The 57,671-nt window shown below is 40.2% G+C and carries 54 protein-coding genes (1 of these 54 running past the window's edge); 21 read left to right on the top strand and 33 right to left on the bottom strand.

The window, feature by feature from the left end:
* On the bottom strand, window positions 1-494 hold the 5' portion of the coding sequence (gene modB, locus ACTF5Q_RS07765) for a molybdate ABC transporter permease subunit (RefSeq protein ID WP_438954059.1). The gene continues 205 nt to the left of window position 1, outside the view; only the first 494 of its 699 coding nucleotides appear in the window; the start codon lies at window positions 492-494; its stop codon lies off the left edge, out of view.
* A gap of 178 nt (window positions 495-672) precedes the next feature.
* On the opposite strand from modB, the gene rimP reads away from it, so the two are divergent.
* From rimP to infB, 4 genes are read left to right on the top strand one after another with little or no spacing between them, the layout of a single operon-like run.
* Window positions 673-1,248 (top strand): ribosome maturation factor RimP, encoded by a 576-nt coding sequence (rimP, locus tag ACTF5Q_RS07760; RefSeq protein ID WP_438954058.1) that lies wholly within the window; start codon window positions 673-675, stop codon window positions 1,246-1,248.
* 3 nt (window positions 1,249-1,251) lie between these two features.
* Window positions 1,252-2,865 carry a transcription termination factor NusA gene (gene nusA, locus ACTF5Q_RS07755; RefSeq protein WP_438954057.1) on the top strand — a complete coding sequence of 538 codons (1,614 nt, stop codon included), beginning with the start codon at window positions 1,252-1,254 and terminating at the stop codon, window positions 2,863-2,865.
* A 1-nt stretch (window position 2,866) separates the two neighbouring features.
* Window positions 2,867-3,505, top strand: coding sequence for an RNA-binding protein (locus ACTF5Q_RS07750; RefSeq protein WP_438954056.1), 639 nt, complete (start codon window positions 2,867-2,869; stop codon window positions 3,503-3,505).
* Window positions 3,495-5,975, top strand: a complete 2,481-nt coding sequence (gene infB / locus ACTF5Q_RS07745; protein ID WP_438954055.1) for a translation initiation factor IF-2 — start codon at window positions 3,495-3,497, stop codon at window positions 5,973-5,975. Before ACTF5Q_RS07750 ends, infB begins: the two co-directional genes overlap by 11 nt.
* A gap of 2 nt (window positions 5,976-5,977) precedes the next feature.
* Here the strand turns inward: infB and mutT are convergent, their stop codons facing one another.
* Window positions 5,978-6,376 (bottom strand): 8-oxo-dGTP diphosphatase MutT, encoded by a 399-nt coding sequence (gene mutT, locus ACTF5Q_RS07740; RefSeq protein WP_153691489.1) that lies wholly within the window; start codon window positions 6,374-6,376, stop codon window positions 5,978-5,980.
* Window positions 6,373-7,605, bottom strand: a complete 1,233-nt coding sequence (argJ, locus tag ACTF5Q_RS07735; RefSeq protein WP_438954054.1) for a bifunctional glutamate N-acetyltransferase/amino-acid acetyltransferase ArgJ — start codon at window positions 7,603-7,605, stop codon at window positions 6,373-6,375. The genes mutT and argJ overlap by 4 nt, the downstream gene beginning before the upstream one ends.
* Before the next feature lie 357 nt (window positions 7,606-7,962).
* Here argJ and secA point away from each other — a divergent pair, with 357 nt between their 5' ends.
* The 6 genes from secA to ACTF5Q_RS07705 all read left to right on the top strand — a co-directional run bounded on the left by secA (window position 7,963) and on the right by ACTF5Q_RS07705 (window position 15,333).
* Window positions 7,963-10,671 carry a preprotein translocase subunit SecA gene (gene secA, locus ACTF5Q_RS07730; RefSeq protein ID WP_438954053.1) on the top strand — a complete coding sequence of 903 codons (2,709 nt, stop codon included), beginning with the start codon at window positions 7,963-7,965 and terminating at the stop codon, window positions 10,669-10,671.
* An 85-nt stretch (window positions 10,672-10,756) separates the two neighbouring features.
* Entirely contained in the window at window positions 10,757-11,938 is a 1,182-nt protein-coding gene (locus ACTF5Q_RS07725) for an ABC transporter substrate-binding protein (protein ID WP_438954052.1), read from the top strand.
* A 58-nt stretch (window positions 11,939-11,996) separates the two neighbouring features.
* Window positions 11,997-12,920 (top strand): branched-chain amino acid ABC transporter permease, encoded by a 924-nt coding sequence (locus tag ACTF5Q_RS07720; RefSeq protein ID WP_438954051.1) that lies wholly within the window; start codon window positions 11,997-11,999, stop codon window positions 12,918-12,920.
* Between the two features lie 88 nt (window positions 12,921-13,008).
* A complete protein-coding gene (locus ACTF5Q_RS07715; protein ID WP_438954050.1) occupies window positions 13,009-13,878 on the top strand; it encodes a branched-chain amino acid ABC transporter permease in 870 nt (289 codons plus the stop codon).
* A gap of 10 nt (window positions 13,879-13,888) precedes the next feature.
* On the top strand, window positions 13,889-14,632 hold the full coding sequence (locus tag ACTF5Q_RS07710) for an ABC transporter ATP-binding protein (RefSeq protein WP_438954049.1): 744 nt from the start codon (window positions 13,889-13,891) through the stop codon (window positions 14,630-14,632).
* Window positions 14,632-15,333: an ABC transporter ATP-binding protein gene (locus ACTF5Q_RS07705; protein ID WP_438954048.1), complete on the top strand. Its 702-nt coding sequence runs from the start codon at window positions 14,632-14,634 to the stop codon at window positions 15,331-15,333. The genes ACTF5Q_RS07710 and ACTF5Q_RS07705 overlap by 1 nt, the downstream gene beginning before the upstream one ends.
* A 60-nt stretch (window positions 15,334-15,393) precedes the next feature.
* On the opposite strand, the gene yghU is transcribed toward ACTF5Q_RS07705, so the two are convergent.
* The 3 genes from yghU to ACTF5Q_RS07690 all read right to left on the bottom strand — a co-directional run bounded on the left by yghU (window position 15,394) and on the right by ACTF5Q_RS07690 (window position 20,691).
* Window positions 15,394-16,257: a glutathione-dependent disulfide-bond oxidoreductase gene (yghU, locus tag ACTF5Q_RS07700; RefSeq protein ID WP_438954047.1), complete on the bottom strand. Its 864-nt coding sequence runs from the start codon at window positions 16,255-16,257 to the stop codon at window positions 15,394-15,396.
* Between the two features lie 54 nt (window positions 16,258-16,311).
* A complete protein-coding gene (locus ACTF5Q_RS07695) occupies window positions 16,312-18,552 on the bottom strand; it encodes an NADP-dependent isocitrate dehydrogenase (RefSeq protein WP_438954046.1) in 2,241 nt (746 codons plus the stop codon).
* A gap of 141 nt (window positions 18,553-18,693) precedes the next feature.
* Window positions 18,694-20,691, bottom strand: coding sequence for a CocE/NonD family hydrolase (locus ACTF5Q_RS07690; protein WP_438954045.1), 1,998 nt, complete (start codon window positions 20,689-20,691; stop codon window positions 18,694-18,696).
* Window positions 20,692-20,835: 144 nt separating this feature from the next.
* On the opposite strand from ACTF5Q_RS07690, the gene ACTF5Q_RS07685 reads away from it, so the two are divergent.
* A complete protein-coding gene (locus ACTF5Q_RS07685) occupies window positions 20,836-21,669 on the top strand; it encodes an FAS1-like dehydratase domain-containing protein (protein WP_438954044.1) in 834 nt (277 codons plus the stop codon).
* Between the two features lies 1 nt (window position 21,670).
* On the opposite strand, the gene dnaJ is transcribed toward ACTF5Q_RS07685, so the two are convergent.
* Both dnaJ and dnaK read right to left on the bottom strand, forming a co-directional pair.
* Window positions 21,671-22,801, bottom strand: a complete 1,131-nt coding sequence (gene dnaJ, locus ACTF5Q_RS07680) for a molecular chaperone DnaJ (protein ID WP_438954043.1) — start codon at window positions 22,799-22,801, stop codon at window positions 21,671-21,673.
* A 66-nt stretch (window positions 22,802-22,867) separates the two neighbouring features.
* A complete protein-coding gene (dnaK, locus tag ACTF5Q_RS07675) occupies window positions 22,868-24,778 on the bottom strand; it encodes a molecular chaperone DnaK (RefSeq protein ID WP_438954042.1) in 1,911 nt (636 codons plus the stop codon).
* A gap of 258 nt (window positions 24,779-25,036) precedes the next feature.
* Between dnaK and cysQ the strand changes: the two genes are divergently transcribed.
* A complete protein-coding gene (gene cysQ, locus ACTF5Q_RS07670) occupies window positions 25,037-25,831 on the top strand; it encodes a 3'(2'),5'-bisphosphate nucleotidase CysQ (protein ID WP_438954041.1) in 795 nt (264 codons plus the stop codon).
* Here cysQ and ACTF5Q_RS07665 read toward each other — a convergent pair.
* The 6 genes from ACTF5Q_RS07665 to ACTF5Q_RS07640 all read right to left on the bottom strand — a co-directional run bounded on the left by ACTF5Q_RS07665 (window position 25,828) and on the right by ACTF5Q_RS07640 (window position 29,573).
* Window positions 25,828-26,292: a PTS sugar transporter subunit IIA gene (locus ACTF5Q_RS07665; protein ID WP_154032895.1), complete on the bottom strand. Its 465-nt coding sequence runs from the start codon at window positions 26,290-26,292 to the stop codon at window positions 25,828-25,830. The two genes, cysQ and ACTF5Q_RS07665, sit on opposite strands and share 4 nt — an antisense overlap.
* Before the next feature lie 34 nt (window positions 26,293-26,326).
* A complete protein-coding gene (gene hpf / locus ACTF5Q_RS07660) occupies window positions 26,327-26,893 on the bottom strand; it encodes a ribosome hibernation-promoting factor, HPF/YfiA family (RefSeq protein WP_438954040.1) in 567 nt (188 codons plus the stop codon).
* 191 nt (window positions 26,894-27,084) lie between these two features.
* Complete coding sequence (gene lptB / locus ACTF5Q_RS07655) at window positions 27,085-27,837, bottom strand: LPS export ABC transporter ATP-binding protein (RefSeq protein WP_438954039.1); 753 nt, start codon at window positions 27,835-27,837, stop codon at window positions 27,085-27,087.
* Window positions 27,834-28,328: an LptA/OstA family protein gene (locus ACTF5Q_RS07650; RefSeq protein ID WP_438954038.1), complete on the bottom strand. Its 495-nt coding sequence runs from the start codon at window positions 28,326-28,328 to the stop codon at window positions 27,834-27,836. The genes lptB and ACTF5Q_RS07650 overlap by 4 nt, the downstream gene beginning before the upstream one ends.
* 11 nt (window positions 28,329-28,339) lie before the next feature.
* Entirely contained in the window at window positions 28,340-28,948 is a 609-nt protein-coding gene (lptC, locus tag ACTF5Q_RS07645; protein ID WP_438954037.1) for an LPS export ABC transporter periplasmic protein LptC, read from the bottom strand.
* Window positions 28,949-28,961: 13 nt separating this feature from the next.
* Complete coding sequence (locus ACTF5Q_RS07640) at window positions 28,962-29,573, bottom strand: ribonuclease D (RefSeq protein WP_438954036.1); 612 nt, start codon at window positions 29,571-29,573, stop codon at window positions 28,962-28,964.
* 135 nt (window positions 29,574-29,708) lie between these two features.
* Here ACTF5Q_RS07640 and ACTF5Q_RS07635 point away from each other — a divergent pair, with 135 nt between their 5' ends.
* A complete protein-coding gene (locus ACTF5Q_RS07635) occupies window positions 29,709-30,164 on the top strand; it encodes a MaoC family dehydratase (RefSeq protein ID WP_438954035.1) in 456 nt (151 codons plus the stop codon).
* Between the two features lie 2 nt (window positions 30,165-30,166).
* Here ACTF5Q_RS07635 and hemH read toward each other — a convergent pair whose 3' ends face one another.
* Together hemH and ACTF5Q_RS07625 are read right to left on the bottom strand one after the other, a co-directional pair.
* Window positions 30,167-31,231 carry a ferrochelatase gene (gene hemH, locus ACTF5Q_RS07630; RefSeq protein WP_438954034.1) on the bottom strand — a complete coding sequence of 355 codons (1,065 nt, stop codon included), beginning with the start codon at window positions 31,229-31,231 and terminating at the stop codon, window positions 30,167-30,169.
* Window positions 31,232-31,296: 65 nt separating this feature from the next.
* A complete protein-coding gene (locus ACTF5Q_RS07625) occupies window positions 31,297-32,118 on the bottom strand; it encodes an SAM-dependent methyltransferase (protein WP_438954033.1) in 822 nt (273 codons plus the stop codon).
* Between the two features lie 131 nt (window positions 32,119-32,249).
* On the opposite strand from ACTF5Q_RS07625, the gene grxC reads away from it, so the two are divergent.
* The 5 genes from grxC (at window position 32,250) to ACTF5Q_RS07600 (ending at window position 36,140) form a co-directional block, all read left to right on the top strand.
* Window positions 32,250-32,507, top strand: a complete 258-nt coding sequence (grxC, locus tag ACTF5Q_RS07620) for a glutaredoxin 3 (protein WP_438954032.1) — start codon at window positions 32,250-32,252, stop codon at window positions 32,505-32,507.
* A 3-nt stretch (window positions 32,508-32,510) separates the two neighbouring features.
* The gene (locus ACTF5Q_RS07615) at window positions 32,511-33,347 is read left to right on the top strand and encodes a carbon-nitrogen hydrolase family protein (protein ID WP_438954031.1); all 837 of its coding nucleotides are present in this window, start codon (window positions 32,511-32,513) and stop codon (window positions 33,345-33,347) included.
* A gap of 2 nt (window positions 33,348-33,349) precedes the next feature.
* The gene (locus tag ACTF5Q_RS07610) at window positions 33,350-33,781 is read left to right on the top strand and encodes a MarR family winged helix-turn-helix transcriptional regulator (protein ID WP_438954030.1); all 432 of its coding nucleotides are present in this window, start codon (window positions 33,350-33,352) and stop codon (window positions 33,779-33,781) included.
* 143 nt (window positions 33,782-33,924) lie between these two features.
* Entirely contained in the window at window positions 33,925-35,178 is a 1,254-nt protein-coding gene (locus ACTF5Q_RS07605; RefSeq protein WP_438954029.1) for a Na+/H+ antiporter NhaA, read from the top strand.
* Between the two features lie 101 nt (window positions 35,179-35,279).
* On the top strand, window positions 35,280-36,140 hold the full coding sequence (locus ACTF5Q_RS07600) for an SDR family oxidoreductase (protein ID WP_438954028.1): 861 nt from the start codon (window positions 35,280-35,282) through the stop codon (window positions 36,138-36,140).
* Between the two features lie 16 nt (window positions 36,141-36,156).
* Here ACTF5Q_RS07600 and dxs read toward each other — a convergent pair whose 3' ends face one another.
* The 12 genes from dxs to serB all read right to left on the bottom strand — a co-directional run bounded on the left by dxs (window position 36,157) and on the right by serB (window position 48,665).
* On the bottom strand, window positions 36,157-38,085 hold the full coding sequence (gene dxs, locus ACTF5Q_RS07595; protein ID WP_438954027.1) for a 1-deoxy-D-xylulose-5-phosphate synthase: 1,929 nt from the start codon (window positions 38,083-38,085) through the stop codon (window positions 36,157-36,159).
* Between the two features lie 19 nt (window positions 38,086-38,104).
* The gene (locus tag ACTF5Q_RS07590; protein ID WP_438954026.1) at window positions 38,105-38,971 is read right to left on the bottom strand and encodes a polyprenyl synthetase family protein; all 867 of its coding nucleotides are present in this window, start codon (window positions 38,969-38,971) and stop codon (window positions 38,105-38,107) included.
* A 3-nt stretch (window positions 38,972-38,974) separates the two neighbouring features.
* Window positions 38,975-39,217: an exodeoxyribonuclease VII small subunit gene (locus ACTF5Q_RS07585; protein ID WP_020044506.1), complete on the bottom strand. Its 243-nt coding sequence runs from the start codon at window positions 39,215-39,217 to the stop codon at window positions 38,975-38,977.
* Window positions 39,217-40,140: a histone deacetylase family protein gene (locus ACTF5Q_RS07580; RefSeq protein WP_438954025.1), complete on the bottom strand. Its 924-nt coding sequence runs from the start codon at window positions 40,138-40,140 to the stop codon at window positions 39,217-39,219. Before ACTF5Q_RS07580 ends, ACTF5Q_RS07585 begins: the two co-directional genes overlap by 1 nt.
* A gap of 54 nt (window positions 40,141-40,194) precedes the next feature.
* Window positions 40,195-41,406: an ABC transporter permease gene (locus ACTF5Q_RS07575; RefSeq protein WP_438954024.1), complete on the bottom strand. Its 1,212-nt coding sequence runs from the start codon at window positions 41,404-41,406 to the stop codon at window positions 40,195-40,197.
* 4 nt (window positions 41,407-41,410) lie between these two features.
* Window positions 41,411-42,685: an ABC transporter permease gene (locus tag ACTF5Q_RS07570; RefSeq protein WP_438954023.1), complete on the bottom strand. Its 1,275-nt coding sequence runs from the start codon at window positions 42,683-42,685 to the stop codon at window positions 41,411-41,413.
* Window positions 42,686-42,768: 83 nt separating this feature from the next.
* Window positions 42,769-43,875 carry an extracellular solute-binding protein gene (locus tag ACTF5Q_RS07565; protein ID WP_438954022.1) on the bottom strand — a complete coding sequence of 369 codons (1,107 nt, stop codon included), beginning with the start codon at window positions 43,873-43,875 and terminating at the stop codon, window positions 42,769-42,771.
* A gap of 109 nt (window positions 43,876-43,984) precedes the next feature.
* Complete coding sequence (locus ACTF5Q_RS07560; RefSeq protein ID WP_438954021.1) at window positions 43,985-45,085, bottom strand: ABC transporter ATP-binding protein; 1,101 nt, start codon at window positions 45,083-45,085, stop codon at window positions 43,985-43,987.
* Window positions 45,086-45,220: 135 nt separating this feature from the next.
* Window positions 45,221-46,618, bottom strand: a complete 1,398-nt coding sequence (locus ACTF5Q_RS07555) for an aspartate aminotransferase family protein (protein ID WP_438954020.1) — start codon at window positions 46,616-46,618, stop codon at window positions 45,221-45,223.
* Between the two features lie 127 nt (window positions 46,619-46,745).
* Complete coding sequence (gene msrA, locus ACTF5Q_RS07550; RefSeq protein WP_438954019.1) at window positions 46,746-47,249, bottom strand: peptide-methionine (S)-S-oxide reductase MsrA; 504 nt, start codon at window positions 47,247-47,249, stop codon at window positions 46,746-46,748.
* Window position 47,250: 1 nt separating this feature from the next.
* A complete protein-coding gene (msrB, locus tag ACTF5Q_RS07545; RefSeq protein WP_438954018.1) occupies window positions 47,251-47,694 on the bottom strand; it encodes a peptide-methionine (R)-S-oxide reductase MsrB in 444 nt (147 codons plus the stop codon).
* Between the two features lie 92 nt (window positions 47,695-47,786).
* Window positions 47,787-48,665 (bottom strand): phosphoserine phosphatase SerB, encoded by an 879-nt coding sequence (gene serB / locus ACTF5Q_RS07540; RefSeq protein WP_438954017.1) that lies wholly within the window; start codon window positions 48,663-48,665, stop codon window positions 47,787-47,789.
* Between the two features lie 144 nt (window positions 48,666-48,809).
* Here serB and ACTF5Q_RS07535 point away from each other — a divergent pair, with 144 nt between their 5' ends.
* From ACTF5Q_RS07535 to trhO, 3 genes are all read left to right on the top strand, one after another.
* Window positions 48,810-49,955: a phosphoserine transaminase gene (locus ACTF5Q_RS07535; protein WP_438954016.1), complete on the top strand. Its 1,146-nt coding sequence runs from the start codon at window positions 48,810-48,812 to the stop codon at window positions 49,953-49,955.
* A 61-nt stretch (window positions 49,956-50,016) separates the two neighbouring features.
* Window positions 50,017-51,615, top strand: a complete 1,599-nt coding sequence (gene serA / locus ACTF5Q_RS07530) for a phosphoglycerate dehydrogenase (protein WP_438954015.1) — start codon at window positions 50,017-50,019, stop codon at window positions 51,613-51,615.
* Between the two features lie 74 nt (window positions 51,616-51,689).
* Window positions 51,690-52,604: an oxygen-dependent tRNA uridine(34) hydroxylase TrhO gene (trhO, locus tag ACTF5Q_RS07525; RefSeq protein ID WP_438954014.1), complete on the top strand. Its 915-nt coding sequence runs from the start codon at window positions 51,690-51,692 to the stop codon at window positions 52,602-52,604.
* A 2-nt stretch (window positions 52,605-52,606) separates the two neighbouring features.
* Here trhO and ACTF5Q_RS07520 read toward each other — a convergent pair whose 3' ends face one another.
* The 5 genes from ACTF5Q_RS07520 to ACTF5Q_RS07500 all read right to left on the bottom strand — a co-directional run.
* Window positions 52,607-54,601, bottom strand: coding sequence for a hydantoinase/oxoprolinase N-terminal domain-containing protein (locus tag ACTF5Q_RS07520; protein ID WP_438954013.1), 1,995 nt, complete (start codon window positions 54,599-54,601; stop codon window positions 52,607-52,609).
* A 66-nt stretch (window positions 54,602-54,667) separates the two neighbouring features.
* A complete protein-coding gene (queG, locus tag ACTF5Q_RS07515; RefSeq protein WP_438954012.1) occupies window positions 54,668-55,696 on the bottom strand; it encodes a tRNA epoxyqueuosine(34) reductase QueG in 1,029 nt (342 codons plus the stop codon).
* A gap of 15 nt (window positions 55,697-55,711) precedes the next feature.
* Window positions 55,712-56,377, bottom strand: a complete 666-nt coding sequence (gene fzlA / locus ACTF5Q_RS07510) for an FtsZ-binding protein FzlA (RefSeq protein WP_438954011.1) — start codon at window positions 56,375-56,377, stop codon at window positions 55,712-55,714.
* 91 nt (window positions 56,378-56,468) lie between these two features.
* Entirely contained in the window at window positions 56,469-57,116 is a 648-nt protein-coding gene (locus tag ACTF5Q_RS07505) for a glutathione S-transferase (RefSeq protein WP_438954010.1), read from the bottom strand.
* A 32-nt stretch (window positions 57,117-57,148) separates the two neighbouring features.
* Window positions 57,149-57,671: radical SAM protein (locus ACTF5Q_RS07500; protein ID WP_438954009.1), on the bottom strand; the 523-nt coding region annotated here is incomplete at its 5' end.

Here is a 57,671-nt window from a genome sequence, read left to right as displayed (position 1 = left end):
TCTCCCATTGATTTTGCAAAGCCTAAAACAGCTCCCGTTATTAAAGCTGGGATAATTAATGGCAAAGTTATTGTTAGGAAGATTATAAACTTATTTGCACCCAATGAGTAAGCAGCCACTTCTAATTTTGGATCAACACTCTCAAACCCTAATCTAATGGCTCGAACCATCAATGGAAAAGACATAATAGCAGCAGCAAGCACAGCGCCAAACCAATGAAAGGCTACAGTGACGCCAAAATAGGTATCTAAAAAACGTCCAATTATCCCAGTCCGATTGAATAAAAGCAATAAAAAATACCCGGTAACTACAGGGGGTAGTATTAATGGAATATGAACTATGACATTTAGTGCCTGTCGGCCCCAGAATTTTTTTCGGGATAAAACATAGGCGATATAGACTGCTGGTAATAAACTAAAGACAACAGACCAAATTGACACCTTTATTGATAACAAAATTGCATCTATTTCCTGAGAGCTTAATTCCAAAACCACTATCCATTACTTATGCTTGCGTTTTATCATGTAGCTAAAGTGACTGACAACTTCAAAATTGAACACTTGCAAATAGAGAATATTACAATTATACGACGTACAACAGCGGTGTGTTGGGCAACTTACACTCCACCGATTTAACGCAGCGGGCCGCAGGCCCGTTTTTTTGTATGAGATAATGATTAACAACTTAATAGCAAAATCCTATATGGATAAAAAACTTGCAGAACTCTTAAATCCAATTTTAGAGGATTTAGGATTTGAAATGGTGCGAGTTAGATTATCCAATGGTAATCCTAGCACCTTACAGATTATGGCTGATCGCTTAGACGGTCAAATAGGAGTTGATGAGTTAGCAGAAATTAATACATCAGTCGGAACAATCTTAGATGTAGAGGATCCAATACCAGAAAATTATACATTAGAGATTTCAAGCCCTGGCATCGATCGACCGCTTACAAGAAAAAAAGATTTTGACTCATTCCAAGGTTTTGAAGCCAAGGTAGAAACAACGGAACTAATTGATGGACGACGACGATTTAGAGGCGTTTTGGCTGGGTTAAATAATGATGAAGTGCTTATCAACCTTGAGGAAGGTACCATTGGTTTAAAATTTACTTGGCTTTCAGATGCGAGATTAGTTTTATCGGATGATTTAATTAAAAAAATGCTTAAGAAAAATACTAAGGCAGGTATTTTGAATGAAGAAAACTTTGACGAAATTGAAACCCAGTTGGAAAATAATGAGGAGTAGAAAATGGCTATAACTTCCGCAAATCAGTTAGAATTGTTGCAAACAGCTGAAGCTGTAGCACGCGAAAAAATGATCGATCCAAGTCTAGTAGTGGAAGCTATGGAGGAAAGTTTAGCGCGAGCAGCTAAATCACGCTACGGCTCTGAAATGGATATACAAGTTTCTATTGACAGAAAGACTGGTCGAGCGACATTCCGACGTGTTCGCACAGTTGTAGAAGAAGAACTTTTAGAGAATTACCAAGCTGAAATGACCGTGGAACAAGCCAAGCAATATATGGAAAACCCAGAAGTTGGACAGCAATTCATTGAGGAAATACCTCCAGTCGACATGGGACGTATCGCAGCTCAATCAGCTAAGCAAGTAATTTTACAAAAAGTACGAGAAGCAGAGCGTGACAGACAGTTCGAAGAATTTAAGGATCGTGCTGGTACAATAATAAACGGTGTTGTGAAACGTGAGGAATACGGGAACGTTATAGTTGATGTTGGAAGAGGCGAGGCAATGCTTCGGAGAAATGAAAAAATTGGCCGCGAGAGTTACCGCTCCGGAGACAGGATCCGGTGTTACATAAAAGAGGTAAGAAGAGAAATGAGAGGCCCTCAAATCTTTTTATCGAGAACAGCGCCTGAATTTATGGCTGAACTATTTAAAATGGAAGTTCCCGAAATCTATGAGGGAATCATCGAAATCAAATCGGTTTCAAGAGATCCTGGATCACGCGCAAAAATATCAGTATTTACGAATGATGGCTCAATTGATCCCGTTGGAGCTTGTGTTGGAATGCGAGGCAGCCGCGTTCAAGCTGTTGTAAACGAATTGCAGGGTGAAAAAATCGATATTATTCCATGGAATGAGGACCAACCAACATTTTTGGTGAATGCGCTGCAGCCTGCAGAAGTAAGTAAAGTTGTTTTGGATGAAGAGGCTGGGAAAATTGAGGTCGTTGTTCCAGACGATCAACTATCTCTTGCAATTGGGCGTAGAGGGCAAAATGTTCGCTTAGCTAGTCAGTTAACCAATCTTGATATCGATATCCTGACTGAGGCTGAGGAGTCCGCACGGCGCCAAAAAGAATTTGAAGAGCGTACTACTTTGTTCATGGATACTCTGGATTTGGACGAATTTTTTGCCCAACTCCTTGTTTCTGAAGGTTTCGCGAGTTTGGAAGAAGTAGCTTACGTCGAATTAGATGAGTTAATGGTAATTGACGGGGTGGACGAGGAGACAGCCAGTGAGCTGCAAACCCGCGCTCGTGAGTTCCTTGAGAAAGAAGCCCAGGAAGCTTTAGACAAATTGCGCGATCTGGGTGTAGAGGAAGCATTGCTAAACTTTGATGGGCTATCTCCAAAAATGCTACTTGCTCTGGCTGATGATGGAATAAAGAATGTTGAAGAGTTTGCAAAATGCGCCGACTGGGAACTCGCGGGAGGCTGGACAACGGTTGACGGTGAAAGAGTTAAAGATGACGGACTTTTGGAAACTTTTGGCGTCACTCTTGAAGAGGCCCAAGATCTAATTATGACAGCACGAGTTATTCTGGGATGGGTAAATCCAGATGAAATTTCGCCAGTTAATTCTGCCGAAGCTGAAGAGGAAAATTTACAAGAAAGTTAACATGACAGACACTTTTGAGCATAAAGATATACTACAGGGTAACGAAAGAAAGTGTATCGCAACTGGTAAAATTGGAGATAGAGACGCAATGTACCGTTTTATAATCGGCCCGGACAGTCAAGTTCTGCCCGATTTGGCTGCAAAATTACCAGGAAGGGGTCTGTGGGTCTCGGCTAATCAATTATCTTTGAAATTGGCTATAGAAAAAAATCTGTTTGAGAAGTCGGCCAAAAAAACTTTAAAAGTGAAAGAGAATTTAATTTCTGAGATAGAATGCCTCCAATCAAAAAGGTTACTAGATCTTATTCGTTTGGCACGTAAAGCTGGCCAAGCAGTATGTGGCTATGAAAAGGTGAAGGAGTGGCTTTCAAAAGATAAAGTTTTACTACTGATACAAGCGTATGATGGTTCTGGTAGGGGCAAGTCAAAACTTAGCACGCCAGATAAAGCAAAATTCATTGGCTGCTTAAGCTCACTGGAATTGGGAGAGGCATTTGGGAGACAAAATGCAATTCATTGTGCAGTTACATCTGGTGGTTTAGCTAAACGTATAGTACAGGAGGCGCACCGGTTAACAGGTCTTCGACGGAATTTTGGTGAGAAATCACCTGAAAGGAAAAGACAACTAAATGAGCGATAGTGATGGCAAAAAAACTCTAGGTCTGCGGGGTGGACCCCGCGCAGGTAATGTCAAACAAAGCTTTAGCCACGGCCGTAGCAAGAGTGTTGTTGTCGAAACCAAACGTAAACGGATAGTTGTGCCAAAATCTGGCACTGCAAAACCTATGGATGGAACACAGGCCACAGAGAAAACGGCTAGTGCAAGACCTTCTGGTGTTACAGATGCAGAAATGGAACGTCGAATGAAAGCTTTGCAAGCTGCAAAAGCTCGCGAAGCAGAAGAAAAATCGGAACGTATAGCTGAAGAACAAAATAGGCAAGAAGAGCGCGACAGAAGAATAGCTGAGCAGGAAGCTAAAGAAAAAGAACAGAGAGATGCTGAAGACCGGGCTCGCAAAAAAGCTGATGAAGAAAAGGCAAGAGTAGAAGCCGAGGAACTAGCAAAACAGGCTGCCCTTAATACGCCTGTGCCAAAAGGCGACCCAGAAACTGTGTTGAAGGAGCAAAAACACCCTCAGTCAGTACAAAGAAAGAAAACTCGCGAGGATGAACCTAGTGAAAGACGAAACACAAAGGGTCGTGAAGGATTTGGTCGGAGATCTGGCAAGTTAACTATAAGTCAAGCCCTAGAGGGTGAAGGCGGTCGACAAAAATCAATGGCCGCAATGAAGCGCAAACAAGAACGAGCACGTCAAAAAGCGATGGGCCAAATGCAGGAGCGCGAAAAAGTTGTAAGAGACGTTCAAATACCTGAGGCCATAGTCGTTTCTGAATTAGCAAATAGAATGGCAGAGCGTGTAGCAGAAGTTGTAAAAGCGCTTATGAAAATGGGTATGATGGTAACCCAGAACCAAGTAATTGATGCCGATACTGCTGAGTTAATCGTCGAAGAATTTGGACACAAAGTCGTAAGAGTTTCAGATGCAGACGTCGAGGATGTTATCAATGAGGTGAAAGACGCTGAATCTGATCTAAAGCCCAGACCAGCAGTAGTAACAATAATGGGGCACGTAGATCACGGCAAAACATCTTTGCTGGATGCAATTAGAAACACCAAGGTAACAGCTGGAGAAGCAGGCGGAATTACACAGCATATCGGGGCGTACCAAGTCGAGACAAAACGAGGTGATATAATAAGTTTTCTTGATACTCCGGGGCACGCTGCATTCACCTCCATGCGCTCAAGGGGTGCTCAAGTTACCGATATTGTAGTTTTAGTGGTAGCTGCAGATGACGCTGTCATGCCACAAACAGTGGAGGCAATAAATCATGCGAAGGCTGCAAATGTTCCAATGATTGTTGCTATTAACAAGGTTGACCGAACCGAAGCGAACCCAGATAAGGTGAGGACTGATCTACTTCAACATGAAGTAATCGTAGAAAAACTTTCTGGCGAAGTCCAAGATGTCGAAGTCTCGGCAATAAATGGAACTGGATTGGATGAATTACTCGAAGCTATAGCGCTACAGGCAGAAATATTGGAACTTACTGCGAACCCAAACAGGGCTGCTCAGGGTGCAGTGATTGAAGCTCAACTAGATGTGGGACGCGGACCCGTAGCAACCGTGCTAGTTCAACGCGGGACTTTGCAACAGGGTGATATCTTTGTTGTAGGCGAACAATGGGGTAAAGTGAGAGCACTTATCAATGACCAGGGCAAACGTGTTGATACCGCAGGACCTTCAGTACCCGTCGAAGTGCTAGGATTAAATGGGACACCCGAAGCTGGTGATGTTTTGAACGTTGTTGAAACTGAGGCCCAGGCGAGAGAGATTGCAGACTACCGAATTGCAGTTGCAAAGGAGAAACGAGCTACTGCTGGGGCATCCACTTTAGAACAAATGATGGCAAAAGCTAAAGAAGACAAAAATGTTTCAGAGCTTCAAATTTTAGTTAAAGCTGATGTGCAAGGTTCCGCAGAAGCAATTGTACAGGCAATGGAAAAGATTGGAAATGATGAAGTTAGAGTTCGTGTGTTACACTATGGTGTTGGAGCTATTACAAACACAGATATAAGCCTAGCCGAAGCCTCTAATGCACCAGTAATTGGATTTAATGTACGCGCGAACACCTCTGCTCGTCAGGTCGCAAATCAAAAGGGTGTTGAAGTCAGATATTACTCTGTAATCTATGACCTAGTTGATGATGTCAAAGCTGCTGCAAGTGGACTTCTATCAGCAGAAATCCGTGAAAATTTCATAGGTTATGCTCAAATCAAAGAAGTGTTCAAAGTATCTGGAGTAGGTAAAGTTGCAGGTTGTATAGTAACAGAGGGCGTTGCGCGACGTAGCGCTGGCGTTCGCTTGCTGCGTGACGATGTTGTCATACATGAGGGTACACTTAAAACACTTAAGCGCTTCAAGGATGAGGTGCCCGAAGTGCAATCAGGACAAGAATGCGGTATGGCTTTTGAGAATTATGAGGATATCAGAAACGATGATGTTATTGAGATTTTTGAGCGACAAGAAATCGAGCGGAGCCTAGATTAACATCATAGCCAATCTCTAAGAACCGATATTAGTGGAATATCTGCAGCCGGCATTGGAAATTCTTTTAAGCTGTTTACATGCACCCATTTTAAGTTCTGACCTTCTTTAGCTTTGGGTGTTCCCTCCCACTTTCGACAAGCGAAAAGCGGCATCAATAGATGAAAATCTGAGTACCCATGACTGGCGAAGGTAAGGGGAGCTAGACAACTTGACCAGGTTTCAATTCCTAGTTCTTCATAAAGTTCTCTAATTAAGGCATCCTCTGGAGTTTCCCCAGGCTCAATTTTACCGCCGGGAAATTCCCACAAACCCTCCATGCTTTTCCCACTGGGCCTTTGGGCTATTAAAACTCTTCCATCTCGATCAATAAGTGCAACCGCTGATACTATTATAACTTTCATGATCTATAGTCTGCATTTATTTCTATGTACCTGTTGGTCAGATCGCAGGTCCAGACCTTTGCACTGCCTGTACCTATGCCTAAATCAACATTTAAATTCAAACGTTGGCGTTTCATATATGCAGCACCATCAGACTCTTTATAATGTGGAGATACCCATCCATCTTCTGCTACCAAAATATCCCCTAATCTTATTGACAATTTATCTCTATCAGCAGATGCACCTGACTTGCCGATTGCCATAACAATTCTTCCCCAGTTTGGATCTTCTCCAGCAACAGCAGTTTTTACCAAAGGGGAGTTGGCTATAGACATAGCGTGCAACTTAGCTTCTTTTCGGTCTACAGCACCAGTGACACTAACCTCAATAAACTTGCTTGCACCCTCTCCATCACATACGACTTGATGCGCCAAATCAAGCATCACTTTTCGTAATCCCTCACGAAAGTCTAGATCATTTTTATTCACTTGAATACCACTTTTGCCAGTTGCACTAACTAATAAAGTATCAGAAGTTGAGGTATCACTATCAACAGTAATACAGTTGAATGTTTCGTCATTTAAATCTGAAACAATTGACTGCAAATCATTTTTATCAATTAGAGCATCTGTAAAAATATATACTAGCATAGTGCCCATATTCGGAGCGATCATACCTGACCCTTTTGCAATGCCCGAAATTGTTATTTTGCCTCCACTCGAACTGACTTTAACACTACTACCCTTAGGAAAGGTATCTGTAGTCATTATAGCCCGAGCAGCATTCTCTATTTTTGAAACGTGAAGTGAGTCAACCAGATAATCAAATACGTTTATTATTTTTTGATATTCTAGCAACTCACCTATTACTCCCGTTGATGATGAGAATATTCTCTCTACTGGTATCTGCACTCTTGTTGAAAGCTCCGCAATGATTTCTCTAACCGCCAACTCACCATGCCGACCAGTGAAAGCATTTGCATTACCCGAGTTTACAATTATTGCAGCCCCTGTTTTCTCAACGTTGATGCCAATTTTATTTTGACAATCAATTACAGGCGCAGACCTCGTCATTGAGCTGGTGAATAAACCAGCAATTACAGTTTCAGGTTCTAAGAGAATAAGAGTAGCGTCTTCACTATTTCCTGATTTTATACCAGCGTTCGCCGTGGCAAATCTTACTCCTGAAATGGAATGCATAATTGGAAAATTTTTAGGAGCCAACGGGGAGATATTTGATACTATTGACATTGCATAACCCTATACTGATATCTGTATTACCGTTAAAAATAGTAGAATTTGATACATTTTGTGTAGCTCTTTTAATCGACAAATACATTAGGGTCTATATTGATTAAGAATTGTTTAGATATGTAATTTACTCAACCGATTACGGCGATATACTTAAATCAAAAACCCACAAAGATTATCTTTGCTTATAAATAAAGCTACTAAACCTATTCTAAAGTTGCAGAGAACGTTGACACTTTTTATGCATCCCCTTAAATCGCATAGAGTATTTTTACTAGCGTGCTTAAAACTTTTAAGGTTTTCTGACCATAGAAGCACTGATCATCAAACTTAAATCCTTTGTGGGTAAGGAATGAAATGTTAGGTCTTGGAAAAATTGCAAAAAAGGTTTTCGGCACTCCAAATGATCGACGAATACGAGAAGCTCAAAATATCGTCGAAAGTATAAATGCGTTAGAGAAAGATTTCAGCGTTCTCTCTGATAGTGAAATAAGCTCAAAAACAAAAGAGTTTAAAGAGCGTCTCGAGAAGGGAGAAACATTAGATATGTTACTTCCAGAGGCTTTTGCGAACTGCCGTGAAGCCGCAAAGAGAGCGTTAGATCTACGGGCATTTGATGTTCAATTGCTTGGAGGAATTTTTCTGCATCGAGGTAACATTTCCGAAATGAAGACGGGTGAAGGTAAAACTTTAGTTGCTACCTTTCCAGCATATTTAAATGCTCTTGTTGGAAAAGGAGTGCACATTGTTACAGTGAATGATTATCTTGCAAAGCGAGATGCAGACTGGATGTCAAAAGTTTACACTGCGCTAGGAATGACAACAGGGGTCGTTTATCCACAGCAAGAGGATGAAGAAAAGCTAGAAGCATACTCCTGTGATATTACGTACGCGACAAATAATGAATTAGGTTTTGATTATCTGCGCGATAATATGAAACCAAGTATAGATCAAATTGCTCAGAAACATCATTATTTTGCTATTGTAGACGAAGTTGATAGCATTTTAGTAGACGAGGCCAGGACCCCATTAATTATATCTGGTCCAGCTCAGGATCGATCAGAGCTTTATATAAAAATTGATAAACTAATTCCAACCTTAGAAGAAATGCATTTTACAATCGACGAAAAATCGAGAAATGTTACTTTTACGGATGAAGGAAACGATTTTTTGGAGCTACAGCTCAGAGAAAGAGACCTACTTCCAGAAAACCAATCCCTTTACGATCCCGAGAGTACAACTGTGGTCCATCATGTTAATCAAGGGCTTAGGGCGCATAAACTTTTTACTAAAGATAAAGATTATATCGTAAGAGACAAACAAGTCGTTTTAATCGATGAATTTACTGGACGGATGATGTCGGGAAGACGATTGTCAGAAGGCCTTCACCAAGCGATTGAAGCAAAAGAGGGCTGTGAGATTCAGCCAGAAAATGTCACGTTAGCTAGCGTTACGTTCCAAAACTACTTTCGACTGTATGAGAAGTTATCTGGTATGACAGGAACTGCTGCAACTGAAGCAGACGAATTTATGGAAATTTATAAGCTTGGGGTGCTAGAAATTCCAACAAATAAACCTGTGACTAGATCAGATGAAGATGACAGGGTTTACCGAACTGCAAAAGAAAAATACGAGGCCATAGTTAAAGAAGTCAAAGAAGCGAACTCAAAAGGCCAGCCAGTTCTATTAGGGACAACATCAATTGAAAAATCTGAACTTTTGTCAGATTTACTTAAAAAGTCTGGTGTCGAGCATAATGTCTTAAATGCACGTCAACATGAGCAAGAGGCATATATAGTTGCTAACGCTGGCAAGTTTAGAGCGGTAACAATTGCGACGAACATGGCGGGCCGCGGCACTGATATACAATTAGGCGGCAACCTGGAAATGGAGGTCTTGGAAGCTCTAGAAAAAAAACCAAAATCAAAACCCGAACAGATACGTAAAACTATTGAAGAAAAGCATTCGAAAGAGAAAAACCAAGTTTTAGAAGCCGGTGGCTTATTTGTGTTAGCATCAGAACGGCACGAAAGCCGTAGAATTGATAACCAGTTAAGGGGTCGCTCGGGCAGGCAAGGTGATCCTGGCAAAACCTGTTTCTTTCTAAGTTTAGAAGATGATTTGATGCGTATATTTGGGTCGGAAAGACTCGACAAAGTATTATCAACCCTTGGTATGGAAGAAGGGGAAGCAATTATACACCCATGGGTAAATAAATCCCTTGAACGCGCGCAGTCTAAAGTTGAAGCCCGAAATTTCGATATTCGTAAACAATTACTGAAATTCGACGATGTAATGAATGATCAGAGAATTGCCATATTCGAACAACGCCTTGATATAATGCGCGCCGACGATCAAACTGAAATCATTGATGATATGCGTAACGACGTAATTGACGATCTGATAAATATTCATATTCCTCCAAAATCATATCCTGACCAATGGGATCTAGATGGTCTCAAAGGAGCGCTAAAGGATGGTATGAACCTTAATTTACCTGTCAAAGACTGGGCAAATGAAGAAGGTGTAGATGACGAGTTGCTGACCCAACGTATTGAAGATGCGGCGAATTCAATGATGGCTGAAAAAACAAAAGCGTTTGGTAAGGAAGCAATGCAGCAAGTGGAAAAACAACTTTTGCTTCAGACAATTGACACTAAATGGCGAGAGCATCTTATAACTCTGGAACATTTGAGATCCGTTGTCGGTTTTAGGGGTTATGCTCAGAGAGATCCGTTAAATGAGTATAAAAATGAAGCGTTCCAGCTATTCGAGCGTCTTTTAAATGGCTTACGTTACGATGTAACAAAACAGCTTAGCATGGTGAGACCCCTAACTGATGACGAACGCAATGCAATGGTTGCCAAGTTTTTAGACGAACAAAAGAAACTGCAAGTAGCTCCTAAAATAGAGAATACAAAAACTACCAAGTCAAACTCAAAATTGCCACTTGGAGCAAAAACCCCACCTGAACAAATGCCAACGGGTTGGCAGTCAACCGGCAGGAATGAAATTTGCCCGTGCGGTTCTGGAAAGAAGTTTAAACATTGCCATGGTCGGTTATAATAAAAAATTTAATAAACTAAGTTTACCTTAGGTGAGTTTGTGCTAGGCTCTTTCTGCTAATTACGTTTTTTTTGAGGAGAGAAAAATGAAGAAAGTACTTGCGGCGATAATCTTTTGCAATTTTATGGTATCATCGGCCGTTTCTGCTGAAATTAAAATTGGATTTGTTACTACATTAACAACACCAGCAGCTGTTATCGGTGAAGATATGACAAATGCAGTTAACCTGGCCTTAGAACACTTGAATGGGAAAGCTGGCTCACATAAAATTGAAGTAGTGTTTGGTGATGATGGATTCGCACCTGATACTGGGAAGCAAGTAACAGATCGCCTTTTAAAACAAGATAAGGTTGACATAATGGCAGGGTATATTTGGAGCCATGTCTTATTAGCATCGCGCAAGTCTGTATTGGATGCAGGGAAAATATTGATTTCCTCAAATGCAGGACCTTCACAAATGGCGAGCAAATTGTGCCACGAAAATTTCTTCTCCGCCTCATGGCAAAATGATCAAACGCCAATGGCAATGGGCGAGGTTTTTAATAAAGTCGGTATAAAATCGCTTTACATAATGGCTCCCAATTATGCTGCAGGGAAAGACATGGTAGCTGGAATCGAACGTACATTTAAAGGGCAAGTAGTTGGCAAAGACCTAACAAAATGGGGTGCGGATGCCCAATTAGACTTCTCAGCTGAACTCGCTAAAGCAAAGGTATCGGGAGCTGATGGATTGTTTGTTTTTTATCCTGGAGCTGCGTCTGGAGCGTTTACAAAACAATATCACCAGGCAGGTTTAAAGGATTTGCTGCCCTTGTATTCCGTATTTACGATAGATGGTATTTCACTACCCAAACTACAGGCTGCAAATTTCTCCGGAATAGTGGGGTCAAAAGTAACACAACAGTGGGATCCCTCTTTAGATAATCAAGCGAATAAGAAGTTTGTTAACGATTTCAAAAAACAGTTTGGTAAATATCCTTCATTCTATGCTGCCCAGTCTTATGACACTATTAATATGATAGCGTCTGCTGTGACGGCGGTTGATGGCGATATGAGTGATGTTGCTGGTCTCCGATCTGCACTGAAAAGCGCTAATTATAATTCAGTTAGGGGTAAATATTCTTACGGGAATAATAACTTTCCAATTCAAAACTTTTACCTGAGAGAGGTTGTTGAAGATTCGGATGGCAATTGGACTACAGAGGTAGTTGATACTGTATTTAAAAATCACCAAGACCCATTTGCAGCTGATTGTAAGTTAAAATAATTAATAGTCCGTCAGTATAAAACTTTGACAATTAGCTTGTAAAGATCTGGGGGCAGTATTGGACTATACTCTGCTTTTAATACAGGTGCTAAATGGGCTTCAATTGGGAGTTCTTTTGTTCCTGGTAGCCTCAGGCCTTACTTTAGTTTTTGGGATTTTAGATTTTGTAAACCTTGCACACGGTTCGATTTACATGTTGGGAGCGTTCGTATGCGCTTCACTGACTTATGCACTGGATAGTTATTTATTAGCAGTAATTTTGGCATTACCCATTATTGGGATTATCGGATACCTTTTTGAGGTTTTCCTCGCCCGTCCACTCTACAGTAGAGACCATCTGGATCACGTACTAGGAACCTTTGGTGCAATTCTGGTAATTGACACAATTGCCCATTTAATTTGGGGTCCCGCTGGAATTGCTATTCCTTTACCGAACTACTTGGATGGGCAAATCAAAATCTCAGAAAATATTGAACTACCTACGTTTAGAGTTTTAATCATCATTGTTGGACTACTAGCAGCTTTCGGTCTGCTTTGGCTGGTGAATTTTACCAGGTTGGGAATGTTAATACGGGCGGGTGCATCTAATAGAACAATGGTGTCAGCACTAGGCATTGATATAAGAACCCTTTTTGCCATCGTATTTGCTATTGGCGCAACTCTGGCTGGTATGGCAGGAATGCTTATTGCGCCTATCACAGAAGCTTCACTCGGTATGGGAAACAATGTAATAATAACTGCTTTTGTGGTAATTATAGTGGGCGGAATTGGTTCTGTGAAAGGCGCACTTGTAGCTGCTTTGCTTATCGGACTAATTGATACCCTTGGACGCGCCTTTCTAGACGATTTTTTCAAAATATTCATGAGCGCAGCTGCTGCCGAAAATTCTGCTCCAGCCATTTCCTCAATGTCGATCTACCTAATTATGGCATTGATATTGTCGTTTAAACCAAACGGTTTGTTCCCTCCTAAATTACGGTAAATATAATTCCATGCAATTTATCAGATCATTTAAGTTTTTCATTTTAGCTTCTTTATTGGTCTTTCCTATCATTTTTAACCAAATCGGAATGTCATTCTATCTAGATTTAGCCACTCGTTTATGTATTTTGGCCATAGCAGCAGTTGGTTTAAACCTTATTCTCGGATATGGCGGTATGATTTCCTTTGGCCATGCCGCTTATTTAGGACTTGGCGCCTACGCTGTTGGAATACCTGCACACCACTGGCTTTATGGCGGATTAGATTTTCTAGCTACAACGAATGGATTTGTGCATATCTTAATTGCAATAGCGATTAGCGGATTGTTTGCATTGTTAACAGGACTAATATGTTTAAAGACAAAGGGTGTTTATTTTATAATGATAACGATGGCATTTTCACAAATGGCATACTATCTGTTTGTTTCAATTGAGGAATACGGAGGTGACGACGGTTTAGTTATTAACACTAGATCAGAGATACCACTGATTAACCTTGATGATCCAATCCAAATGTTTTTAGTTTCTTTTTCAAGTTTGATCTTTTTTATGTGGCTCGTTCATCTGATAACAAAGTCAAATTTCGGCTTGATTTTATCAGGAATCAAAGACAACGAAGCTCGGATGGTTTCACTCGGCTACAATGTTTACTTTCATAAATTGATAGCGTTTATATTTTCTGGAATTATTTGTGGTTTCGCTGGGGTTCTTCTAGGAAATTTTACTACTTTCATATCTCCCGAAATGATCGATTGGTCTAGATCTGGAGAATTGATGTTTATGGTAATATTGGGGGGTGTCGCAACGGTAATGGGCCCTCTTTTTGGTGCAATAGTGTTTGTCATTTTAGAAGAAGTTTTATCTTCAATTACAATTTATTGGCACCTTCCATTTGGGCTTCTTTTAATCACTGTAGTCCTGTTTTTTAGGGGTGGCTTATCCTCACTCTTTTCAAAGTAAGGTGCAAAGTGTGCAGAATATATTAAAAATAAAAAACTTGAATAAAAACTTTGGCGGTGTGATAGCGACAAAAAACCTCAACCTTTCCGTATTAGACGGAGACTTACATGCTATTATTGGCCCAAATGGGGCTGGGAAAACTACATTAGTTTCACAAATATTTGGACAAGTGTTCCCCGACAGTGGTCAAATTTTTTTTCAAAATATTGATGTTACACAAATTTCTGAATACAAAAAATCTCGGCTTGGGATTAATCGAACATTTCAAATTACATCAGTTATGAAATCAATGACGGTTTCTGAAAATATACAATTAGCAACTGACAAAATTAGAGAAAATTCGCTTGATTTTTTTACGACATTTACAAACAAAAGTTATGTTCTAGAAAAGATTGACTTTTGCCTTGGTCAGGTAGGACTAATTGAGGCAAATAATCAACCAGTTGCAAGTTTGAGCCATGGAGATTGTCGCAAACTAGAGATTGCTATGGCATTGGCTTCAGATGCAAAGCTCTTGCTACTTGATGAGCCTATGGCTGGTCTCGGTCCGAGTGAAACACAAGAAATGATCGCCCTACTAAACAAGCTGAAAGGAAAACAAACCATAATATTAGTAGAACATGATATGGATGCGGTATTTGCATTAGCAGACCGAATATCGGTCTTAGTTTCGGGTGAAATCATTGCAACTGGCGAGCCAAATAATATAAAACGCGATTCTAAAGTGCAGAACGCCTACTTGGGGGAAGCTTAATGTTAACGTTAAGCAATGTTGAAACACATTATGGACCCAGCCAAACATTATTCGGAGTGTCTCTAAATATTAAGCCGGCCGGCGTGTCGACACTTTTAGGGCGAAATGGGATGGGTAAGACTACAACCATAAGTTCAATAATGAATATCAAGTCCAAAACTAGTGGTTATGTTTCATTTAACGGACAAGATATAACTAATTTACCAAGTTTCAAAATCGCTAAATTAGGTATTGGCTTGGTGCCTGAAGGTCGGCAAATCTTTCCGAACTTAACGACACATGAAAACCTTATTGCAACTGCAAACATTACTAAAACGAAAAATCTAACTTGGACTTTAGAACATGTTTATGAGCTTTTCCCAGACCTAAAATCTCGTGCCAAATTCATGGGTAATTTGCTCTCAGGGGGTGAACAGCAAATGTTGGCAATTGGAAGAGCTCTGCTTACAAACCCTAAACTTTTAATATTAGACGAAGCGACCGAGGGACTTGCACCCATAATTCGAGAAAAGATCTGGGAAGCTCTAAGAAATATACGTGATAGTGGCATATCGATTTTAATTATCGACAAAAACTTGAAAGATTTATTAACTATTTCAGATAACCACAACATTATTCACAAAGGCAAAATAGTTTGGTCAGGATCATCCGCTCAATTAAGATCTTCTAAAGAAGTAACAAAGACATTTCTGGGTATCTAAAGAACCGAGTCTGTTAATTAAAGTTTTAAGAAACTTTATGGGCCCAAAAAAACTTGACTCTCAATATGTGTCAAAATCAAGTGCCTCAAAGTCGGTTTTACTGTGTCTTTCGAGCAAATACTGATTTGGAATTTCTGATTTCCGATTTATTCGCTCACCACGCATCACTGCTGGCCTAGAGCTTAAATTTTTTGCCCATCTAAGTACGTTGTGATAATCACCAACTTGTAAAAAATCAGCAGCGCCGTATTGCTTGCCTAAGACTAAACGACCATACCAGGGCCATATCGATATGTCCGCAATGCTATATTCATCGCCAGTTATAAATTCTTTTTTGGATAATTCACGATCAAGAACATCAAGCTGACGTTTGACTTCCATCGAATAGCGATCAATTGCATACTGTATTTTCTCTGGCGCATACACATAAAAATGACCAAACCCACCTCCAAGGTACGGCGCACTAGACATCTGCCAAAAAAGCCAATTGAGAACTTCTGTACGTTGATCGCCGTGTGTCGGTAAAAAGGAATTAAACTTTTCAGCAAGATACAAGAGTATAGCCCCCGATTCGAAAACCCTTTTAGGCTCATCTCCAGAATTATCTAAAAGAGCCGGAATTTTAGAATTTGGATTAATATTTACAAAATCTGAGCCAAACTGTTCCCCTTTCCCAATACTAATCAACCAAGCATCATATTCTGCATCGCTATGACCCATTTCTAAGAGTTCCTCAAACATAACAGTAACTTTTATACCGTTTGGAGTTCCTTGAGAATATAATTGAAAGGGGTGTTGACCAATAGGTAAGGTTTTATCATGTGTTGATCCAGCTGTTGGGCGGTTAGTGGATGCAAAAGTTCCACCATTTTCATTCTCCCACTTCCAAATCTTTGGCGGGAAATAATCTATAGGATAATTCACAACTGATCCTTACTTTAGAAATTAATCTACCACATAAATTTTAAATTTTTCGTCTCAGTGAAACTTAATATTAGGTAGCATATCATCAATGATTGAATTCATTGTAGGAGATGGTCGCATAATCTTTGCTACCTTTTCTTTATCTGGATGATAGTATCCGCCTAAATCAACTTCGAGTCCTTGAGTACTATCCAGCTCATTAAGGATTTTTGTGGTATTGTCCTTTAACATATTATAAACCGAGGTGAAGCGTATTGCCAAATCGTAGTCTTCTTTTTGCTCAGCTAGTGCTTTCGCCCAATAGAGAGCAAAAAAGAAATGACTGTGTCGATTGTCTGTCTCGCCAAGCTTTCGACCAGGAGACTTATTGTTATCCAATATTCCTTGCGTTGCTGTTTCAATAGCCGACCCAAGGGTCGCAGCTTTTTTATTTTCAGAATTAGCCGCTAGAAAGTTAAAACTCTCTCCTAAAGCACAAAATTCGCCTAAGCTATCCCATCGTAAATGGTTTTCTTCTTGTAATTGCTGAACATGTTTTGGGGCTGAGCCACCTGCTCCAGTTTCAAAAAGGCCCCCTCCATTCATTAGTTTTACAATAGATAACATCTTTGCTGAAGTGCCCAGCTCTAAAATTGGAAACAAATCAGTTAGGTAATCACGAAGAACATTACCAGTAACCGCAATACTATCTTCTCCTTTAGTAATTGTCTCAAGAGTGACTCTTGTAGCTTTTCTTGGCGACATAATCAAAAATCTGTCACGTATTCCTTTTCTATTTAGAACCTGTTCTACAATAGGAATTAACTGCGCATCATGAGCCCTATTTTGGTCAAGCCAAAATATTGCCTGCGCATCAGTGGCTACCTGACGCTCTATAGCAAGATTAATCCAATCCATAATAGGTGCTTTATTTACTGAACATGACCGCCAAATATCACCAGATTTAACCTCATGCTCATGCAGGATAGTGCCATTTTCGAGGATATAACGAACAGTTCCATCTCTCGGAATTTCAAACGTGGTAGGATGACTGCCGTATTCCTGAGCCTTTTGTGCCATTAACCCGACATTAGCAACGGTGCCTGAAGTTGAAGGTTCCAAAGCACCTTTCTCTTTAAAAAATTTTATTGTCTCTTCGTAAACGGGGGCATAAGAATTATCAGGAATAACACATTTAGTATCTTTCGTAGATCCATCAGGGCCCCACGCTATTCCTCCAGCTCTAATTAAAGCTGGCATAGAGGCATCGATTATAACATCGGAAGGAACATGTAAATTTGTTATTCCTCGTTCACTATCGACCATATACAGATCTGCTTCTTTCTCAATAATAGCATTAAAGTCTTGCGTGATTTTTGAGTCGTGCGATACACGTTCTAATATCTCACCAAGCCCTGAATTGGGGCTCACGCCCAACTCATCTAGAACTTTTCTATGTCTTTTAAAAACATCTTTAAAAAAAACAGAAACAACATGACCAAAAATAATTGGATCAGAAACCTTCATCATAGTAGCTTTTAAGTGAACGGAAAAAAGTACATCCTGCTTTTTTGCGTCCTTAATTTCATGTAACAGAAAAGCGCGAAGGTCTGCTACAGACATAAAAGTTGCATCAACAACTGTACCGCTTTCTAATTTTATATCTGTTTTTAAATCCTTTATATTTCCCTCTAAATCAGTAAATTCGATCCTTGCAAAACCGGCCTGACTTTCTTTAATAGTCGCAGATTTTTCATTATCGAAAAAGTCATTCCCATCCATTGATGAAACATGGGTAGCAGAACTTGATCTCCATTTACCCATGAAATGCGGATTGGCCATAGCATATTTCTTTACTGCTTTAGCTGCGCGGCGGTCAGAATTCCCCTCTCTTAAAACAGGATTAACAGCTGACCCCTTTATTGTATCATAGAGCTTGCGTACGCTGATTTCATGCTCTGTTGATGGTTCATAAGGATAATCAGGTACAGCAAAACCTTGTGACTGTAACTCCTTTATGGCCGAAACCAGTTGTGGGACTGAGGCCGATATATTTGGGAGTTTAATTACATTAGCTTTTGGGCTTTGAACTATTTCGCCAAGCTCTTTTAGCCCATCATTCTGTTCTTGTTCATCCTTTAAATACTTACCAAAAGTCGCCTTGATTCTTCCTGCTAGAGAAATATCCTTACTTCCAACATTGATACCTGCCGATGCCGCGAAAGATTGAACAATTGGAAGCAAAGAAGCACTGGCAAGCTCTGGTGCTTCGTCTACAATTGTATACAATATGTCTGGGTTGGAACTGTTCGACATTTAAAATTAACCTTTCAATTGTAGAAAATAGTGCAATTTATAGGTTCAGTGCACGGATATACCAAGCAAAACTCTGCACTGCTGCGCTTAAGACATTTGTTAAAGAATTTCAATTATAATATTGGCGTAATTAATAATTTCCTAATGTCCCAACCTTTGAATCTCTTCGTTAAATTCCTTCTCAAATACTAAATCTCTATTATGAAATGCAGCAATAGAGGCCTTAATATAAAAGTTTTCATAGTCACTCCACATTTCTGCATGGGTCTCAGTCCTAATGGACCAGTCTGCTCTACCAATTTCTTCCGTCCAATGAGTACGGCCGCGTGCAGAAAGCGGGTCATCAGGATGTATTGACCACCATTCTCTCGCAACAGATCCTGTAATAAGACCATGCGCTTGATCTATTTTTTTACCAAAATCATCAATTATTTCTGTGGTAACAATTCCTGATTTCAAATCACGTTTCACATTTCTTTGATTTCCACCCTCTCTTATAGTTTCAATCTTCCAAGGTTTCCCCAAAACAGCTGGCTGGAACCTGCGTTCGTCTAAATCGCCATGTGATGAAATTGAAAGATCAAGTTGGCCCTGAACAAGCGTTAGGGTGCCAATATCAGGCATCGGCCAAAGTAAAGGCCAATAACAATTTGATATTGAGATCCTTATTTTGTGACCTTTGGGAACCCTGTAGGCTATTTGATCAAGTGTGACCTCAATATCCATCAATTCGTTTGGTATAATAGCAAAAATTTTTTCGTGGCCATTTCTATGTGATAAGTTCATGCAACCATATGTTATTCTAGTCGACGCCCCGTCAGGATGAATATGGTTGAGTCTAACTATTATTTGACCAGATTTAACATCACTTTTTATTTTAAGTCGGATTATAGGTGCACCTATAATATCAAGTCTTTCAGTTAATATTTCACTATCGTAACACTTCGATAGACTATCATCTCGTCTTTGATCACCAGGCATTTCTGGGCCAAGCCAGATTGCGCAATATTCTCCTCCATCCAAACCACAATCTTGTGGTGAACAAACAATATGATTTAGATCTTTAGTTTTATTATATTCAATAAGTTTAGAATTCTCAGTTAAACTGAAGGTATTGATCGTTGGCCCATCTGGCCAACTACCTTCATTTACCCAAACTCCAGGTCTTTCCGTATACCAAGATTGCGGTCTTACACCCTCCATTAAATAAACTGTATATTTTGGGTCTTCTTCTACTCCCGTTTCTAAGTCTTTCAACCATCGGTCCCACCACCTTAAAGCTTCTTGCAAAAATCCAATTTTTGGTTCGGGACTCGCAAAGTGAGGATACTTGTGAACCCACGGCCCAACGACACCTTTAACTGGCACCTTGATATTAGTAACCAGATGCGACACTGCATTTTTGTAAGCATCTCCCCAACCACCTATAGCTAGAACAGCTGCCTGGATCCCATCGTAATTTTCACAGACAGAGCCGTGCTTCCAATAACTATCACGAGTTTGATGCTTAAGCCATTTTATAGGTAAAAATGGCTCTTCTCTTAAGCGCTTATTCCACATAGTAGCCCATTCATCTCCAACAAGCATTGGATCAGGAGGCCTTGAGGAATAAGACCACATTGTCGATCCCCAACCTAAGTTTTCATTTAACAAACAACCGCCTTTATAATGAATATCATCTGCATAGCGATCAACTGTAGAACATAGTGTAATTATTGCCTTTAAGCGTTCAGGCGCACGTTCTGCTATTTGTAGAGAGTTGAAGCCACCCCAGCTGATCCCCATCATTCCAACTTTCCCGGTACACCAAATCTGAGCTGCAAGCCAATTTATAACCTCAACGCCGTCATTTAGTTCACTCTCTGTGTACTCATCCTCCATTATCCCATCACTATCACCATTCCCTCGCATATCAACTCTCACACAAGCGTACCCGTGCGAAGCAATAAATGGATGAGTCAGACAATCGCGAGCAACAGTGCCATCTCTTTTTCTGTAAGGCAAATACTCTAGGATTGCTGGTACTGGATGAATTTCACTATTTTTTGGCATCCATATACGGGAAGACAATCTGCATCCATCCGAAAGAATAATTCCTTGATCTTCTATTTCCTTAATTTCGAATAAATCATTTTTCATTTCTCATAACCCCAAGACTTTGCAGTTGCCAAACAATATACTAAGAATGTACCAATACTATGTTAATAATCAGTTGGTATAAAATGGATTAATTTTGCTTTCAGTATCGTAAAATTAATCATTATTGAGTTTAGTCGGTTTATAATGGGTAATTCAGAGTACTCTAAATGGATAGGGAAAACACAAGAAAAAAATGATAAGTTACTACCATTTCCGGCACAGTTTATGGAAAATACGCTCAACCGAGATGCTACGTTTACTGAAGGAAAGGAATTACCGCCATTATGGCACTGGCTTTATTTTTTAGAGTCAGAAAAACTTTCTAACTTAGGAAGGGATGGTCATCCAAAAAAAGGCGGGTTTTTACCACCGGTGAACTTACCGAGGCGAATGTGGGCAGGTGGACGCTTTTGGTTCAAAAAACCGTTATTAATTGGGCAAGACAGCCTAAAAAAGTCAATAATCTTATCTATACAGGAAAAGAATGGGAGCTCGGGACAATTGTGTTTTGTGACAGTGAAACATGAATATTTCCAAAATGAAACTCTCTGCTTGATAGAAGAGCATGATATTGTTTATCGCGAGGATCCAAAAGAAAATGATAAACTTATTGATGGGGTTATTGCCTCAACAGACTGGGATATTTGTGAGGAAATTACCCCTTCAAGCACTTTACTATTCAGGTACTCAGCACTGACCTTTAATGGTCACCGTATCCATTATGATAATGAATACGCTATTAATACTGAAGGATATAATGGATTGGTTTTTCACGGGCCTTTAATAGCCACTTTACTGATAGACTTGTCTATGCGCTTGAGTCAAAAAACACCCTCATATTTTGAATTCAGAGGAGTTTCACCAATATCAGGACCAAATGCATTTTCAATTGCGAGCAAAAAGCAAGGTGACGAAATTATTTTATCGGCTATTAAAAAAAATGGAACTTTATCAATGAAAGCAAAAGCAGTCTATTAAACTAACCCTTCATCGACTCCCAAAAGGTTTTAACAGAGGAAAAAAAACTATTTGTCTCAGGATTGTTATCCTCAGAAAGTTCCTCAAACTCCTGCAACAATTCTTTTTGCCTGGCAGTCAAATTAACCGGTGTTTCAACTGCCATTTCAATAAACATATCACCTTTCTGAACTGTTTTTATGGCAGGCATACCTTTACCCTTTAATCTCATCTGTCGTCCCGACTGACTGCCGGCTGGAATACGTACTCTACTGCGCCCACCATCTATTGTAGGTACCTCTACCTCTCCACCAAGGCTCGCTTTTGCCATTGAAACTGGAACTCGGCAAAAAAGATTGAGACCATCTCGCTCAAAAATTTTATGCTTAGAAACTTCTATGAAAATATATAGATCACCAGAAATGCCACCTCTCGGACCGGTCTCACCCTCACCTGCGAGACGAATTCGGGTTCCAGTTTCCACACCTGGTGGAACATTTACGCTCAGAGCTCTATCCTTCTTTTGCGTACCCTGTCCTCCACAAGAAGAACAGGGATTTTTAATTATTTGCCCTGCTCCAGAACAAGTTGGGCAACCTCTTTCAACTGTAAAAAAGCCTTGGGTTGCGCGGACCTTGCCCATCCCAGAACACGTTGGGCATGTAGTCGGTGAAGATCCACCTGCAGCGCCGGTGCCATTACAAGATCCACATGCAACAGAAGAAGGGACATTTATTGTTTTTTGCAGTCCGGCAAAAGCGTCCTCAAGCGAAATTGATAAGTTATAACGTAGATCTGACCCGCGTGACTGTTGCTTACGACCACCACGGCCACCACCCATGAAGTCACCGAACAGATCATCAAAAACATCAGAGAAAGCACTAGAGAAATCTCCACTTCCGCCGAAACCTGGACCTCCACCTCCGCTTTCAAATGCAGCGTGACCATACCGATCATATGCCGCTTTTTTCTCTGCATCCTTTAGGACTTCATAAGCCTCATTCACTTCCTTGAATTGAGCTTCAGCATTCGGATTGTCTGAATTTCGATCTGGATGAAGTTCTTTAGCTTTTGTTCTATAAGCCTTTTTAATCGCGTCTTTTTCAGAGCCTTTTGGAACACCCAGTACGTCGTAGTAATCACGCTTTGACATAAAAGGCGCCCCTTTCAATGAATGCTTTCATCAAATTAAATTCAGCCGTAAAAAGGCATTTGTTCATTACGAACGTTGCTCATCATCAAGATCTTCAAAATCTGCATCAACGATGTTGTCGTCAAAATCAGCACTACCAGGTTCTTTATCAGAGTTTTCACCGTCTTCTTGGCTAGCTTTATATATTGCTTCGCCTAATTTCATGGCTGCTTCTGTTACATTCTGAATTCCAGATTTTATTTTACCCGCGTCCTCAGTTTCCAATTCTTCCTTTAATGCCGAAATGGCTAATTCAATAGCTTCAATAGTTGTCGGATCTACTTTGTCGCTATGTTCTTCCATAGATTTTTCTGTAGAGTGAATTAAGCTCTCAGCCTGATTTTTAGCTTCGATTAACTCTCGACGCTCTTTATCTGCTTCAGCATTTTCCTCGGCATCTTTAACCATATTTTCAATATCTTCATCTGAAAGACCGCCAGAAGCCTGAATGGTTATATTCTGTTCCTTGCCAGTACCCTTATCTTTTGCAGAAACAGATACAATACCATTAGCATCAATATCAAAGGCGACTTCGATTTGGGGCATACCACGGGGAGCTGGGGGAATATCTTCCAAATTAAATTGCCCAAGAATCTTATTGTCTGTAGCCATTTCTCGCTCCCCTTGGAAAACTCGAATTGTCACAGCATTTTGATTGTCTTCCGCAGTAGAAAACACTTGAGATTTTTTAGTTGGTATAGTCGTGTTTCTATCAATTAATCTAGTAAATACGCCACCTAAAGTTTCAATTCCAAGTGACAAAGGAGTAACGTCCAAAAGTACTACATCTTTAACATCACCCTGAAGTACGCCAGCTTGTATTGCTGCACCCATTGCCACAACTTCATCTGGGTTAACACCTTTATGAGGATCCTTTCCAAAAAATTTAGTCACCTCTTCCATCACTTTGGGCATACGTGTCATTCCACCAACAAGAACAATTTCGTCTATATCAGAAGTCGACAAACCGGCATCTTTCAAAGCTGCCTGACATGGTTTTATTGATGCCTTTATCAAGTCACTCACCAAACTCTCAAGCTTAGCTCTCGTTAGTTTAATAACCATATGAAGTGGTTGGCCGGTACTAGCGTCCATAGAAATAAATGGTTGGTTGATTTCTGTTTGACTAGCTGATGAAAGCTCAATCTTGGCCTTTTCTGCCGCCTCCTTGAGGCGTTGAAGCGCCATTTTATCTTTCTTTAAATCAACGCCATTTTCCTTTTTGAATTCATCTGCAAGGTAGTTAACGATCCTCATGTCAAAGTCTTCACCGCCGAGGAAGGTATCACCATTTGTAGATTTCACCTCAAATAGGCCATCATCAATCTCCAAAATAGTAACATCAAATGTACCACCGCCTAAATCATAGACCGCAATCGTTTTGCTCTCATTTTTATCTAAACCATACGCCAAAGCAGCTGCTGTTGGCTCATTTATAATTCTTAGAACCTCAAGACCCGCTATCTTACCAGCATCTTTTGTTGCTTGCCTCTGAGCATCGTTAAAATAGGCAGGAACTGTAATAACAGCCTGTGATACCTCTTCGCCCAAATAAGCCTCTGCAGTCTCTTTCATTTTTTGCAATATAAAAGCTGAGATTTGAGATGGACTATATTTTTCACCTTGAGCCTCTACCCAGGCATCACCGTTGCCCCCATCAATAACGTTAAAGGGGAGGTTTTTTTTATCTTTCTCCAAATTGGAGTCATCAACACGACGGCCAATGAGGCGCTTAACCCCAAAAACTGTATTTGTTGGATTTGTAACGGCTTGGCGTTTAGCTGGCTGCCCTACCAATTTTTCATTATCTGAAAATGCCACAATAGATGGGGTTGTTCTTGCTCCTTCTGCATTTTCTATGACACGCGGCTGAGAACCATCCATTATAGCCACACAACTATTAGTTGTCCCTAAGTCAATTCCAATTACTTTTCCCATTACTTTTCCTCATTATTTCCGTGGCCTCTTGAGAAATTCGACCATGCTCGAATTAGTGTAGTATTTAGACCTTGTTGGTTTTTGATCAATCGAGGTTTATATAGGTAGCCTTTGGCAAAGCTTCAACCACATCCCACATTTTATGTAAAATTTAATTGAGTAGTAACAATTGAATAATTTTATACGATCAATTAACTAAATTTACTTAGATAACGTGAAAATTAGTCAGATATTTGAATTTCAGGAAAGTCATAAAGATTGGATTACTTTAAGTTAACCGAAGTATTTCGCGATTTAGCATTACAAGCCGGTGATGCAATTATGGAAATTTATTCTCACGATAATATTGCAATCGAAACGAAACTTGATGCTAGCCCCGTAACAAATGCCGATAAAACAGCAGACGCCATTATTTACAACGGGTTAAAAGAGGCTTTCCCTGATCTGGATGTTGTTACTGAAGAAAAATCAGAAAGCCATTATTTACGAAAAAAGAATTTTATTTTGGTTGATCCTCTCGACGGCACAAAAGAATTTATTAATAAAACGGGAGAATTCACAGTTAATATAGCCTATATTCAAAATAATTCTCCGACCCATGGTGTTGTATATGCGCCAGCAGTTAAGCGCTTGTTTGCCACCGATCAAAATACAAAATCTTATGAAATTATATGGCCAGCCGGCAAAACAGGGAAAATCTTAAATAAACCGCTCCAAGTTTCAGTCCCAGACCCAAACGCTCTAACAGTCGTAGCATCAAAATCCCATATTAATCCCGAAACAAAAAAATATATCGAAAAATATTCGATCTCAAATAGTAAAAATGCTGGATCTTCTCTAAAATTTTGCCTTATCGCAGCTGGTGAGGCTGATTTATATCCAAGATTGGGGCGAACCATGGAATGGGATACAGCAGCGGGTCATGCAATACTCCTTGGTGCGGGCGGGCACGTAACAAATCTTTCAACAAAAGAACCGCTTTATTATGGCAAACCAGGTTTTGAAAATCCATTTTTTATCGCTCATAGCGATAAAGGCATAATTAAAAATTAAGCTGCCTGTATTTTCTGATTTTCCGTTAAAATGGTGAAAAGGGTTTGCGGATCTGGGTTTGCCCTGAGTTTAGCACAAATAGAATTATCTCTGAGTGTCCGTGACACAATTGCTAATGCCTTCAAATGATCTACGCCAGCATTTTCAGGAGCAAAAAGTCCAAAAATTATGTCAACGGGTAACTTATCAACTGAACCAAAATCTACAGGCGACTCGAGCAAGATAAACGCTCCACAAACTTGGTCTACATCTATTGATCTAGCGTGTGGCAGGGCTACACCATGCCCTACTCCAGTTGGCCCCAGCTTCTCACGCTCAAGTAATGCTTCTAGCAAAGCCTCACTGCGCATATTATAGCAGTTGGCGGCCAACTGAGCCATATCATGAAGCACGCGTTTCTTACTAGATGCCGCTGCTACTACCTTTACAGCTTCCGGCTGAAGCAAATCGTAGAGTTCCATTTCCGCGACTATTCCTTAAAAATCCCAATATTTTTTACTTTGGCTCAACCCAGCCAATATTTCCGTCGTCCCTTTGATAAACAATACTCACAAGTTTGTTTGCATCATTTTTAAACACGAAAAAATCTTTACCTGAGATCTCCATTTGCATCACAGCCTCCCCAACGGATAATTTTGGTATCGTTGTCTCAGCTTCTGCAATAATTATTGGCTGTAGAGTTTCTGGCTCTGATTCTTCGTTTTCATCTTCTGAAGCGAGGATATATGATGAAGCAGAAGAAAGTTCAACCGGTGTTGTTCTTGTAGCATGATGGTCTTTCAGTCTTCTTTTATAGCGACGTAATTGTTTTTCCATCTTTGCTGCACAATTATCAAATGATGCATATATTTCATTTTCATGCGACCGAGCTTGTGCCGTTAGACCCGTCGATAAATGAATAGTAGCTTCACATACAAACTCGTGACCACTTTTAGAGAAAACAATTATGGCGTCGGTTGGACGTTCTGCGTATTTTGAAACTACGTCGTCAATTTCGTCTTTAACATGCTGCTGTAATGCCATACCAATGTCAATTTGCTTTCCAGAAATTTGGTAGCGCATATTTACTCCTTTCATGGACAAATAAACTAGTGATCAAAGCTACGCTCTGCAAACAGCTTTGAAACCTTTTGCTAAATAATAAGGGTTCTTCTTGATATCGACATCTAGTCAAGGCATGCATCAGCCGATATCATGTTATCTTTTATTAAAATGGACCGTGCATTTAGTGTCAATTAAAATTGTCATAAATTTTATAAGATTTTAAAATTATCGCCTAAATAAACTCGCCGCACATTTTCATTTGAGACGACCTCATCTGGCGAACCAGCCATCAATACTTTTCCATCGTGTAAGATGTATGCGTGAGACACTATATCAAGCGTTTCACGCACATTGTGATCTGTGATTAAAACTCCAATTCCACGATCCTTTAAATCGTGAACCAAAGATCGTATATCTGATACAGAAATAGGATCTACACCAGCAAATGGCTCATCTAAAAGTAAATATTTTGGATTCGCAGCGAGCGATCTTGCTATTTCAACTCGCCGGCGTTCTCCTCCAGATAAGGCAAGCGCTGGAGCAGTCCTTAAGTGTTCTATAGAAAACTCTGCCATAAGCTCTTCAAGTCTTTCTCTTCGCTTATGAATATCTTTCTCAGATATATCCAGAATCGCCATTATGTTTTCTTGAACATTTAAACCCCTAAAAATAGACATCTCTTGAGGCAAATACCCTATGCCTAGCCGTGCTCTTCTGTACATAGGCAATGCGCTTATGTCTGCTCCATCCAGAGATACTTTGCCACCATCCGACTGAATCAGACCCGCTATTGCATAGAAAGATGTCGTTTTTCCTGAACCATTCGGGCCAAGCAGGGCGACTACTTCTCCCCTTTTTACGGATAGAGAAACATCCTGAATTATAGTTTTTTTCTGATAACTTTTTCGTAAACCTTTAACTACTAAACCAGACTGTAAATTTTCAGAAATTAACTTGGTCATTCACCGGAACCTTCTTGTTTTGTGGGCAATAAAGTTGTTTGCACATTACCAGTCATTGAAGCAGAACCAGTTTCAGTGTTAATGACAACCTTGTCTGCTGTAACTGTGCTTCCGGATTGTGAGAAATGCACCTCACCTGAAAAAGTGAGTTGACCTTCTATAAAGTTATAAATTGCTTCATTTCCCCTAGCAATATCATTACCACTCTTTAAAACGACATTTCCGGAAGCATAGAATCTTTCTAATTCGTTTGTATCAACGTTAAATGAAACTTCTGCATAATCGGATGACAGAACTGTATTGCCCTGTATTATACTTACACTTCCTTTCATTTCACTCGTTCCAGTTTCTTGATTGAAAGATAAGGTATTAGAAGAAAAAGAGATTGGCTCGTTTCGGTCATTTGCTATACTACCGAAGCCTCCATCAGTATTATCTGATAGTAAATAGCTCGGTAAAATAATGAGTATGAGTAAGAAAGCTTTGATCATTTATCTCTATATTAGATTTTTTCCGGCAGATAATCTACCAAAACCCTATCACTGAACCACACTTGGATTGGCGCTTGGGGAGTTTTTCTCTTTATTTCCATTTTTCCCGCATAAATCTTACCCATAGGAGACAAACCTTCAACTGGGCCTTCTCCGAATATGTAAGTTCCATCTGTTGAAATGCGCAATTCTGGAGCAGATAATCTATAACCAGATGAGCTAGATATTAAAACTGAGCCAGACATCTTGAGTAGGTTTTCAGAATATAAATATCGCCCGAATTGCGCTGTTGCTTCAATTTCTAGGCCATTTATACTTTTTACCTTTGCGCTAACCGTCTTCATTTCAAGCACCTTTTGGCCCTCAAAGCCCTCAACAGCTGATTGTGCAGACAATGAAAGCTCATCTCCGGCATCAGTTTGTCCTGAATAATAAAGTTTATTTATTTGTTGCTTTGAAAGTTCCTCTGCAAACTCATTATTATCAAATGGCAAAACTGCTTGCGCCGCCTGATCTCTAGACAAAAGAAACATCGCAATAATTAAACTCACTCCAAAAAGGGGTAAAACAATTTTTAAGAAATTTATTACGCGAAAATATACTATATCATAAGTAGCCAAGTGCTTATCCACCCTAATGTGCAAATATATCAGTCTCGGGCCATCCGGATAAATCGAGTTTTGCACGTGTAGGTAAAAAATCAAAGCATGATTTTGCCAAGTCAAGTCTTCCCTCTCTCTGCAGGCGAAGATCGAGCTCGTCCTTCAATTTATGAAGATATAAAACATCTGAAGCGGCGTATTCAAGTTGCGCATCTGTTAATGCGTCAGCACCCCAATAACTTGATTGCTGCTGTTTGGAAATATCAGTATCAAGTAGCTCTTGTAATAGATTTTTTAGACCATGCCGATCAGTGTAAGTTCGTACTAATTTACTCGCAATTTTAGTACAATAAACAGGTCTAGTAAGAACACCAAAAGCGTTTAACAGAGCTGCTATATCAAAACGCGCAAAATGAAAGACTTTCAATATTTCTTCATTACTTAACAATCTACAGAGATTTGGGGCAGAGTTTTGTTCAACTTCAATTTGCACCATATGAGCAACTCCGTTACCGCTAGACAATTGAACCAAACATAATCTATCTCTATTAAAGTTCAGACCCATTGTTTCGCAATCTATTGCGACAAGAGGCCCAAGATCTAAATCATCCGGCAAATCACCTTTATGAAGTATATTGGTCACGGTAATAATCCTATCTCTTTCATCATCAAGCAATAAACACTATGATGATTGGAAGCAACTATTTGAAGAGCTTTACCGCAAAATAACGCCATCCGAAATAGGGTTTGATGCCAAACAGCGAAGTTAAGATTTAGAATGACTACCCCAAGCATTACAAAATTACTCACTTGGAAAAAAAATAAAGAGTGGACGTCAAAATGGTTCCAAGTCAATCAGGAACTCATAAATTCTTTTGCGAAAGTTACGCACGACAACCAATATATTCATATAGATCCAAACAAGGCTAAAGATACTGAATATGGGACAACAATTGCACATGGATTTCTAACTATGTCCCTACTCTCCGCAATGTATTACGACGCTATACCCCAAATAGAGGGTCTAAAAATGGGCATAAATATAGGTTTTGATAGACTAAGGTTTTTAGCACCGGTCAAATCTACCGATAAGATCCGAGGGGTCTTTAAACTCTCAAAAATTACTGAAAAGAGCCCTGATGTTATAAAATTAACCTGGAGCACTAAGGTTGAAATAGAGGGAAATGCGAAACCTGCGTTGTTAGCGATCTGGATTGAGAGACAGTATTTTTAATACTATATCCACCCCGATAAATTGTTTTCAATAATTTTGCAGAGCGCACCTATATGCGAAGGCTCATCGTTTAAACAAGGAATGTATAAGAATTCACTGCCACCAGCCTCCTCAAAGCTCTCTTTTATTTCCTCGTTAATTTCTTCAAGTGTTTCAATACAGTCTGCTGAGAACGCGGGCGCAATTACTGCAATATTTTTTATCCCGTCCTCTTTAGCTAATCTTGCCACCTCCTCAACAGTATAAGGTTTCAACCATTCTTCTGGACCAAATTTAGACTGAAAGGTTGTAACAATATCGGTATCAGACCAACCAAGGCGCTCTTTGAGGAGCCGCGTAGTTTTCTGACATTGACAATGATACGGGTCACCTCCTTGCACTAGGTAACGACGCGGAACACCGTGGTATGAACAAACTAAAATTTCTGGTTTTTTATCAGCCTTTTTATAAGCAGTTTCTACTGACTTGGCCAACGCGTCGATGTACTGAGAATTATCAAAATATGGTGAAACGGTTCTAACAGATGGCTGCCATTTCTCATTCATGAGGGCTCTGAAAAATTGATCATTAGCAGTAGCACTTGTAGCACCTGCATAGTGGGGATAGAGCGGAAAAAATAGAATTTTGTTGCACCCCATACTAACCAAGGATCGGACACGTGATTTTGTTGAAGGATTGCCATAGCGCATACAGAAATCCACAGCCACATTTTCTCCATATTTCTCATGCATAATCTTCTTAATTGCAGCTGTTTGAGCTTTAGTTATTGTCATCAATGGACTTTCTGACTCAGTTTCATTCCAAATTGACTTATAGGCAGCACCAGACCTAAACGGCCTTGATGTAAGGATAAGCAATTGTAGCAAAGGCTGCCAAAGAAAAGGGGAATAATCGATTACCCTTCTATCCGATAAAAATTCATTTAAGTATCTTCTCATTGACCAATAATCATAGTTATCAGGTGTGCCTAAATTGGCAACCAAGATCCCAATTTTTTGCTTTGGAACTTTTGGATGGTCTTCGTCTGCGTACTGTGGTGTCTCGAGTGGCGTTGAAGTATCAAACATTTCTTTCCTTCAGAGCTAATAATCAACTTTTTCAATTAATTGACATAAAACATTTATCACCATGGTCAATCCGGTAAGCTGGTTTCTTTTGACTGCAGGGCATCAGCCAAGCGCATTTTTGCACTTCCCGGCCTGAGTGGCTTTTGTTGACCAGGGTCCGGTGCCCAACCTGTGAGATAAATATGTTCATAAGTTGCACTTACCATATCGTCTGATTTAGAGAAATTCCTGTGGTATAACTCAGATGCTAGTCGAAAAACACTACGTTTTGTGAAATTCTTTGTCCTATTTATGAGCACATTTGTCTCAGCCATTGCACGCAAATCGTGCAGCAAAGTATAAAAATCTTTATAGAGACACTCAGTAATAGAACTATCTGCTACCGGCAAAGCAAACCCCGCTCTTTGAATAAGCGAGCCAAGATCACGAATTTCAGCCATAGGCATTAACCTTGGATGAATTCCGCCTGATAATGTTGTTTCTGCCTCTATCAGCACATCACGTAGCTCATTTAATGTAGTTCCACCTAAGCATACAGCAATCATCAAACCGTCACCTTTAAGGGCAAGCCTTAGTTGGATTAGCTGGCCCACGGGATCATTAGCCCAATGTAATGCCATACCATGTATTACAAGATCATATTTGCCACGTTTTAAATTTAGATTTTCGCTATCTTCGATAACGGTAGCCGATGGAAATGCTTTGCGCCAAATCGTTGATAGACCCGTTACAATAGCAATTGATTGAAAATCTCTATTAATATTACTAAGTCTGTCTTTAACCTCTGATATGGCAAGTTCGTGGAGAAAATATCCACCACTATCAACGGCCCTATTTCGGTTCATCTTCAATGCCGTTCGATCAACTAACATCTTAGGGTTATTCATTAAAATATTGCCCAACATGAGAATAAAATTCTGAAATTGATAAATTTATCAACAGCATTTAGTACTAAATAAACCGTAACTAAATAACAAGATCATAACATTAAACCAAAATAAACCTGAGACTTTTTAAAGTGAACAAGATTACAATATATCTAACCCAAACATGTGGATTTTGTCATGCCGCAAAAAGATTACTGGAAAAGAGAGGCATTTCCTATGAGGAGATCGATATTTCATCTGATCTTGAAGGCAGGGGAGAAATGATGAGAAAATCAAATGGGATGCGAACCGTACCGCAAATATTTTTGAATAATAAACATGTCGGTGGTTTCTCCGAATTGTATACCCTCCAACAATCTGGTGAACTTGAAAAATTGTTGAAAGATTAACCAATGTGGAAAGGCGCGCTTTTTCAATTATCCTCTACAGAAGATCCCAAAGAAAACTTAGAAATCATAAATAAAATGATTAATATAGCTGCAGCTAAAAATGTAGATTTTATTGCGTTGCCAGAGACTGCAAATTGCATTTCAAACTCTAAAACACATCAAGACAAAGTACTACAAGTAGAGGAAGAAGATATTACCCTGGCAAGTTTAATCAAAGCTGCCAAAAATAAGTCTCTCAATATATTAGTGGGCTCGCTAGCTCTCAAACATAATAAAAGCGGACATAAATTAATAAATCGGTCTTTCTTTATAGACACCTCAGGTAGAATTTTAGCAAAATACGATAAACTTCACATGTTTGACGCTAGCGTATCATACTCAGAAAAATATAATGAGAGCTCAAGATTTGCGGCAGGGGAAAAAGCGAAAGTCGTTTCAACTGCCCTCGGAAAATTTGGTTTGAGCATATGCTACGATATCAGATTTCCCCATCTTTACAGAGATCTTTCTAAACGGGGAGCGCAGATATTAACAGTACCTTCTGCATTTACAGTGCCAACAGGTAAGGCTCATTGGGAAATACTTTTGCGCGCGCGAGCGATAGAAAACGGTGCTTTCGTAATTGCTCCAGCGCAAACTGGAACACATAATTTTTCCAATGGCGGAGACAGAAAGACATATGGCCACTCAATGGCAGTCGACCCATGGGGGACTGTTCTGGTAAATGCGACTAATGGTGTAAATAGTTTATCATACTTTTCGTGTGATCTATCTAAGGTGACAACAGTTCGTTCTAAATTGCCGTCATTGACGCATGATTGTAAGTATAGTTATGAGTAGTTATGGATAGCGAAAACTCATTGGCAGTATCACTTTTTGGAGAAATCCTTGCTCTGGATCAGTTGGTGCGTGCTCGATTAGCTAAGGTCTTACCTAAAGGAATGGAACTATCCCATTTTTCAGTATTAAATCAATTGAGCCATACTAAGATTGAAAGAACACCAGCTCAAATTGCAAAAAGTTTCCGTGTTACAAGAGGGGCAATTACAAATACTCTTAATAAATTGGAGTTATCAGGATATATACATATACGACCCGATTGGGACGACGCAAGACGGAAAATGGTCAGCATTAGCCCCGCTGGTATCGTAGCAAGAAACAATGCATTGGCAGCCGTTACACCGATCATAAACCAATTAATAAGCGAAATGGGGGAAGAACGCTTGAGGGCGATTGTTCCCATCTTAAGAGACCTAAGACAAAAATTTGAGTAAAATCAAACTTGATTTGGACTGAGCTACACCTAGCTACAGCCTATCTATGATATATTCGGTGAATGAATTACTGATTTTATTGTAGCACTTGATACAATGAATATTTGTTGATAGTCAGCCACAAAAATAAGGTGTGTGTTTTTATGTATCGCGTTTGGAATTTTTTAACTAATTACTCGCTGCTCCTCATTATTGGAGCAATTGTAGCGCTTATTTGGGCTAACACGAATCCAATAAGTTATCACCATTTTGTGGATTACATTATTTGGGATTATTCCCCAATCGGCCACTACCATGATGGCCATCGAACTCTGACCTTACATTACTTAGTGAATGATATTCTCATGGCTCTATTCTTTGCAATTGCGGCTAAAGAAGTTTGGGAAGCTATTATTCTTGAAAACGGAAGCCTAAGAGGCAAAAAAGCAGCTACGCCATTGTTTGCGACTGCGGGGGGGATGTTTGGACCAATAGCAGTCTATCTTGGTATGGCTATGATGCTTGGCTCTGACACTTACAATGCGGTTGCAAATGGATGGGCAATCCCAACAGCTACCGACATAGCTTTTTGTTATCTTGTGGGACGATTAGTGTTTGGTGCTGGCCATCCCGCAGTAAGCTTTTTATTACTTCTGGCCATTGCAGACGATGCAGCTGGATTAATCATTTTAGCTATTTTCTATCCCTCTGGAGAACTGGCTCCCGAATGGCTTTTGTTGTCTGCTGGCGCTGCTCTTTTGGCTTATCTAGTATTCAATTGGCTTCCTGGAAAACTTGACGCTGACGACCCAACCAAAGCAAAAGCAACCTGGGTTCGTAAAAATTTGTCTTTTTGGCCATATGCTATTGCTGGATGCATAAGTTGGTATGGTTTTATGCGTTCAGGTTTACATCCAGCATTAGGGCTACTCCCTATTGTTCCAGCAATACCTCATGCAGATCGAGCGTTTGGGTTCTTTGACCAAGCAGAGGAACACGTTCATGATCTTCTCAATACTATGGAGCACGCTCTTAAACATCCAGTCGAAGTGGTGCTTTTCTTCTTTGGCTTGCTAAATGCCGGCGTGGAATTTTCTGCCATTGGCGATGCAACTTGGCTGGTTCTAGCTGGTCTGATAATTGGAAAACCGATTGGTATATTTTTATTTGGGTGGCTTGCCGCAGTTCCACTAAAACTGGGAATGCCTGAAGGCTTAAGGTTGGTTGATCTTGTAGTCATTGGATTTGTCGCAGCAATTGGTTTTACAGTTTCATTATTTGTGGCAACTGTCGCTTTTGAAGCAGGACCTGTGCAAGATGCTGCAAAGATGGGGGCCTTGTTTAGTTTCGCAGCCGCAATTTTATCCATAATCGCTGGTAAAGTTACAAAAGTTGAAAAGAAAGAACTAGAAGTCTGAACCATCAAGAATATTCTGGTATTATGCTTTGCTTCAGTTAGTATTGCCCGATAAAATTTTATCTTTAACGGTTGAGAATTGATCAGTTAGTTATTCGCACTATGAAACGTCCATGTTTATTGATTTTCGGACTTGGCTACACGGCAAACGCATTAGTAGATTATTTAAGAGATAAAAATTGGGAGGTTTGGGGCACAACCAGAAGTGCTCTAACGGCCGATTTGCTCAGAAAAAAAAATATAAACGCACTATTGTGGTCAGATGAGTCAGAAATCAAATCTGCTATCAACCGTTCAGACTATATTTTGCACTCAATAGCTCCAACCGAAGTTGGAGATCCTGTTTATAAAAAATTTGCAGAGCAAATCATTTCAAGGTCTAAACAACTTTCATGGTTTGGATACCTCTCTACAACTAGCGTTTACGGTAATCACGACGGAAATTGGGTCGATGAAAAAACACCAGTTAATCCATCAAACAACAGAGGGCGTCTGAGGTTAGAGGCCGAAAACAGATGGGCCAGCATAGACAATTTACCCATACATATATTTCGTTTAGCCGGCATTTATGGTGTGAACCGAAATCCATTAGATAAAATTAGGTCAGGCAAAGCACAGTTGATAAGTAAACCAGGACAATTTTTTAGTCGGATCCATGTTGAAGACATTGCAAGGGTTTTGAAAGCATCAATAGATATGCCAAACTACGGTTCAATATATAATGTATGTGATGATATGCCTGCAGCACAAGATGAAGTCTTAGACTATGCAGCAAAACTAATTAACTATCCTGATCTTCCAAAAGTTGTTTTTGAAGAAGCAGACATGACCCCGATGGCCAGAAGTTTTTATGCAGACAACAAACGCGTTAAGAATGATCTTATTAAAAGAGAATTTAAACTCACTCTAAAATATCCAGACTTCAAGTCCGGCCTCGATACATTAGCTGGCAAACTAGACTAGGAGCGATTTATCGCTCTCATGCTAATTTTGAATTAATCTTAGAAATACCCAGTGTTGCTAATACTTTGTTCACAATATGCTCAGAATTCATTTCGGCTACGTTATACATATCCGACTGGCTCGCTTGGTCTATAAAAACATCTGGAAGAAACATGGATCGAAACTTTAGCCCACGATCTAAAAAGCCTTTTTCTGCTATATGTTGCGCAACATGAGACCCAAAGCCTCCAACCGCGCCTTCTTCAACAGTAATTATAACTTCATGTTCAGAGCATAAAAGTTGTATTAAATCATGATCAAGTGGTTTAGCAAATCGAGCATCTGCAACTGTGATATCGAAACCCATTGGTCGTAAAAGTTCGGAAGCCTTTAGGACTTCTTTTAAACGAGTACCAAAACTTAATATAGCAACTTTGTTACCATTATTAATTACCCGACCCTTACCAATTTCTAATAAATCTCCAGCTTTTGGCAGCTCTACTCCAACACCCTCTCCTCTGGGATAACGAAGTGCTATTGGGCCTTCACTATATTCCGCAGCTGTCTGTACCATATGGATAAGCTCTGCTTCATCAGAAGGCGCCATAACAACAAATCCAGGTAGGTTCGCGAGAAAGGAAATATCAAAACTTCCTGCATGAGTAGCCCCATCGGCACCAACCAGACCTGCCCGATCAATCGCAAACCTAACTGGTAGTCTCTGTATTGCCACATCATGGACAACCTGATCATACCCTCTTTGAAGGAAAGTCGAATAAATTGCACAAAAGGGTTTCATACCGCCAGCCGCCAGTGCAGCAGAGAAGGTTACCGCATGTTGTTCAGCTATTCCAACGTCAAAACATCTAGAAGGGTATCTCTCCGAAAAAAGTTTCAATCCGGTTCCATCCGGCATTGCTGCAGTAATTGCACAGATTTTATTATCCTTAGAAGCAAGATCCAGCAACGCATTTGAAAAAGCAGATGTATAACTGATTGCATTTGACTTGCCTTTGTCCTGTTTACCAGTAACTAAATCAAATTGCGCAGTTGCATGACCCTTATCATCTGCATTCTCTGCGGGAGCAAAACCTCGGCCTTTTTTTGTGACTGCATGGATTAAAATTGGGCCAGATGCCCTTTCTTTTACAGTTCTCAAGACAGGCAACAATTGATCTAAATCATGGCCATCAATCGGGCCAATATAAGAAAAACCTAAAGCTTCAAACATTGTGCCACCAACAGCCATACCCTTCAGTAAATCTTTTGCCCGCTTAGCTCCATCCCGAAAAGGTTCTGGCAAAAAACTTATAGCACCCTTGGCAGCTGCTTTTAAATCCTGAAAGGGAGCTCCTGCATAAAGTTGCGATAAATAACTCGAAAGTGCGCCAACTGGTGGTGCTATCGACATTTCGTTATCGTTCAAGATAACTATTAATCTTTTGCCTAAGTGGCCTGCATGGTTCATAGCCTCATAAGCCATACCTGCAGACATTGCGCCGTCACCAATTACAGCAATGGCATCTCCAAGCCCAGATATACAATTACCACCTAAATCGTGAGCGACTGCGAAACCCAAGGCGGCACTTATCGAAGTGCTTGAATGTGCTGCACCAAAAGGATCATATTCACTTTCACTTCTTTTTGTGAAACCACTAAGACCATTTTTTTGTCTCAATGTTCTTATTCGGTCACGCCGGCCAGTTAGGATTTTATGTGGGTAAGCTTGGTGACTTACGTCCCAGATAATCTTATCTTTGGGAGCATCAAATACATTATGAAGTGCAACGGACAACTCAATTACACCTAAGCCAGCACCTAAATGGCCACCAGTCTCAGAGACGGCAGAAATAGTTTCTTTACGTAATTCATCTGCCAAGAACTTAAGTTCTTGATCAGTAAAACGTTTTAAATCAGCAGGTATTTGTACCTGGTCCAACATTGGAGTATCTGGCCTTTGGCTCATTCGCTGCCCCCGGTTTAATTCATTTATTGCGCGAAATAACGAAACTTGCCAACTGTCGCAAGTTCTTTGCTTTAACACCGTATGGTACTAACGCTTCATGCGCTTTATCTATCAAGAATGACGAATGTTTTTTAGCAGTATCCATTCCAAGCAGCGATACGAAAGTAGCTTTACCCGCATTATTATCCTTGTTTAAACGCTTTCCAACCTTCAATGGATCACCTTCAACGTCTAAAATATCATCGATAATTTGAAACGCCAAGCCAACTGATTTGGAGTATTCTAAAAGGGCACTGGGGTTTTCCCCATTCATAACTGCTCCAGAGCAAGCTGACCATTCGATCAGTGCACCAGTTTTCATCCTTTGCATTCTAATAATATCATCTAAATTTAGAGCTGTATCGGATGTTTCTGCTAAAATATCTAATGCCTGCCCAAGCACCATGCCGCCAGCACCAGATGCTAACGACAATTGGTGAATTAATTTTTGTCGGTATTCATCCCGAATTCTAAAACTTGGATCACTTAGAAGTTGAAATGAAAATGTTTGTAATGCATCTCCCGCAAGAATAGCTGTTGCCTCGTCCCATTTTTTGTGAACAGTTGGCTTACCACGTCTCAGGTCATCGTCATCCATTGCTGGCAAATCATCATGAACAAGAGAATAAGCGTGCATTGCTTCAATTGAGCAAGCCGCCCAAATCGATTTAGAAAGATCAATATCAAAAAGTTTTGAGGACTGATTTACTAAGTAACCTCTAAGCTTTTTACCTCCCAACAGAGCATATTGCATGGCGTCATTTAAACAGCTACTGTCGAAGGATTGAAAAACAAATTTAAAGTGTTCGTCTATTACAGATGAGTTAGTCTTTAATTCCTTATCCAAATTCTATAATCCGTCCATTTCGACCGTGCCATTTGGGTTTCCATCTTCATCCAAAGTAATTGCCGCAACTTTTTCTTCAGCCTCTTTGAGTTTTCGCTCGCACCGTTTTTTAAGTAACGCTCCTCGTTCATATAACTTTATCGATTCATCCAGAGCTACATCGCCACGATCTAGTTGATCAACTACTGCCTCTAACTCTGCCATCGCTTGCTCAAAGGTCATTTCTTCAATCGGTTTATCACTCATTATTTTGCCTCTATTAAAATTTCAATATGCGCTCTGGAACATGCAGCAAGTGCATCCAAGTTGTATCCCCCCTCAAGTATAGAGACCACTCTAGATGAACAGCAATCTCTCGCCAAATTACATACTTCACTAGTTATCCATACAAAGTCATCTACTTCCCAATTCAATTCTGCTAATGGGTCATCAACATGAGCATCGAAACCAGCGGATAGAAATATCAAATCTGGATTAAAAGATCGCACCTTAGGAAATACCCTTTCTGTATAGACTTTTCTCATCAATGCTCCATCGGAGTTTGGCGCCAACGGTAGATTAAGAACATTATCAAATTCGCCCTGCTCTTCAGCGTACCCCGTACCTGGCCATAGTGGCATTTGATGACTTGTGACAGTTAAAGCACGAGGCTCATTCCACAATAAATCTTGTGTTCCGTTACCGTGATGCACATCAAAATCAATCACAGCGACCTTAGGCAGTTTATGAAAATCTAAGGCATGTTTAGCAGCGATTGCTACATTTCCAAAAATACAAAAGCCCATAGGTATCTGCGCCTTAGCATGGTGCCCGGGAGGCCGTACAGCAACAAATGCATTCTTTGCTTTGCCAGATATAACTGTGTCCACAGCACATATGGCCCCACCGGCAGCCCTATATGCCGCAGTAACAGTGCCTGGCGACATATGTGTATCCCCATCCAACTGGCTCATTCCAGTTTCTGGACTGTTAGCATGAATTAAATCTATGTGTGATTGCGGATGAACTGCAAGGATATTTTCTTTTTCGGCGAGTGGCGCCTCAATTCTGAGTAAATCCAAATCTTCTACAGCCCGCAAAATATGCTCTAGGCGCGCTACCTGCTCTGGATGCCCAGATGGGGTTTCATGTTTCAAACAATCACTATGAGTTATAAAAGCAGTCGCCATTTTTTATCCAACTAATCTTTATACCAACGCGGACTGGTAATTTTTAATCATATACTACCCAGGTGACAAACCTCTTAATCTCTCCGATCTCCTACGTAATAATTCAAGTGTTACAAGAAGAGCGATAGAGATCGCTACCAATATTGTTGCCACTGCAAGGATAGTGGGGCTTATTTGTTCTCTCAATCCTGTAAACATCTGCCAAGGTAAAGTTTTCTGATTTGTAGAGCCTACGAACATAACTACAACAACCTCATCAAATGAAGTTATGAAAGCAAATAGGCCTCCAGATATTACACCTGGCAAAATAAGAGGCATTTGTATCTTAAAAAACGTCTTAACTGGATCAGCACCCATATTAGCGGCAGCCCTGGTCAGCGAGCTATCAAATCCTACAAGAGTTGCGGTGACTGTAATGATTACAAATGGGATGCCCAAAACACTATGAGCGAGAATTACTTTGACGTAACCTACAAAATTTTTATCTAGCCCTATCCTGTCTTCAAGAAAGTTTCCAACGTGAGAATAAAAGAAAAACATGCCCGTTGCAGAGATAATCAGGGGGACAATCATTGGTGAGATTAAAATAGCTGTAATTGCCCTTTTAAACGGAACGTGACTTTGACTTAACCCAATAGCTGCAAGGGTTCCAAGAGATACAGAAACGATAGTTGCTACAGGAGCAATTAATAATGAATTTTTAAAAGACCGCTGCCATTCATTATTGGTAAAAAAATCTTTGTAATGTTTGAGAGAATACCCATCTGGATCAAACCGCAGCATCTCAGGAGTAAAAGTGAAAAAATCTTGCGCATTAAAAGATAAGGGCATCACAACAAGAATTGGAGTTATTAAGAATACAAAAATCACCCCACAAATTACTCTAAATGTATAGTGCCACAAAACCTGACCGGCCGATAAATATGGCTGAAGCTTTGCTCTGTATCTTCCCAAATTAAGCCAGTACAAGAACCAACCTGAAAACCAACCCAATATAAGTCCTAAGAATACTCCAATAATTCCAATAAAAAGAAACCCAAATATGATAAGGAAAAAGCAAATACTGTAACGAACAATTAGCTCTTTTTGACGCAAAAAGATCGCTAGAAAACTAATCAAAAACATAAATAAAGCGCCAGAAATCAAACCGAGGGGTCCAGATCCGTTAGCAACACCAGCAACTAACCCAATTAAACCTCCCATCATTGCCATACAAATAAGGGTAAATACAAACGGACTCAAAAAGCTGTTTTTAGGTTCACTCATATTGCTATCCACCCAGTTTCACATTATCGATCCCGACGATCTTATCGTAAGTCCAATATAAGATAAGAACGGCAACAAGTAGTATTGTGCCCAAAGCGGCTGCCAGTCCCCAATTCAAAGATTTCAATATATGGTAAGCTATTCGGTTAGATATGAAGACACCTTTGGTACCACCTACAATCTCAGGTGTGATGTAATAGCCGATAGCAAGAATAAAAACTAAAATAGAACCAGCTCCAATACCAGGTATAGACTGGGGGAAATATACCCTCCAAAAAGCGGTCCAGTTTGTTGCTCCCAATGACTTTGCTGCGCGCAAATAGCTTGGTGGTATTGTTTGCATAACTGAATACATTGGTAAAATCATAAATGGTAAAAGGATATGGGTCATGGCAACGATAGTCCCAATCTCATTATTTATCATGATCAAGCGAGCGTCATCGGAAACAAGACTGAGTTGCACTAAAATATCATTAATAACACCCTGCTGCTGCAACATGACCTTCCAGGCTGACGTTCGTACTAGCAAGGATGTCCAAAAAGGTAATAATACTAGTATCATGAGCAGGTTTGCCTGCCGCATTGGTAAATTTGCAAGTAACCACGCTACTGGATAACCGAGAAGTATACATGAAAACGTGATTATCAAAGACATAACAAGAGTACGTTGGAACAGCTTAATTAGAATGGTTTTATCTTCAGGCTGAAAATCTGCACCCTCTGCTGTTTTACGCATATCGATAGCATTTAAAAAGTATCCCGACGTATAACGCGGACTATGGGTTTTTATAATTTGCCATACTTCAACTTCACCCCACCCTTTGTGAACTTTAATTAATTTTTCTTTAAATGGACCGTCAGTTTCCATATCCCACTTTTTTGCTTTTCTTGCCGTTTTCTTAAATAGTGATGCAATACCGGACTTTTCGTAATTGAGCCTCAGTGCAACTTTAGTATGAACTTTTACCTTAGCCGCATTCTGGATATCCTGTGCAAATGCTTTATAAACGAGCTCATCTGGCAATTCGCCACTCAGAGCATCCCAAGACTGTATTGCACTAACCGTTGCAGGCAAAGTTTGAGAAACTAAGTCATTCTCAACCGATCGCGAAAGCATGGAAACAATCGGCATAATAAATGCGACAAGAATAAAGATAAGCAAGGGCGAAATTAGCAGCAGCGCTCGTATTTTTTGTTGTCTTAGGGAACGACTTAAGCTTTTCTTTAAAGGCGTACCGTCTGCTGATAACAGAGTGCTGTTAGGTGAGCTGTTAACCATAAAAGGCCCATGAAGAGTGTTAAAATATTAGTTAAATTTTGTGATTAGAAGGGCCCACTTGGCCCTTCTAAGTTATTTACAAATTATTTTGCTAACCATGCCTGGAATTTAGCATCGAGATCGTCTCTGTAATCCGCCCAAAAATCATAATTCATCAAAAAAGCTCTTGATAGATTTTCTGGTGCAGTTGGCATATGTGGCGCCATATCTATACCAAGATCAGCATGCTTCCCAACCAACGGTGCTGAAGATGCTCTAGCAGGACCATAACTGATATATTTCGCCTGATCTGCAAGTCGTTGTGTGTCTGTTGCAAACATGATGTAGTCCAACGCGCGTGCTTGTCTTTCAGGACTAAGACCTGCTGGAATAATCCAACCATCCAAGTCCATAACCTGACCATCCCAAATCATCGCAACAGGTTGCTTTTGCTCTTCGATCAAAGAAAATAGACGCCCATTATAAGTAGCGCCCATTATTACCTCACCATCAGCAAGTAACTGGGGAGTATCAGAGCCAGAGGAAACCCAGATAACGTCGCCTTTAATTGTATCAAGTTTAGCAAGTGCTCTATCTTGGCCTTCTTCGGTAGCAAGTACATCATAAATATCAGATTTAGCTACACCATCACAAAGTAGGGCCCACTCCATTTGATTGATCGGAACACTAAAGAGAGAACGTTTGCCTGGATATGTTTTGGTATCGAAAACAGCGCAGACACTGTCTGGAGGATTATCTCCTACGAGATCTGTTCTATATCCAAAAGTAGTTGAATACACGATTTGTGGGATAAAACACTCAGAAACAAGCATATCCCCAAAATCTTCAGATGCCGGTGTTCCATCTGGCGCTGGTGCAAGCATAGTATCTGGATCAATCTCCAGAGCTAAACCTTCATCACATAGCTGCATGGCTGGAGCAGCTTCAACGTCAACAACGTCCCATGTGATATTGTTAGCCTCATTCATCGCTCTTAGCTGCGCAACAGCAGTTGATGAACTGTCATCATTAAGTATCGTTACGCCTGTCTTGGCAGAGTAAGGCTCGTGATATGCCTTAAGTTGGGACGCAGAGTAAGCGCCACCCCAAGACACAATTGTCATTTCCATTGACATGTGACTTCCAGCAAAAGCAGCACTAGAAATCAATGCTGCTGAAGCAGTTGTCATAATTGTTTTAGTGAAGTTCATTAGCTTCTCCCATGTTACCCGTTGTAAGAAAACAGTGTCGGCCTTACGGGCAAATAAACCAATACTGCAAAAGCTATATCCAAAATGAATACGCTAAACCAACTCCTTTTCATGCATCTAAAGCACGACAACACTCGGGAGACCAACCTATCTCAACCTTTTCTCCAGGCTTCAGCCGCACTTGATTAGACGAATTTCTTGTTTTTACAATGAAGTCTTCGTTACCAGCTACCTTAAGTCTAGTACGAAACGTATCACCCATATAAATAAATTCCAAAACTTCCGCTGTCAGAGTATGCGCTTTTTTTGGAAGTTTACTTTTATTGAGCTCTACCCTTTCTGGTCTAATGGATACTTGAGTTCGCTCGCCGACTTCGGAAACATTAACGGGTTTACAGTCAATAATATCACCACTATCCAATTTGACTGTTGCAATGTCACTCTTTAACTCTTTCACGACCCCATTAAGAGTATTATTTTCACCGATAAATTGTGCTACAAAACTGTTTTCTGGTTCTTCATACAGCTGGTCTGGAGTAGCTAACTGCTGAATACGGCCATCGTTAAACACTGCTACGCGATCTGACATCGTCAAGGCCTCTGTCTGATCATGCGTGACGTAAACAACTGTAATCCCCAGACGATGTGCAAGTGCCGTTATTTCAAACTGCATTTTTTCACGAAGTTGTTTATCCAAGGCACCAAGTGGCTCATCCATCAAAACTAATTCGGGTTCGAACACGAGCGCGCGTGCCAGGGCAATGCGCTGTTGTTGACCCCCAGACAACTGTGCTGGTCGCCGACCCTTAAACCCACCCATTTCAACCATATCAAGTGCTCTAGCAACCTTTTCTTCACGAACAGACTTCTCAAGCTTTCTAACTTCTAAGGGGAAGGATAAGTTTTCTGCAACTGTCATATGTGGGAAAAGCGCATAATTTTGAAATACCATCCCTATCCCACGTTTGTGCGGTGGTATGTTATTGATTGAAACACCATTTAACATTATGTCGCCATGTGTTGCTGTTTCAAATCCAGCTAACATCATCAAACAGGTTGTTTTGCCCGAACCAGAGGGACCAAGCATAGTTAAAAATTCACCTTTTGGGATTTCAAGGTTTAGATCTTTTACTACCAGCGTTTCGCCATCATAGCTTTTTTGCACACGATTGAACCGTACAAAAGCTTCTGCTTGTGAGTCTTTGGCCAATATTAACTTCCTGGTTTCGCTTTATCTTCTCTATAGAATCGTCTGATTAAAACATATGACTCAATACCAGATCAACAAGATATGCAAAAATAAACTAATAGATTGTTTATATTGCTATTTTTTGAACTAAAATAGTTAAATCGGAGCGGACTTCCATAATCCTTTTACTTTCACTTTACTCATGCCTTCGTCTAACGATTTCCAGGCGCGCTCAATCAAAATATCAATTTGTTCTTTATCAATAATCAAAGGCGGTGAAATAATCATTCGATCCCCAACATGACGCATTATAAGATTGTTGGCAAAACAGCATTCACGGCAAATGTATCCGACTGTGCCAGAAGGGGATAAAAATTTGGCTCGGTTTGCTTTATCTGGTGTCAAAGCTAGCGAGCCCATCATTCCAACAATTTTTGCCTCGCCAACCATGGGGTGATCACTCAGCGTAGCCCACTTGTTAGCCAAGTATGGCCCCGTTTGGTTTTTAACACGCTCAACAATTCCTTCAGACTCAATAATGTTTAAATTTGCCAATGCAACGGCTGCGGCTACTGGATGACTTGAATATGTGTAACCGTGGTTAAACTCATCTTTTCCTATTACTTCAGCTATTTTTTTTGAAACAATCGATCCGCCAATTGGCTGATAGCCGGAACTTAAACCCTTCGCAACAGTCATAATATCAGGCCTAATTTTCATGGTTTGCGAGCCGAACCAATTACCAGTTCTTCCAAAACCGCAAATAACCTCATCAGCAATTAAAATTATCTCATACTTGTCACAAATCCTTTGAATTTCTGGCCAATATGTATCTGGAGCGACAATAACTCCACCAGCACCTTGAACAGGCTCAGCTATGAAAGCTGCAACTCTTTCTTCACCATACTCTACTATTGCCTCTTCGAGTTCCCTCGCTCTAGCTAACCCAAACTCCTCTGGACTTAACTCACCACCTTCCGCCCACCAATCGGGTTGATTGATGTGTTGGACGTTGGGAATTGGCAAACCGCCCTGTTGATGCATTGCATTCATACCGCCTAGCGACGCTCCACCCAAGGTGGATCCGTGATATGCATTTTTCCTGCTGATTATTATATTTTTCTCTGCATGACCCAATAATGCCCAGTATTGCCTCACAATACGAATGTTAGTGTCATTTGCTTCAGACCCTGAGCCCGCATAAAACACATGGTTCAAATCTCTCGGCGCTAATTTCGCAAGTTTTTCTGACAGATCAATCGCCGGGATATGTGTAGTCTGAAAAAAGGTATTATAATAGGGTAGTTCTCTCATTTGCCGCTCAGCAGCCTGAGCCAACTCTTCTCGACCGTAACCGATATTAACACACCATAATCCAGCCATTGCGTCCAACAGTTCTTCACCATTACTATCGTAGACATAAATCCCCTGCGCAGATGTGATAATTTTTGACCCTTTATTTGCCAAATCATGTTGAGCGGTAAATGGATGCAAATGATGCGCCGCATCACGCTTTTGCAATTCCTCAGTGGGAAAATGGTTTCGTATATTCATTTACCGTGACCTCTCAAAAAAACACTCCGCCTTAGGGCTTAGAAAAGAATAGTTTGTAATGCTTTTATCGTCAACGATTTGAGTTTTTAAGATACGAAAGATTTACAAAAGCATAATCAAAATGGGCTTAAGATTTCGATAATTTCCAATTATCTCTCGGGAAATGACATGTGTAGCCTCTGGGGTATCTTTGCAGATAGTTCTGATGCTCTGGTTCTGCTTCCCAAAACTCAGTAGCTTTTGAAACCTTTGTAACCACTCTTCCTGGCCAACGCCCACTTTCGTTAATCTCCGAAATTATTTCATGGGCATCAACTTCTTGCTCAGTGCTGAGAGCAAATATTTCTGACCTATAAGAATCACCAATATCATTCCCCTGACGATCTAAAGTAGTAGGATCATGTATCTGGAAAAAGAACTGTAACAGATCTCGATATGAAGTAACTTGGTTATCGTACTCTACTTCTATCGCTTCCGCATGCCCTGTTGTTTTTGTACAAACCATTTGGTACGTCGGGTTACTAACATGTCCCCCCGTGTATCCAACGCGGGTGCTTAGAACGCCAGGGCGCATTCGAATTAACTCTTCCATTCCCCAGAAACATCCCCCAGCAAAAATTGCTTTAGCCATACTACTCTCCTATTTGGCTTATGAATTCACCATAGCCTTCTGCTTCCATCTCATCTAATGGAATAAATCGCAGACTGGCGGAGTTTATACAATAACGTAAACCACCTCTTTCTGGCGGCCCATCTGGAAAAACATGCCCGAGGTGACTATCTGCAAATTTTGACCGCACCTCCGTGCGCAACATTCCGTGGCTACTGTCTTGTAACTCTGCAACATGAGACGAAACTAGTGGTTTGGTAAAGCTTGGCCAACCACACCCAGATTCAAACTTTTCATCTGATGAAAATAAAGGCTCTCCCGAAACAATATCTACATAAATTCCAATTTTTTTATTGTTAAGGTATTTTCCTGTACCCGGTCGCTCTGTACCGTTTTCTTGGGTAACCCAGTGCTCAATCTCATTTAATTGGTCAATACGCATTGGATCTTTGAAGTATTTTGACAAGACAACTTCTCCTATTTTGCAATTAAATAAAAATATAGACCTTAAAAATCTTATTCAAACATTCGAGATAGAAATAGTATTTATTAATCTATTTACGTGCTTACAAAATCTTCTTTTTTATATCCTTGGAGATAAAGCAAGGAACTTAAATCACAGTGATTAATCACTATATCACATTTCTCAGCTACAATAGGTTTTGCATGCATGGCAACACCAATTCCTGCGATCTCTAGCATTTCAAGATCATTCGCTCCATCACCAACAGCCAGCACATCGCTGTGCATGAGACCTCGCTCTTTCACCAAACGATTTAATTGATTTACTTTTTCATTTTTTCCCAAGATTGGCTCAGCAACCTTACCAGTAAAAACCCCATTTTCTTCAACGAGTATATTTGCGTTTTGCTCATCAAAACCTAAGTTTATTCCGATAGGAATTGAGAACGCTGTAAAGCCGCCCGATACTAAGGCCGTATATGCGCCGTTTGCCTTCATCGTGCTGACTAAGGTTTTACCGCCTGAGCGAAGGGTAATTCTTTTTTCTAAAACTTGTTCAACTACAGAACTCGGGCATTGAGCCAATAAACTTACTCGCTCGTTTAAAGCATCATGAAAACCTAACTCACCATTCATTGCACGCGTTGTTATTTTTTTTACTTCACCTCCCACTCCACACATATCGGCAAGCTCATCAATACACTCTTGCTCTATCATAGTACTATCCATGTCAGCTAAAAGTAGCGATTTAAAATGATTTTCTTTTTTCTGGAACACCATATCTATTTTAATGCGCTGTAGCTGCGACCATATTTCATAATGCGTTGTGCTCTTTTTTTCTACATCGAAACACACAGCTTCATCGTCACAGAGCCATGAAAGATTTTGACCGTCCATGGAAGAATAGACTGAATTAACCAGTTTCTGGCTTAGGGTCTCAGTTCCACTAGTGCATAAAAGTATAACACTATACATTGAATAACTTCCGCTCACACCTTTTACGAACTTGAACGCCCTATAGCGTTAAAATCGGACTTGTTAAAGTCTTTCGAAATCTATATCAGTTTTTGTGGGACACCCCTCCCCAACGAGGGGCATATATCTGTAAGGGTAAAATAAATGAATATAGAAAAACCGGTTGCGCGGCCTGATAATGCGTATTTTTCTTCTGGACCATGCGCCAAATATCCCACATTTTCCACTGATAAACTACTCTCTGCAGCAGTAGGCCGATCACATCGAGCTAGCGTGGGAAAAAAGAAACTCAAAAAGTTAATAGATGGTGTGAGAGAAATCTTAGAAGTTCCATCTGGTTATAAAGTAGGGATTGTACCGGCATCAGATACTGGAGCCGTGGAAATGGCAATGTGGTCTCTACTTGGCGCTCGAAACACTACGATGGTAGCTTGGGAAAGCTTTGGAAAAGACTGGATTAATGATGTTGTAAATGAATTAAAAATTAATCCTGAAATTATAACTGCCGACTATGGCCATATCGTCGACATGTCTTCAATCGATTATGACAACGACGTTGTATTTACGTGGAATGGCACCACTTCTGGTGTTTGTATGAAGAACGGAGACGATATTCCACTCAAAAGAAAAGGCCTTACAATTTGCGATGCAACCTCAGCCGCGTTTGCCATTAGACTGCCATTCGAAAAATTGGATGTTACGACATTCAGCTGGCAAAAAGTGATGGGTGGAGAGGCTGCACATGGTATAATAATATTATCACCAAAGGCAATTGAACGCCTAGAAAGTCATGAAGTTAATTGGCCAATTCCAAAAATATTTAGAATGACCAAAAATAATAAACTGATCCAAGGTATATTTGAAGGAGCCACAATTAATACGCCTTCAATGTTGGCGGTTGAAGATTTTTTATATGCATTGGAATGGGCCAGAGAAATTGGTGGCTTAGATGAATTAATTTCAAGGGCTGAAAGTAATGCAAAAACAGTTTGGTCGTTCTGCGATCAAAGAGATTGGATAGATAATCTTGCCATCGATCGTGAAACTCGCTCTGTCACATCCGTTTGTTTGAAATTTACTGATCCAAAAATAAAAGACGGAGTAACGTTTTCAAAAGCCATTGTTAAGCGCTTGGAAGATGAAGAGGTAGCCTATGATATTGCATCTTACAGAGATGCACCCCCGGGGTTACGAATTTGGTGTGGTGGAACTGTAAATAAAATTGATTTGGAGCAAATGCTTCCATGGCTTGAATGGGCATATCACGAGGAATTAGCAAGGCAGATTTAGGATAAAGATCCTACGCGTCAGTGTTAAACGTACTTTTAATTAATAATCAAGGAGCTTAATTATGGCACCCAAGGTACTCGTTTCCGATAAGTTATCTGAGACTGCTATTAAAATATTTAAAGAAAAAGGTATCGAAGTCGACTTCATGCCTGAAGTAGGCAAAGATAAAGAAAAACTTGCCGAAATTATAGGTGATTACGATGGTTTGGCCATAAGGTCAGCAACTCGAGTTACCCCCACAGTTCTTAGAAATGCAAAAAAACTAAAAGTCATCGGACGAGCTGGAATTGGTACAGACAATATCGACAAAGAAGAAGCATCAAAAAAGGGTATTATTGTAATGAATACACCCTTTGGGAATATGATAACCACAGCTGAACATGCAATCGCCATGATGTTCGCAGTAGCACGTCAAATACCTGAGGCATCAATTTCTACGCATGAAGGGAAATGGGAAAAATCAAGGTTTATGGGTGTTGAGCTTACTCGAAAAACTCTTGGTGTGATAGGAGCAGGGAATATTGGTGGAATTGTCTGTGAGAGAGCTCGTGCATTACAAATGAAAGTTCTGGCTTACGATCCTTTCCTTGGTGAGGAAAAAGCAGACAGCATGGGCGTCGAAAAAGTTGAGCTGAATGAGCTCTTACAAAAGGCAGACTTCATAACACTTCATGTGCCATATACCGAGGCAACAAAAAATATTTTAAGTCGAGAGAATTTAAGTAAAACAAAAAAAGGCGTTCGAATAATAAACTGCGCAAGAGGTGGTTTGGTTGATGAGAGCGCTTTAGCAGATCTCATTCAATCAGGACATATTGCAGGAGCTGGTTTCGATGTCTTCTCAGATGAACCGGCTACTGACAATCCATTATTTCAAATTCCAAATGTGGTTTGTACTCCTCATCTAGGCGCGGCAACGAGTGAAGCACAAGAAAATGTTGCAATCCAAGTAGCCGAGCAAATGGCCAACTATCTAAATGAAGGAGCTGTAGAAAACGCATTAAATATGCCTTCCATGACCGCCGAAGAAGCTAAAATAATGGGACCTTGGGTAAATTTAGCCGGGCATCTTGGGAGTTTCATAGGGCAGATGACTGATGAGCCATTGGAGGCCATAAATATTTTATATGACGGTTCTGTTTCAAAAATGAATTTGGAAGCCTTAAATTGTTCCGTGATCGCCGGTATAATGAAAAAGGTAAACCCAGATGTGAATATGGTATCCGCTCCAGTAATTGCAAAGGAGCGTGGTGTACAAATTTCTACAACAAACCAAGATAAATCTGGAGCGTTTGATGGCTATATAAAAGTGACTGCTGTAACTAAAACGAAAGAACGCTCGATCGGGGGAACCGTATTCAGTGATGGCAAACCCCGGTTTATACAAATAAAAGGTATAAATTTGGATGCTGAAGTTGGTAAAAATATGCTGTATACCACTAATGAAGATGTGCCGGGAATAATTGGACAGCTTGGGCAAATTCTGGGCTTAAACAAGATAAATATTGCTAACTTTACTTTAGGACGCGCAGGAATTGGTGGTGAAGCCATAGCCTTACTTTATCTTGATGGACCAATAACTCCAGATGCAGTAAACCAATTAAAGGACACTGGCATGTTCAAACAAGTTAAGCCTTTGGCTTTTGATTTAGCAAAGTAATTCAAACAATGAATTTTAACGTTTTCAAGTAGTCACAAAATATGAAACTAGTTGCAGATATAAAGGTTTAACTAATGTTTATAGTTGCAGCATTATATCATTTTACCAGGTTCAAAGATCACAGAAAATTATGTGGCCCCTTGCAAAATGAATGTAATTCATCCGGAGTTACAGGATCGCTTTTAGTGGCACCAGAAGGAATAAATGGTACAATCTCCGGCTCTCGCCAAGGCATTGATAACGTGATTAAATACATAAAAACCCTGCCAGGCTGTAGCAATATTGAGCATAAAGAAAGTGTCGCTTCTTTGCCGCCATTCCCAAGGATGAAAGTAAAGATAAAAAAAGAAATTGTAACAATGGGTCAACCTGACGTGAACCCAGCAGAAAAAGTTGGGAAATATGTTGAACCCAAAGATTGGGATTCATTTATAAATGCATCAGATGTGGTGCTTATTGATACGCGGAATGATTATGAGGTAGGCATTGGAACCTTTAAAGGCGCGATAAATCCTAAAACAAAGAGTTTTAGCGACTTTCCAGAATGGTGGGAGGAAAATAAAGATAAATTCAGGAATAAAAAAATTGCTATGTTTTGTACCGGTGGCATCAGATGTGAGAAGTCAACTAACTACCTCCTCGGCAAGGGTGTAAAAGAGGTACATCATTTGAAGGGTGGGATTCTAAAATATTTAGAAGAAATTCCTGAAGAACAAAGTAGCTGGGAGGGTGACTGCTTTGTCTTTGACGCCAGAGTTTCGGTAAGGCATGAGTTAAGCGAGGGACTACACCAGTTATGTTATGCGTGTCGTCACCCAATACTCCCAAAAGATCAAAACCATAGCAAATATGAGCATGGCGTTTCTTGTCACCAATGTTTTGATAAAACCTCTGATTACGATAAAAGCCGATTTAGGGAGAGACAAAAACAAATAAAACTTGCACGTGATCGAGGAGAAAAGCACATGGTTGGCTATGATGGGAATTGAACCTACTGTGATATTCTAGGACGCCCAGATGCTTCTACAGTCAAAATTGCTTCCACGAACATCTCGCGAGCCTCGGCCTTTGCTTTTTTAATATTCCGTGACACTTTCGTAACGATATCAGCTGCACCTGAATCACGCGCTTGATCAATTGCTTTTTCGACTAAGAAACTTTCTAAACAATCTAAAGCTTGTTCCTCATTTAAAAAATCTTTCGGTCCATCCGGAAAATGGGCCCTGAATTGCCCTTCACTAGGAGCAGTAATAGAGCCTTGCACTCGCCGAGTTATACGCCCGACTACCGCTCCAATAGCATTGGCTACATCACTATGCTGGGGGAGTATCATATCACACTTCAGAAGGTCACCAACTGCTGGATAATATGAAGAAGCAGAGGCACCAAGACCTACAACGGGTAAATTTAGACCGGTATCAATTTTCACAATATTTTTATGGGTACTCAAACCTTGAACCATTATTATATTATTTGCTAATTCTTCAGCAGGATAATCAAATTTCTCCTCTTCATGAAATGCACTTTCCAATAAGAATGACGCTGTTTGTCTCTGTAATTGATTTATTATCATTTTAGACAAACCTTCCGCGGTTTCTCCCAATAAATCACCTGAGCCCTTGCGTCTTCTGCCAAACAACAAAATAGCTTTTTCTGCTGCAGCGGCATCCCAAGTAGTCATTTTTTTCAACACATGGCTAGCATCAGACGGTGTGACACCGGCAACCTGTATGAGTCCACGCGACACAAGTCGCTCGATGGATTTTATTTCGATCCGTGTCTGAATGACCGACCTGAGTGATTTTGCGGTTCTTTCAATTCGTGAGAGTACTTTTAAATCTCTAGACTGCAAGCCATGATCATCTGGACTTGAAATAAGCCTTATAAATTTTCCATCATACTCTCCAGGAGTTGCCGTTCTTAATTGTTCATCCAAAATATCGTGAATATGCGGTTCTTGATGAGCAAGTAATGATATAGGAACTAATCTTTTTGGGCCTAAATGCACACCACCCTTCAGCCCCTCGGACAGAAAATGGACTTGGCTGTCACCGCCCAGCCCTGTTGTGCGCATTGCGACCGCTTCGACCATTGTGCGAAAATTCCCAACGCGAGCACCAGCTGCGTCGAGTGTCGGGCGCCCATCCTTAAGTAGTGCAACGTCGGTAGTTGTCCCACCGATATCAGATACGAAACCTAGATTTAATTTTGTCATCCATTTCGCACCAACAATTGACGCTGCAGGCCCACTTAGAATTGTCTCTATAGGTTTATTGCGAGCCTCACTTGCAGAAATAAGCGCGCCATCACCACGCACGACCATCAAAGGGGCATCAATTTTTAGATTGGACAGAGTAGCTCCACAACGACCTATCAATTCATCAATTATCCCAATTAATCTTGCATTAAGCACGGCAGTAAGAGCCCGTCTTGGTCCATTGAGTTTTGAAGACAACTGATGAGACGCAGTTACGGGTTTATCAGTCAAATTCCTTATTAATTCCATAATCTGAAGCTCATGGGCAGCATTGCGGGTCGCAAATTGGCTAGCGACAGCAAAAGCTGAGACCCCATCGCGCTTTAAGACCCATTCTTTGATTTCTTCTAAGTTAATTCGACACGTTTCGTCACCAGCATGATTATGCCCACCTTTTACTTGTAAAACTGGATCACCTCTCAACGCATCATTAATACTATGCTTGGCTAGATCACCATCGCGAAACCCAACAAATATTAAGGCAACTCTGCCACCTTGATCTTCAACAAGCGCGTTTGTCGCCAAAGTGGTTGAAAGCGATACAAGAGAGATATCCTTTGGTTTTATTGAAGATTTATCAATGACATTTCGTATGGCCTCAGATATGCCAAATGATAAATCGTGGCGGGTAGTGAGTGCCTTTGCACTAGCTATGACCTCTGTTTCATCACGTAAAATAACGGCATCCGTATATGTGCCGCCAGTATCCACTCCTAAGAAAAAAGCCACGTTGCTCTCCTAGACCTTATTGCAGAGTTTCAAATAAAAAATTACAGCACATTAATTACCGCCTATTCACGCTAATTGAGTAAGAGCCCACGTTGCAGCGTCACGTATTGCGGAATCTGGATCTTTAGTAAGAGGTTTTACAACTTTTTTAAATTTCTGCTCCCGTGAATTGCCAATCGCATAGAGAACATTTCTTACAAATCTATCGCGGCCTATACGCTTTATTGGACTACCAGAAAACTTATCTCTGAAAGCTCTATCGTCTAACGAAACAAGCTCTTTCAGATCTGGCATTTTTAGTTCTTCCCGAGCATAAAGCCTTGTTTCACTACCAGCTTTTGCGAACTTATTCCAAGGGCAAATAGCCAAACAGTCGTCACAACCATATATTCGGTTGCCAATTTTCGACCTTAAATCAATTTCCACTGGACCACGATGTTCTATGGTAAGGTAAGAGATACAGCGTCTCGCATCAATTTGATAGGGCTTGGGAAAAGCGTCTGTTGGACAGATGTCAATGCATGACTGACATGAACCACAATGATCCACTTCCGGATCATCGGGTTCAATTTCTACTGTCGTGAAAATAGATCCAATAAAAAACCAATTCCCTAAGTCACGGCTCACCAGGTTTGTATGCTTCCCCTGCCAACCCAACCCCGCCATCTGCCCTAAAGGTTTTTCCGGCACGGGTGCGGTATCTACAAATACCTTTACTTCGCCACCGGCCTCTTCGATTAACCAACGTGCAAGCGACTTCAATTTTTTCTTTATGACAACGTGGTAATCTTTATTTTGCGCATAAACAGAAATTGCAGCTTTATCAGGATATTTTAGAACATCCATAGGATTATGTACCGGCGCATAACTCTGAGCCAGCATTATCACTGACTTCGCATCAGGCCAAAGAATTTTAGGGTTTTCACGCCATTCAATTCTATCTGAAAGCCAAGTCATTTGACCATGATAATTCAAACTTAAGAATTCTCGAAAAGGCCCTGAGATAGATGGTAATTCGGACGGATTACAGACTTTTATTAAATCGAAGCTGAGATCCTTCGCCCGATCTATCAATTTCGATTTTAAATCAGTCACAGTTTTTCCAATGAGTTAAAAATCCAAATCATTATAATGAATAGGCGGCGGGAAACCTGAAACTTGATCTGCTAATAAACTACGAAAGGCAGGTCTTGATTTAATTTTAGCATACCAATCCTTCACAGCAAGAGACCTATTCCAATCGATGTCACTTAAATAATCTAGTGTGGAAAAATGCGCGGCAGCGGCAAAATCAGCAAGGGTCATAACTTCTCCTGCCAGCCAACGTCTGTGTTCAAGCAGCCAAGCCATGTAATCGATATGATACTTAATATTTTTTGAACCCTCTTTTATATTTTTACTATCCGGAAAACCTTGTCCCATTATTTTCTTATTTATCCGCTCATAAAGAAGCTTTGATGTGACTTCATTATGAAATTTGTCATCAAACCATGAGACCACTCGTCGAGCCTCGAACCTTTCTTTGGGAGTTGCTGGGAGCAAAGCCTTATCAGGATATTCTTCCTCTAAGTATTCGCAGATTGCGGTACTTTCAGAAAGTATTTCATCACCAACTTTCAAGACAGGTAATTTGCCCGCAGGATTTCTTCTCAAGAATTCTGCTGATTTGTCCCAATAACGCTCCTCAACGAGCTCAACCTCTATCTTTTTCTCAGCAAGGCTTAAACGAACTTTCCTACAGAATGGTGATAAGGGGACGTGATATAGTCTGAACATTTATAGCCTTTATGATCTAAAAAATTTTGAAACTAATATTCACAAGAAATTTCGTAACGCAAACATAAAGATCAACTAAAAGCTACAATTGTTAGGACCAATAAAGATCAGAAAACATGACAGGTGAATCACATTCCTGCCAAGGATGTATCTTTGTCATAATTTTATTGAATTCTGAACTTTGCTTAAAACTATCTAACCACTTGATCAAATTAATCCAGTCTTGGTCATAAAACCAGACTTGGTCAATGTGGGCAAATTGTCTGACAAAGGGTAATATTGCCAAATCTGCAATGGACATATTTGCTCCAAACAAATTTGGAGAGAGTGTATTTTCCAATTTATATAGAAAGACTGAAGCTTCATCTCTAGATTGTACAGGATCTGCATCTGGAAACCTGTTTGGATACTTTGTTCTATCAAGAGCACGCTTAAAATTTCCATCACACTCTGAAATTAAATCGAAGCCATACTCTGGCATTTCCATTAAATTAGTCGGATCATTCTGACCCAAAGCCCACTTCATAATATCAAGACTTTCGTCCAGTACTGTCATTTTAAGTCTCAAAGATGGAACTGTGCCACTTGGTGATGTGGCTAAAAACTCCTTGGGCTTTTCTCGGAGAACTATTTCTCGAATTTCAACATTGATCCTAGCGTAAAACAGGGCAAGCCTTGCCCTAATTGCGTAAGGGCACCTCCTAAAACTATAAAGAATTGGTTGTTTAAATTCGGGCATTACTTTGTTAAATTTAAATAATCGACCTGCATCTAATAGATCATCAATTGACTATTTGAAGCATCACTTATTGTAGTATCAATTATTGAGCCTTCCTGTTGCGGACTTGCAAAAAGAACTTCGGCAAACTGCTCTGTCCGACCCAGAACAGAACTTTCCATAAGTACTTTGTGTTTTAGTCCTATTTGCTCTTTCAGATGTTTACTGCGTACTTTTTTTCCTAATGATCTTAGAAGTTCAGCCCTGCTTTTTATTATTCTTCCATCAATCTGGGGCATGCGAGCTGCAGGCGTCCCATCTCTCTTAGAATATGGAAAAACATGCAGCCAGGTTAAGCCACATTCTTCAACTAACTTTATGGAATTCTTAAAATGTTCATCAGATTCAGTAGGAAATCCAGCTATTATATCCGCCCCGAAGGTCACTTCCGGTCTCAATTTTCTAACTTGTTCACAAAATGAAATCGCGTCCTTTCTTAAGTGACGTCTTTTCATTCGTTTTAGAATTAAGTCATCTCCATGCTGAAGGCTTAAATGAAAGTGAGGCATAAGCCTA

The organism is Candidatus Salinivivens marinus, assembly GCF_965655845.1.
Lineage (GTDB): Bacteria > Pseudomonadota > Alphaproteobacteria > Rhodobacterales > Rhodobacteraceae > Salinivivens > Salinivivens marinus.
The sequence above is the reverse complement of the archived record's forward strand: the minus strand, read 5'-3'. Positions and strand labels throughout refer to the sequence as shown.

Bases quoted from the DNA above. Each gene is read 5' to 3' on its own strand.
- rimP (WP_438954058.1), top strand. From the start codon at position 673: ATGATTAACAACTTAATAGCAAAATCCTATATGGATAAAAAACTTGCA.
- nusA (WP_438954057.1), top strand. From the start codon at position 1,252: ATGGCTATAACTTCCGCAAATCAGTTAGAATTGTTGCAAACAGCTGAA.
- ACTF5Q_RS07750 (WP_438954056.1), top strand. From the start codon at position 2,867: ATGACAGACACTTTTGAGCATAAAGATATACTACAGGGTAACGAAAGA.
- infB (WP_438954055.1), top strand. From the start codon at position 3,495: ATGAGCGATAGTGATGGCAAAAAAACTCTAGGTCTGCGGGGTGGACCC.
- mutT (WP_153691489.1), bottom strand. From the start codon at position 6,376: ATGAAAGTTATAATAGTATCAGCGGTTGCACTTATTGATCGAGATGGA.
- argJ (WP_438954054.1), bottom strand. From the start codon at position 7,605: ATGTCAATAGTATCAAATATCTCCCCGTTGGCTCCTAAAAATTTTCCA.
- secA (WP_438954053.1), top strand. From the start codon at position 7,963: ATGTTAGGTCTTGGAAAAATTGCAAAAAAGGTTTTCGGCACTCCAAAT.
- ACTF5Q_RS07725 (WP_438954052.1), top strand. From the start codon at position 10,757: ATGAAGAAAGTACTTGCGGCGATAATCTTTTGCAATTTTATGGTATCA.
- ACTF5Q_RS07715 (WP_438954050.1), top strand. From the start codon at position 13,009: ATGTCATTCTATCTAGATTTAGCCACTCGTTTATGTATTTTGGCCATA.
- ACTF5Q_RS07705 (WP_438954048.1), top strand. From the start codon at position 14,632: ATGTTAACGTTAAGCAATGTTGAAACACATTATGGACCCAGCCAAACA.
- ACTF5Q_RS07695 (WP_438954046.1), bottom strand. From the start codon at position 18,552: ATGTCGAACAGTTCCAACCCAGACATATTGTATACAATTGTAGACGAA.
- ACTF5Q_RS07690 (WP_438954045.1), bottom strand. From the start codon at position 20,691: ATGAAAAATGATTTATTCGAAATTAAGGAAATAGAAGATCAAGGAATT.
- ACTF5Q_RS07685 (WP_438954044.1), top strand. From the start codon at position 20,836: ATGGGTAATTCAGAGTACTCTAAATGGATAGGGAAAACACAAGAAAAA.
- dnaJ (WP_438954043.1), bottom strand. From the start codon at position 22,801: ATGTCAAAGCGTGATTACTACGACGTACTGGGTGTTCCAAAAGGCTCT.
- dnaK (WP_438954042.1), bottom strand. From the start codon at position 24,778: ATGGGAAAAGTAATTGGAATTGACTTAGGGACAACTAATAGTTGTGTG.
- ACTF5Q_RS07665 (WP_154032895.1), bottom strand. From the start codon at position 26,292: ATGGAACTCTACGATTTGCTTCAGCCGGAAGCTGTAAAGGTAGTAGCA.
- hpf (WP_438954040.1), bottom strand. From the start codon at position 26,893: ATGCGCTACCAAATTTCTGGAAAGCAAATTGACATTGGTATGGCATTA.
- lptB (WP_438954039.1), bottom strand. From the start codon at position 27,837: ATGACCAAGTTAATTTCTGAAAATTTACAGTCTGGTTTAGTAGTTAAA.
- ACTF5Q_RS07650 (WP_438954038.1), bottom strand. From the start codon at position 28,328: ATGATCAAAGCTTTCTTACTCATACTCATTATTTTACCGAGCTATTTA.
- ACTF5Q_RS07635 (WP_438954035.1), top strand. From the start codon at position 29,709: ATGACTACCCCAAGCATTACAAAATTACTCACTTGGAAAAAAAATAAA.
- hemH (WP_438954034.1), bottom strand. From the start codon at position 31,231: ATGTTTGATACTTCAACGCCACTCGAGACACCACAGTACGCAGACGAA.
- ACTF5Q_RS07625 (WP_438954033.1), bottom strand. From the start codon at position 32,118: ATGAATAACCCTAAGATGTTAGTTGATCGAACGGCATTGAAGATGAAC.
- ACTF5Q_RS07615 (WP_438954031.1), top strand. From the start codon at position 32,511: ATGTGGAAAGGCGCGCTTTTTCAATTATCCTCTACAGAAGATCCCAAA.
- ACTF5Q_RS07610 (WP_438954030.1), top strand. From the start codon at position 33,350: ATGGATAGCGAAAACTCATTGGCAGTATCACTTTTTGGAGAAATCCTT.
- ACTF5Q_RS07605 (WP_438954029.1), top strand. From the start codon at position 33,925: ATGTATCGCGTTTGGAATTTTTTAACTAATTACTCGCTGCTCCTCATT.
- ACTF5Q_RS07600 (WP_438954028.1), top strand. From the start codon at position 35,280: ATGAAACGTCCATGTTTATTGATTTTCGGACTTGGCTACACGGCAAAC.
- dxs (WP_438954027.1), bottom strand. From the start codon at position 38,085: ATGAGCCAAAGGCCAGATACTCCAATGTTGGACCAGGTACAAATACCT.
- ACTF5Q_RS07585 (WP_020044506.1), bottom strand. From the start codon at position 39,217: ATGAGTGATAAACCGATTGAAGAAATGACCTTTGAGCAAGCGATGGCA.
- ACTF5Q_RS07580 (WP_438954025.1), bottom strand. From the start codon at position 40,140: ATGGCGACTGCTTTTATAACTCATAGTGATTGTTTGAAACATGAAACC.
- ACTF5Q_RS07575 (WP_438954024.1), bottom strand. From the start codon at position 41,406: ATGAGTGAACCTAAAAACAGCTTTTTGAGTCCGTTTGTATTTACCCTT.
- ACTF5Q_RS07570 (WP_438954023.1), bottom strand. From the start codon at position 42,685: ATGGTTAACAGCTCACCTAACAGCACTCTGTTATCAGCAGACGGTACG.
- ACTF5Q_RS07565 (WP_438954022.1), bottom strand. From the start codon at position 43,875: ATGAACTTCACTAAAACAATTATGACAACTGCTTCAGCAGCATTGATT.
- ACTF5Q_RS07555 (WP_438954020.1), bottom strand. From the start codon at position 46,618: ATGAATATACGAAACCATTTTCCCACTGAGGAATTGCAAAAGCGTGAT.
- msrA (WP_438954019.1), bottom strand. From the start codon at position 47,249: ATGGCTAAAGCAATTTTTGCTGGGGGATGTTTCTGGGGAATGGAAGAG.
- serB (WP_438954017.1), bottom strand. From the start codon at position 48,665: ATGTATAGTGTTATACTTTTATGCACTAGTGGAACTGAGACCCTAAGC.
- ACTF5Q_RS07535 (WP_438954016.1), top strand. From the start codon at position 48,810: ATGAATATAGAAAAACCGGTTGCGCGGCCTGATAATGCGTATTTTTCT.
- serA (WP_438954015.1), top strand. From the start codon at position 50,017: ATGGCACCCAAGGTACTCGTTTCCGATAAGTTATCTGAGACTGCTATT.
- trhO (WP_438954014.1), top strand. From the start codon at position 51,690: ATGTTTATAGTTGCAGCATTATATCATTTTACCAGGTTCAAAGATCAC.
- fzlA (WP_438954011.1), bottom strand. From the start codon at position 56,377: ATGTTCAGACTATATCACGTCCCCTTATCACCATTCTGTAGGAAAGTT.
- ACTF5Q_RS07505 (WP_438954010.1), bottom strand. From the start codon at position 57,116: ATGCCCGAATTTAAACAACCAATTCTTTATAGTTTTAGGAGGTGCCCT.